The organism is Streptomyces sp. NPDC001617, from assembly GCF_053596855.1.
In genome coordinates this window covers 57,672-114,409 of record NZ_JBSFHA010000005.1, presented here as the reverse complement: position 1 = coordinate 114,409, position 56,738 = coordinate 57,672, and the positions used below count along the sequence as shown (strand labels likewise).

The following is a 56,738-nucleotide window of genomic DNA, read 5'->3' as shown; positions in this document are numbered from 1 at the left end:
CTCACCCCGGACGACACGCACGGCGCGCTGTTCGGGGTGGACCTGCTGTTGATCACGCTGTCGATGGCGGGCGCCTCCGCGCACGCGTGGAGGGCGTGGCCCCGGCGCGCGAGCGGACGCGAGCGCCGGTGGATCGGCACGCGCGCCGGCGCCCCGGCGCTCGTAGAGGCGCCCACGCGGACAGGGGGCGCGGTGGGCGCGGATGCGGCAGACGTGGGACGCATGGGCGTCGACCAGGAGGCCGGCCTGGTGGCCGAGCGCGTGGAGGAGTAGCACTACATGGTCAAGCAGGTCCGGCAGGTCACGCGGACACGGCCGGTCCGGGCCGGAGGGACGTCGCGGCTCACCGCCGTGGGGCGCGCGGCGGTGGCCGGGCTGCGCTCGCTCGGCGGTCGCAGCCTCACCATGATCGGTACGGCGGTCGCGGTCGCCCTGGCGACGATCGTGACGGGGTTCTTCCTCTACCGGCACGACAGCGGCCGTCCGCCGATCCCCGACACCCGGGCCCGCCACTACACCGAGACCGACGCGTGCCTGCTCACCGACCGGCACGGCATCAACGCCAAGACCGCCGCCACCGTCTGGCAGGGCATGCAGGACGCCTCCCTCGCCACGCACGCGCGCGTGAGCTACTCCTCCGTGACCGGAGAGCAGAGCACCGCCAACGCGCGCCCCTTCCTCAACGCCATGCTCCAGGGCTCCTGCGAGGTCGTCCTCGCGGTGGGCGACCCCGAGGTGAAGGCGGCACAGGAGGCGACCCGACGGTATGCGAAACTGGGCTTCGTGCTCGTGGGCAGCGACAGCGGCAGCAACACCGACCATGCCAGTGGCGGCAAGGGCAAGACCGGCACGGACAACGTGGCCTGGGTGCCTGTAGACGACGGACTGCGCTCCGGTGTGGCCGCCGCGGTGAAGCAGGCGGTGAACGCGTGGGGCTGACCCCCGAGCACACCGCAGAGGCGTGCCGGTGCCCGAAGTCCGGATGAATCGTTGGTCCAATGGGTTGGCCCCAGCCGTCCCACTGCCTACCATCGATCACCGCAAGACTTTGTGCACCGTCGCACAATCTCCTCGGGAGGCTTCCTTGCACCGCCGCCGTCGCACCGCGCTCCTGCTCACCGCCGCGATCGCCGTCGCGGCCCCCCTCCTCACCGCCTGCGGGAGCGAGGCGCATCCCGGCGCGGCAGCCGTCGTGGGCGGCCAGCGGATCACCGTCGCGCAGCTGGAGAGCCGCGTCAACGAGGTGCGCACGGCACAGCGCGCGGCCGTGGCGAACGACGCGCAGTACAAGCAGGCCGTCGCCCAGACCGGCAGCCTCACGCGGGACACGCTCCACAACATGGTCCTGGACCGGGTGCTGCACCGTGCTGCCCAGGACGAGGGCGTGAGCGTCACCCCCAAGGAGATCCAGCAGATGCGCACCGGCCTGGAACAGCAGGTCGGCGGCTCCAAGGCCCTCGAGACGGCCTGGCTCCAGCAGTACGGCGTCGCCCCCGAGCGCCTCGACGACAACCTCCGTCTCCAGCTCGAGGCGCAGAAGCTCGCCCAGGCCCTCGGCACCGACACCAGCAAGCCGGCCTTCTGGAGCGCCCTCTCCACGGCCTCCAAGGAACTCCACGTCGACCTGAACCCCCGTTACGGCGCCTGGGACGTCCAGAAGAGCAGCCGCGTGGACGCGAAGACGCCATGGGTGCGGGAAGTCACGGCGACGGCCTCGCAGGGGACGGCGTAACGGTACGGCAGCGCACCCGACCGCCCTGTGGATAACTCGCGGGGCTGTCGGGGACGTGCGTTAGCTTCGAACCGTGAACGCAACCAGCCCCGACCGCGCCCCCGACACGGCCTCCGCCTCCGGCCGCATCGTCCTGCTCACCACCAGCCACCGCGTCGCACCCGGGCTCCTCTCCTGGCCCGCCTGGCAGACCCTGCGCGCCGCCGACCGCGTGCTGTGCGCGGCCGGCACCCACCCGCAGCTGCCGTATCTGCGGGAGGCGGGCATACGGGTCGAGGAGGCCGCCCCCACGGCCGAGGAACTGGTTGCCCTCTGCTCCGAAGGCCGCACCGTCGTGGTCGTCGCCACGGGTGAGGGCGAGCCGACCCTGACCGACGGCCTCGCCCGCCTGGCCGGCTCGGGCCGCCTCCACATGCCCGAACTGGAACTCCTCCCCGCCTCCTACGACCTCCCCGGCGCCCGCCTCCTCGACCTCGTCCAGGTCATGGACCAGATCCGCGCCGAATGCCCCTGGTCCTCCCAGCAGACCCACAAGGGCCTCGCGAAGTACGGCATCGAGGAGGCGTACGAACTGGTCGAGGCGATCGAGGAGGGCGACCGCGAAGAACTCCGCGAGGAACTGGGCGACGTCCTGCTGCAAGTCGTCTTCCACTCCCGCATCGCCGAGGAGGACCCGGACGAGCCCTTCTCGATCGACGATGTGGCGGGAGGCATCGTCGCGAAACTCATCCACCGCCACCCGCACGTCTTCGGCGACGAGACGGCGTCCACACCGGAGGAGGTGAAGGAGCACTGGCTGCGCACGAAGGCGATAGAAAAGCAACGCGAGTCGGTGACCGACGGCATCCCCCTCGGCCAGCCGGGTCTGGCACTGGCGTCGAAGCTTGCGTCGCGGGTGCGGACGGCGGGACTTGAGGTGCCACTGCCTCAAGGGGAGGGCCTTGGCTACGAGTTGCTCGCGCTGGCGGTGCGGGCAGAGGCGGAGGGGTTGGATCCGGAGGCGGCGCTGCGGGTTGCTGCGCGGGCTTATCGGGATGCCGTACGGGCTGCTGAGGGGCTGTCTGCTTAGTACGGTTGAGGCAACGGGTGGGTGCGAAGTCCGGGGGCAGCCGTGGCAACAGACTTGTTGGTGTTGAGGGATGCGCTGCTGCGTGCGGTCGACCGTTCGCCGTACGCAGCGCAGGACATAGCGAATCTGCTGGATCTGGCGGGCCATCTCGGACTCGCGGCCGCCATGTCGCAACGCCAGGACAGGGCGCGCGCAGAGGCAGTACTGAAGCCGGGTTTGCTGGGTGAGCTGTGCAGAGCGCACCCCCAGGTCTTCGCATCGCTGGAGGAGATCGCCAGGCTGCAGGGCGCACCCACGCCGACCGGAACCACCTCCACCGTCACAGCTGGCGGTCCCCGCTCCATTGCCGCCAGCGGCAGCATCGGCGTCGCCATCACCGGGGACAACAGCACCTACGTCGCCGGTGACCACGTCGACTTCGGCAACAGCGACTTCCGCGACCGGGTCGTCGGCGTGCAGCACAACCACCACTACGGCGCCGCCCCCGCTCCGGTGGAGTGGCGGCCGGTCGACGACGTGGGGGCGCTGGAGTTCGGGGTACGACGGACTCGGCAGGTGGCGGGGCTGCCCGACGTGCCGCCGTACGCGCCGCGCGACTGCGACGAGGAATTGCGCGCTGAGCTTGCTCACAGCGGCCTGGTGCTGATCCTGGGGGAGCCGTGTGTGGGCACGTCGTACACGGCGTGGCAGGCGGTGCGTTCGCTGGCGGGCCACCGGATGTACGCCCCCGACCGAGGCGAGGACCTGCGCGCTCTGCTCCCCTCGCTGAAGGGGCAGCCCGGTAAGTACGTCGTCTGGCTCGACGCGTTGATCGACCACCTGGGCGACGGAGGCCTCGACCCCCGGCTGCTGGTGCGGTTCACGAGCCTTGGCGCCGTCCTGCTCGGCACGATGCGCCCCGGCGCGTACTACGGGCGCCGCACCGGCACCGAGCCTGCCGAACTGGTCATCGCCGCAGCCCGCGCGGTGAAGCTGGGGCGCGAGTGGAGTGAGGCCGAGTTGGAACGGCTGGCCGCGCTCGATGACCCGCGCGCGTATCCGGCGTACATGTGGAGCGGCGGGGAGGGCGTCGCTTCCTACTTCGCCGTCGGACATCACCTGTTCGACGAGTGGCGCCGGGCGGGGACCCAACTGGAACATCCGCGCGGGCAGTTGCTGGTCCGGGCGGCCGTCGATCTCGCGCGGTGCGGGGTCCAGGGGGCGGTGTCCGCCGAGCTGCTCAGGAGGGTTCAGGAGCAGTACAGGGCGGAGGAGCGGGAGTCGTTCGAGGACGCGCTGGCCTGGGCGACGACCCCGATGTTCGGCGTTTCGGGCCTGCTGGTGGAGGGCGAGCAGGAGAACACCTGGCGTGCCTACGGAGCGCTGGTCGCGGAGGCAGTGGGGTCGGGCGACCTGGAGTCGGTGCCGGACGAGGTGTGGTGGACGCTGCTCGACGCGACCCGAGAGGAGGGCTCGGGGCTCGACTTCCCCGCCGTACTCGAAGCGGCTCGCACCGCGCTGCAGCCCAGGATCGAGTCGGGCTCCCCGGCGGTGGCGCTCGGCTTCGCCCGGTGTACCGAAGGCGAGGAGCGGGAGCAGTGGCTGCGCCTCGCGGTGGATGCGGGGGACCTGTCGGCGGCGGTCGAACTGGCGCAGGCCCTGCGGGACCGTGGTGACGAGGACGGCGCGCTGCGGCACCTGGAGCGGGCGGCGGGGGCGGGGAGCCGGAGCGCGGCGGCGGCACTGGGCAGCCTGCTACGGCAGCGCGCCGAGCGCTGGCTGCGCAGGGCGGCCGAGGCGGGGCACGGGCCGGCGGCGCGCGAACTGGGCGACCTGCTGGCCGGAGTGGGGCGTGAGGGCGAGGCGATCCGTTGGTATCGCAAGGCGGCCATGGCGGGTCATGGAGAGGTCGGCGGGAGCCTGGGCGCACTCCTCATCCGATGGAACAGGCCGGGGGGCGAGGACTGGCTCCGCTGCGGGGCCGCATGGGGCGACGCGCGTGGCGCAGGTGAACTGGCTGTGAGTCTTGGCCGGAAGGCCGACCGCGACCAGCCCGAGATAGACCGCCTCCACGAACAGGCGATAGCGGGCGGAGACACGGACTCCATACGCAACCGCGCTATCTGCCGGGAGCGGGAGGGCCGGCTGGACGAAGCGCTGCACTGGTACCGCGAGGCTCTCCGAGCAGGAGTCACGGACACCGAGCAGGACATCGCGGAGGTGCTGGAGAAGCAGGGTAAGACCGCGGAAGCCGGGGAATGGCTTCGCAAGGCCGCCGAGGTGAATCCCCCCGACCTCCTCGAACGCCTCCCGGCGCCACCCGTCACCGCCCCCGCCCCGGATACCGTCAAGGAGTGACCACCCACCCCACCCCCGACACCCCCACCCCCGACCTATTCACCTGGGAGTTCGCGACAGACCCCTATCCCGCCTACGCCTGGCTCCGGGAACACGCCCCCGTCCACAGGACGACCCTCCCCAGCGGTGTCGAAGCCTGGCTGGTCACCCGGTACAAGGACGCCAAGCGGGCCCTCGCCGACCCTCGCCTCTCCAAGAATCCGGCGCACCACGACGAGCCCGCGCACGCCAAGGGGAAGACGGGTATCCCGGGGGAGCGCAAGGCCGAGTTGATGACGCACCTCCTCAACATCGACCCGCCGGACCACACCCGTCTCCGGCGCCTGGTCTCCAAGGCCTTCACGCCCCGGCGCGTCGCCGAGTTCGCCCCCCGCGTCCAGGAACTCACCGACCACCTCATCGACCAGTTCGCGGCGAAGGGCGAAGCCGATCTCATCCATGAGTTCGCCTTCCCCCTCCCCATCTACGCGATCTGTGATCTGCTCGGCGTCCCCCGCGAGGACCAGGACGACTTCCGCGACTGGGCCGGGATGATGATCCGCCACCAAGGCGGCCCCAGGGGCGGGGTCGCACGGTCCGTCAAGAAGATGCGGGGGTATCTCGCCGACCTCATCCACCGCAAGCGTGAAGCGCTCCCTGCGGATCCCGCCCCCGGCGAGGACCTCATCTCCGGTCTCATCCGCGCCTCCGACCACGGCGAGCACCTCACCGAGAACGAGGCTGCGGCGATGTGCTTCGTGCTCCTCTTCGCGGGTTTTGAGACCACCGTGAACCTCATCGGCAACGGCACCTACGCCCTCCTCACCCACCCCGACCAGCGCCACCGCCTCCAGTCCTCCCTCGCCGTCGGTGAACGCGGCCTGCTGGAGACGGGAGTCGAAGAGCTCCTCCGGTACGACGGGCCCGTAGAACTCGCCACTTGGCGGTTCGCCACCGAGCCGCTCAGCATCGGCGGGCAGGACATCTCGACCGGCGACCCGGTGCTCGTCGTGCTCGCAGCCGCCGATCGGGATCCAGACCGGTTCGCCGAGCCAGACACCCTCGACCTCTCCCGCCGCGACAACCAACACCTGGGATACGGGCACGGTATTCACTACTGTCTGGGCGCTCCGCTGGCCCGACTTGAGGGGCAGACCGCGCTCGCCACACTCCTCACCCGGCTCCCTGATATGCAACTCGCCGCCGATCCATCAGAGTTGAGGTGGCGCGGCGGGCTCATCATGCGCGGACTGCGCACGCTTCCGGTCGAATTCACCCCAGTTGGCTGAATGTGTCCGCCCAGACAAACATGACACGCGCTCAAGTCTGTGATCTTCACGTGATCTACGCGGCATTAACTTGTGACAAGTGATCGTCAGCCGATACCTTCACGGACCATGGCGGCGCCAAGGCTTGGCCCAAGCTTCACGCGTCGCGGTCATTGCTGTCTCGCGAAAGGCCCCCGCATGCTCTCCGGGAACGGTCGTCACCGTCGCCCCCGCCAGGCTCCGGCACTGCTCGTCGCGGCCGGGGTGACAGGCTCCGCCATCGCCATCCCGCTGTTCGCCGCGAGCGGCGCCAGCGCGGCCGACGGGACCACCTGGGACAAGGTGGCGCAGTGCGAGACCGGCGGCTCCTGGAGTGAGAACAGCGGGAACGGCTTCTACGGCGGACTGAAGCTGACCCAGGACGACTGGGAGAAGTACGGCGGGCTCGACTACGCCCCGAGTGCCGACCTGGCCAGCCGCAACCAGCAGATAGCCGTCGCCGAGAAGCTCCTCGACGCCGAGGGTGTCGGCGCCTTCCACACCTGTGGACTGACCTCCGGGCTGACCAAGGACTCGGGCTCCGCCGATGTCGACACCGGCGTCGCGGACGGCTCGTCGAGTTCATCCGATTCGTCCGACAGCTCGGACTCGACCGGTTTGTCCAATTCATCGGGCAGCTCGGCCGGCGACTCCTCCTCGGGTGCGTCGTCCAGTGCCCAGCCCTCCGCCTCACCCGACGCTTCATCCGATTCCACAAGTAATTCTGCCGAATCGGACACATCCGCCTCGCCCTCCGGGTCCGCCGCGAGCAAGTCTCAGGGAACCGACGACTCGTCCGCAGATCGGGCGAAGGGGGATGACTCGGACAAGTCCGGCCAGGCTGTGGGGTCTTGGAGTCTCGTCGACACCGGCGCCATCGGCGGGGCCGCGGACGCCGTCACGGACACCGCCACCGGCACCGGCAAGCATCGCGGCGCCGCTGCCGACGAGAGCTCGGCCAAGAAGGCCGCGCCCGACTCGTACACGGTCCACGCCGGCGACACCCTCGCCTCCATCGCCGACTCCCTTGGCGTGGACGGCGGATGGCGTGCCCTCTATGCCGAGAACAAGCAGGCGATCGGTACCGACCCGAACCATATCTCCGCCGGTCAGGCCCTGCGACTCCCTGCCGAACAGGGTTAAAAGCGACGGGAGTTCACGTCACACTTCGCGCCGAATGTCCGGTTTGGTGAAAGTGTGGGATGAGTCTCAGAAGCCCTGATCGTCTTTGAAATTCCCCGGATTCCGTGTCTACCGTCGTCACCGCTCGGCAACACGAGCCCCGACAGCCGCAACGCCGAATCCTGCCAGCGGCCGTACGGGAACAGTCGTCGCTTAACAGCGCCGTAGGCAGGAGCGGGGGACCCAAGGTAAGCGCCGGACCCAGCGATTGACGCTGGATACGGCTAGGGGTGTAGCCGCGCCTCGTGAAAGCGAGCGTGCGGCCGGGCAACTCAACCGGCCCGAACCCGACAGCTCACCTCGCAGGCGTCGGTGAGGGGATCAACCATGCTGTTTTCCGGCAAGGGCAAGCACCGTCGTCCGTCCAAGGCCACCCGCGTCGCCGCGCTCGCCGGAGTCACCGGTGTCGCCATAGCCGCGCCGCTGATGGCGGCCGGCAGCGCCTCCGCCGCCACCGCCTCCGAGTGGGACGCGGTCGCCCAGTGCGAGTCGGGTGGCAACTGGTCCATCAACACCGGCAACGGCTACTACGGCGGTCTGCAGTTCTCCGCCTCCACCTGGGCCGCGTACGGCGGCACCGCCTACGCCTCGCAGGCCAACCAGGCCACCAAGGCGCAGCAGATCGCCGTCGCCGAGAAGGTCCTCGCCTCCCAGGGCAAGGGCGCCTGGCCGGTCTGCGGCACGGGCCTGTCCAGCGCCGCCTACAACGGCAGCAGCGCTTCGAGCAGCTCCTCCAGCGGCTCCAGCACCCGCTCCTCCGGCGGGCAGACCGCCTCCCGCTCCTCCGAGCGCACGGCCGTCAAGAAGTCGACCAAGACCGTCACCACCCCGACCGGCAAGAAGGTCAAGAAGGGCGACGGCGAGTACAAGGTCGTCAAGGGCGACACCCTCAGCTCGATCGCCGAGAAGCACCACGTCAAGGGTGGCTGGGCGAAGCTGTTCAAGCTGAACAAGGACATCGTCGAGGACGCCGACCTGATCTACCCGGGTCAGCAGCTGCACCTCAAGTAAGCAGACAGCTGAACCACAGCGCCCTGACAGCCGTGTCCTCCACCATGGAGGACACGTGAGGGCCTCCCCCGTCCCCACGGGCTCCCCGCTCCGGTGCGTGTTCCCCCGTACGCACCGGGGCGGGGCTTTTTTGCCCCCACGCTTTGTTCCGTTCGGAAACAATTTACTCTCGGTTCTGCCCAAGGGGTGGTCGGAGACGTGGCCGATCCGCCGGAGGCGGATAGGCTCGTCTCGCAGAGCCGCTGCGGCCTTGCTAACCGCGTCACATCCCAGAAGGAGATGCTCGTGCCGTCCATCGACGTCGTCGTAGCCCGGGAAATCCTGGACTCCCGAGGCAACCCCACGGTCGAGGTCGAGGTCGGCCTCGACGACGGCAGCACGGGTCGTGCCGCCGTCCCGTCCGGCGCCTCCACGGGCGCCTTCGAGGCCATCGAGCTCCGCGACGGTGACCCCAACCGCTACCAGGGCAAGGGTGTCGAGAAGGCCGTCCTCGCCGTCATCGAGCAGATCGGCCCGGAGCTGGTCGGGTACGACGCCACCGAGCAGCGCCTGATCGACCAGGCGATGTTCGACCTGGACGCCACCGACAACAAGGGCTCCCTCGGCGCCAACGCCATCCTCGGCGTCTCGCTCGCCGTCGCCCACGCCGCCTCCGAGGCCAGCGACCTCCCGCTCTTCCGCTACCTGGGCGGCCCGAACGCGCACCTGCTGCCGGTGCCGATGATGAACATCCTGAACGGCGGCTCGCACGCCGACTCCAACGTGGACATCCAGGAGTTCATGATCGCCCCGATCGGCGCGGAGACCTTCTCCGAGGCCCTGCGCTGGGGCACCGAGGTCTACCACACCCTCAAGAAGGTCCTGAAGAGCAAGGGCCTGTCCACCGGCCTCGGGGACGAGGGCGGCTTCGCCCCGAACCTGGAGTCCAACCGCGCCGCCCTGGACCTGATCCTCGAGGCCATCAAGGAAGCCGGCTACATCCCCGGCGAGCAGGTCGCCCTCGCGCTCGACGTCGCCGCCTCCGAGTTCTACAAGGACGGCACGTACAAGTTCGAGGGCAAGGACCGCTCCGCCGCCGAGATGACGGAGTACTACGAGGAGCTCGTCGCGGCCTACCCGCTCGTCTCCATCGAGGACCCGCTGTTCGAGGACGACTGGGCCGGCTGGAAGGTCCTCACCGACCGTCTCGGCGACAAGGTCCAGATCGTCGGCGACGACCTGTTCGTCACCAACCCCGAGCGCCTCGCCCGCGGCATCGAGGAGGGCACCGCCAACGCCCTCCTGGTCAAGGTGAACCAGATCGGCTCCCTCACCGAGACCCTGGACGCCGTCGAGCTCGCCCAGCGCAGCGGCTTCAAGTGCATGATGTCCCACCGCTCCGGCGAGACCGAGGACGTCACCATCGCCGACCTCGCCGTCGCCACCAACTGCGGCCAGATCAAGACCGGAGCCCCGGCCCGCTCCGAGCGCGTCGCCAAGTACAACCAGCTGCTGCGCATCGAGGAGATCCTCGACGACGCGGCGGTGTACGCGGGCCGCTCCGCTTTCCCGCGTTTCAAGGGCTGATCCCGGCAGGGCTAAGCCTTAGCCAGTCGTACGTACGTCCCCGTACCGGTCCCGTACCGTGTGCGGGGACGTACGCGCGTGTGAACGGGAGGCGGGGAACATGGCCGTGAAGGACCGGGACCGGTTCTCCACCGCGACCAGGATCAAGCTGCTCGGCGAGCAGACCGCGGCCCGGGTCTACCGCTCCCAGACCAAGCGCCAGGCCCGCCGCTCCCGCCTCACCGGCCGTGCGGCCCTGCTCGCGCTGGTGCTCTGCACCCTGGTCGTGGCGCTCGCGTACCCCATAAGGCAGTACGTCTCCCAGCGCGCGGAGATCGCCGATCTGCAGCGCCAGAAGCAGCAGGCGAAACAGCGCGTCGAGCAGCTGCGCGACCTCAAGGCACGCTGGCAGGACGACTCGTACGCCGAGCAGCAGATCCGGCAGCGGCTGCACTATGTGCTGCCGGGCGAGACGGGCTACGTCGTCATCGACCCGGACGCGGCCAAGCAGTCCCGCGCCGACCTCGGGGCCGCCGACCGGCCCTGGTACTCGAACGTCTGGGACGGGGTCGACAAGTCCGACGCCTCCGACCAGTGACCTGACCTGATTAGAGAGACAGTTCTTCGTGGAAACGCCTCCGCCGCCCACCCCGCGCACCGAGCCCACCGACGCCGACGTCGAGGCCTTCAAGCAGCAGCTCGGGCGGCCGCCGCGCGGGCTGCGCGCGATCGCGCACCGGTGCCCGTGCGGGCAGCCGGACGTCGTCGAGACGGCCCCGCGGCTTCCCGACGGCACGCCCTTCCCGACGACGTACTACCTGACGTGCCCGCGCGCCGCCTCGGCGATCGGGACGCTGGAGGCCAACGGCGTCATGAAGGAGATGACGGAGCGGCTGGGGACCGACCCGGAGCTGGCCGCCGCGTACCGGGCCGCGCACGAGGACTACCTCGCGCGCCGGGACGCCATCGAGGTCCTGGAGGGCTTCCCGAGTGCGGGTGGCATGCCGGACCGGGTGAAGTGCCTGCACGTGCTGGTGGGGCACTCCCTGGCCGCGGGGCCGGGGGTGAACCCCCTGGGCGACGAGGCGATCGCGATGCTGCCGGAGTGGTGGCTCAAGGGACCGTGTGTGCAGCCGCTGGCGGCACCCGACCCGGCCGACGAACTCCCCGAAGGGGAGAGCGGGGTCACCGACCCCACCGCGATGCGCAGCGGCTTCTTCGCCTCCAAGCCGATGGTTCCCCGGGGCTTCAGCCGCGTCGCCGCCGTCGACTGCGGTACGAACTCCATTCGACTGCTCGTGGCGGACGTCGACCCGGCCACGGGTGAGCTCCTCGAACTCGACCGGCGGATGACGATCGTGCGGCTCGGCCAGGACGTGGACCGGACCGGCCGGCTGGCCCCGGAGGCGCTGGAGCGCACGTTCGCGGCCTGCCGGGAGTACGCGGAGGTGATCCGCGGGTTCGGCGCCGAGAAGGTGCGGTTCGTGGCGACCTCGGCCTCCCGTGACGCCTCGAACCGCGACGACTTCGTCCGGGGCGTCGTGGACATCCTCGGCGTCGAGCCCGAGGTCATCTCCGGGGAGCAGGAGGCGGAGTTCTCCTTCACCGGGGCGACCAGGGAACTGACGGGCCGCGACGACCTCACCAAGCCCTATCTGGTCGTCGACATCGGTGGCGGCTCGACCGAGTTCGTCGTCGGCGAGGAGCACGTACGGGCCGCCCGTTCCGTCGACGTCGGGTGTGTGCGCATGACCGAGCGGCATCTCGTCCGCGACGGCGCCGTGAGCGACCCGCCCTCCGACGAGCAGATCGCCGCCCTGCGGGCCGACATCGAGCGGGCGCTGGACCTCGCCGAGGAGACGGTTCCGCTGGGCGAGGCGCGGACGTTGGTGGGGCTCGCGGGGTCCGTCACCACCGTGTCGGCCATCGCGCAGGAGCTGCCCGAGTACGACTCCGAGCGCATCCACCACTCCCGGGTGTCGTACGAGCGTGTTCGCGAGATCAGTGAGTGGCTGCTGCGCTCCACGCACGCCGAGCGCGCGGCCGTTGCGTCCTTGCATCCGGGGCGCGTGGACGTCATCGCCGCCGGCGCCCTCGTACTGCTGTCGATCATGGAGCGGATCGGCGCCGAGGAGGTCGTCGTGAGCGAGCACGACATCCTCGACGGCATCGCCTGGTCGGTGGCGTAGCTCTCTTTTGTTACTGATCAGTAGCTCTCTGACGAGCAGGTCGGATAGCGTATGAGCGTCAATGAGGGGCCCCTGTGGGCCCCTCATTGACGTGGCGTCGGAAAAGTTCGTGAAGTTCTTCACAAGGAATTCCGTCCCACGGAACCGTAAAAAGTGTCCGGCTGGCCCTTCCGGGGGCCGAACGGGCCCTTGAACGTGTTCAGAAGTGTGGTATGACGGGTCCGGCGGAGGGTGTCGAGGGAGGGTGTTTCGGGGTGCTCACGGCATCTCCGGAGGGCCAGAGAGGCAGCTCACGCGGCATTGACAACGGGTCGTAGCGACCCGGGTTCCCGGTGATCCACATGACCTGGATCACGTGGGTCGCGGAGGATAACACACCCCCTGTCGGAGCTTGTGAAGGGGCGCACGAGCTACCCCCCTGAGGCGGGTGGATACTCGATGGCATGAGCACCACGGAGCGTCCCAGGATCCTCGTAGTAGGCGGTGGGTACGTAGGCCTGTACGCAGCTCGGCGCATCCTCAAGAAGATGCGCTACGGCGAGGCGACCGTCACGGTCGTCGACCCCCGGTCGTACATGACCTACCAGCCCTTCCTCCCCGAAACCGCCGCCGGCAACATCTCCCCGCGCCACGTCGTCGTCCCGCTGCGACGCGTGCTGCCGAAGGCGGAGGTTCTCACCGGCCGGGTCACCACCATCGACCAGGACCGCAAGGTCGCCACGATCGCCCCGCTGGTGGGCGAGGCGTACGAGCTGCCTTTCGACTACCTGGTGATCGCGCTCGGCGCGGTCTCCCGCACCTTCCCGATCCCCGGCCTCGCCGAGCAGGGCATCGGTATGAAGGGCATCGAGGAGGCCATCGGCCTGCGCAACCACGTGTTGGAGCAGCTCGACAAGGCCGACTCCACCACCGACGAGGAGATCCGCCGCAAGGCGCTCACCTTCGTCTTCGTCGGCGGCGGCTTCGCCGGTGCGGAGACCATCGGTGAGGTCGAGGACCTGGCCCGCGACGCGGCCAAGTACTACACCAACGTCTCGCGCGAGGACATGCGGTTCATCCTCGTCGACGCCGCGGACAAGATCCTGCCGGAGGTCGGCCCCAAGCTCGGCCAGTACGGCAAGGAGCACCTGGAGAGCCGCGGTGTGGAGATCTACCTCTCCACCTCCATGGACTCGTGCGTGGACGGGCATGTCGTTCTCAAGAACGGCCTCGAGGTCGACTCCAACACGATCGTCTGGACCGCCGGCGTGAAGCCGAACCCGGTCCTGTCCCGCTACGGCCTGCCGCTCGGCCCCCGCGGTCACGTCGACTGCGCGCCGACCCTCCAGGTCCAGGGCACCGACTACATCTGGGCCGCCGGCGACAACGCCCAGGTCCCGGACCTCGTCGGCCGCAAGGCCGGCAACGAGAACGCCTGGTGCCCGCCGAACGCCCAGCACGCGCTGCGTCAGGCCCGCGTCCTCGGCGACAACGTGATCTCCGGTCTGCGGGGCTTCCCGCAGAAGGACTACGCGCATGCCAACAAGGGCGCGGTGGCCGGGCTCGGCCTCCACAAGGGCGTCGCGATGATCGTCATGGGCAAGATGAAGATCAAGCTCAAGGGCCGTCTCGCCTGGTACATGCACCGCGGCTACCACGGTCTGGCCATGCCGACCTGGAACCGCAAGGTGCGCGTCTTCGCCGACTGGACCCTCGGCATGTTCCTCAAGCGCGAGGTCGTCTCCCTCGGCGCGATGGAGCACCCGCGCGAGGAGTTCTACGAGGCCGCGAGGCCCGTGCCGGCGGCCGAGCCGAAGAAGACCGAGGCGAAGGCCTCCTGACCGACGCCGGTCGCCGATCCGACCGAAGGACCTCCCGCCATCCGTGGTGCGGGAGGTCCTTTCGGCGTTCCCGGGGGATTGACCTCTGCCGCGCGGTTGTTTACCCGGGTGGACAATTCCGGGATCCTCGTAACGGAGGTGTGCGTCATGGCAGATGCCGCGTTGCGGCTGAAGGGGCTGCTGGAACAGCTGCTGGGGGCCGAGCTCCCGCTGCGGATCCGGGCCTGGGACGGTTCGCAGGCGGGGCCGCCCGGGGCACCGACCCTGTTCGTGCGGAACCGGCGCGCGGTGCGCCGACTGCTGTGGAAACCGGGCGAACTGGGCCTGGCGCGCGCCTGGGTCGCCGGGGACCTCGACATCGAGGGCGACTTCTACGGCGCCCTGGACCTGCTCTCCGGACTCGTCTGGGAGAGCGGCGAGGACAGCCGTACGACCCTCCAGATCCTGCGCGACCCGCAGGCGCGCTCCGCGGTGCTGGGGCTGGTCCGGCTCGCCGGGCTGCCGCTGCCGCCGGCCCCGCCCCGCGAGGAGATCCGCCGGCCCCGCCGCGGCCTGCACTCCCGGCGCAGCGACAAGCGCGCCGTCAGCCATCACTACGACGTCGGCAACGACTTCTACGAGATCGTCCTCGGACCGTCCATGGTGTACTCGTGCGCCTACTGGCCCGCCCCGGACAGCACGCTGGAGACCGCTCAGCGCGACAAGCTCGACCTCGTCTGCCGCAAGCTCGACCTCCGGCCCGGTCAGCGGCTCCTCGACGTCGGCTGCGGCTGGGGCTCGATGGCGATCCACGCCGCCCGCGAGTACGGCGTGCGCGTCGTCGGCATCACCCTCTCCCAGGAGCAGGCGGCCTACGCCCGCAAGCGCGTCGCCGACGAGGGACTCACCGACCGGATCGAGATCCGCGTACAGGACTACCGGGACGTGGCCGACGGTCCGTACGACGCCATCTCCTCCATCGGGATGGCCGAACACGTCGGTGCGGAGAAGTACCTGGAGTACGCCCGGGACCTGTACCGGCTCCTCACCCCCGGCGGACGGCTGCTCAACCACCAGATCGCCCGGCGCCCACTGCTCGACGAATCGGCGTACGACCTCGACGAGTTCATGGACGCCTATGTCTTCCCCGACGGCGAACTCGCCCCCGTCGGCACCACGGTGACCCTGCTGGAGCGGGCCGGCTTCGAGGTGCGGGACGTCGAGTCGATCCGTGAGCACTACGCGCTCACCCTGCGCCGGTGGGTCGGCAACCTGGAGAAGCAGTGGGCGCGTGCCGTCCGGCTGACCGGACCCGGCCGGGCCCGGGTCTGGCGCCTCTACATGGCCGCCTGCGCCCTCGGCTTCGAGCGCAACCACCTGGGCGTCAACCAGGTCCTGGCCGTCCGCACCCCCGAATCCGGCGTCTCCGGGATGCCGTTGCGTGCGCGCACCTGGAACTGAGCGCGGAGAAGGGCCCGTTGACGGGCAACGGGCCCTTCATGGCCGTAGGACCACTCCGAAGAGCTATTCCGACTTGATCGCCGCCAGCATGTTCAGGCGGGCCGCACGGCGGGCCGGCCAGAGGGCGGCCAGGACGCCCACCGTCGCCGCCAGGAGGAGGAAGACCGCCAACCTGGTCCAGGGGAGGACCAGTTCGTACGTCGGCATCTTCGTGCCCAGCAACTCGCCGGCCGCCCAGCCGAAGAAGACGCCCAGACCGATGCCGAGCACACCGCCGAACAGGGAGATGACGAGGGACTCCAGACGGACCATGCGCTTGACGGCCTTGCGGTCGAGGCCGATCGCACGGAGCATGCCGATCTCCTGGGAGCGTTCGAAGACCGACATCGCGAGGGTGTTGATGACACCGAGGACCGCGACGATCACCGCCATGGCGAGCAGGCCGTAGACCATGTTGAGGATCAGGGTGAAGGTCTGCGCGATGCTCTCGGAGAGGTCCTGCTTGTCCTGGACCTTGATGGCCGGGTTGGAACCAAGGGCCTTCTCCAGCCGGTCCTTCGTCGAACTCGACGCCCCGTCCGCCGTCTTGACCAGGACCTGCATGTCGGCCGGGTCGGTCTGGTGGGGGGTGAGGGTCGTGTCGTCGAGCAGGATGCCCCGGATCAGCTCGTTGCCCTCGTAGACGCCGGAGACCGTCAGCTGCTGGGACCTGCCGTCCTCGTAGTGCGCGGTGAAGGTCGAACCGGCCTGCCAGTCATGGGACTTGGCGGTGTCCTGGTCCACCACGACCTGCCGGCCGCCCACCTCGAAGGTGCCGCCCGCCACCTTCAGGTCGGTGAGCTTGCCGATCGCCGCGCCGTTCACGCCGGTCAGGTACTCGGTGGTGCCGTCGATGCGGGAAGCGGCGTTGCGCAGGGGGCTGGTGGCGGTGACGCCTTGCGTCGAGCTCAGCTTCTTGTCGACGTTCGGCGAGAGCTCGTTGCCGTTCGCCATCGAGACCACGTAGTCGGCCCTGATCGCCGAACTCGCCATCTTGTCGATGGACTTCTGCAGGCTGCCCGCCATCACCGTCATGCCGGTGATGAGGGTGAGGCCGATCATCAGCGCGGAGGCGGTGGCGGCCGTACGGCGCGGGTTGCGGACCGAGTTCTGGCGGGCCAGCTTGCCCGAGATGCCGAAGATCCGCAGCACCGGCGCCGCCGCCGCGATCAGCGGGCGGGAGAGGAGCGGGGTGAGGATGAAGACGCCGATGATGAGCAGGACCGCGCCGATGCCCATGGGGGCCTGGCCGTCCGAGCCGCTCATCGTCGTGGCCGCGAGGACCACCGCGATGCCGGCGGCGCTGAACAGGGCGCCCAGCGTGTTGCGCAGCACCAGCGACTTGGTCGTCGCCTTCGCGTGGACGCTGCTCATCGCCGCCACCGGCGGGATCTTCGCCGCGCGGCGGCCGGGCAGCCAGGCCGCCAGCATGGTGATGACGATGCCGACCGCGAGGGCGCTCGCGACCGTGCCGGGCGACACGACCAGGGGGCCGTCCGGGACCGTGGCGCCGAGGGTGTTCATCAGGGAGCGCAGGCCCGCGCCGATGCCGATGCCCGCGACCAGGCCGGTGACGCCGGCGACCGTGCCGACCACGAACGCCTCGATCAGCACGGACCGGGTGACCTGGCGGCGGGAGGCACCGACCGCGCGCAGGAGCGCCAACTCCTTGGTGCGCTGGGCGACCAGCATGGTGAAGGTGTTGGCGATGATGAAGGTACCGACGAAGAGCGCGATGCCGGCGAAGACCAGCAGTCCCTGCTTGAGGCCGGACATCGACGAGGAGATCATCTGCGCCTGGTCGTCGGCGAGTTGCCTGCCGGTCGTCGTCTCGACGAGCTTCGTGCCCAGGGCCTGGTCCAGGCCGGCCTTGAGCGCCGTCTGGGAGGTGCCGGAGGCCGCCTTGACGTCGATCTCGTCGTACGTGCCCGGCTTGCCGAACAGCTGCTGGGCGGTGGCCGTGTCGAAGAGGGCCAGGCTGCCGCCGGCCGCGACATTGCCGTCGTCGGTGGTGAAGACGCCGGTGATGGTGGGCTTCAGGACCGGGCCGTCGACGGAGATGCGGACCGTGTCACCGACCTTGTAGCCGGCCCTCCTGGCGGTCTGCGAGTCGATCGCCACCTGGTTCTTCCCGTGCGGCGCGCTGCCCGAACTCAGCGGGTAGCGCGGGTCCTTGGCGCCCCAGTAGTTGCCGCCCTCGGAACGGAACCCGCCGCCGATGAGCTTGCCGTCCTTGTCGGCGATGGCGGTGAAGCCGTTCACGACACCGATGGCGTCGGCCGCTCCCGGCACCTTGGCGCTCGTGTCGAGCACGGACTGGGTCAGGTCGGGCGTCTTGCCGACCTTGTCGTCCTTGCTGTCCTGGTACGTGGCCCGTACGGCCACGTCGACCTGGTCGAAGCCCTTGGCCGAACTCTTCTGGAAGGCGTCGGAGATGGTGTTGGTGAAGACCAGGGTTCCGGAGACGAATGCCACGCCGAGCATGACGGCGAGCACGGTCATCAGCAGCCTGGCCTTGTGCGCGAGTACGTTGCGCAGGGCGGTGCGGAACATCAGACGGTGCGGCCCTTCGCGTCGAACTGCTTCATGAAATCGAGGACGTTCTCGGCCGTCGGGCGGTACATCTCGTCGACGATCCGGCCGTCCGCGAGGAAGACCACGCGGTCCGCGTACGCCGCCGCCACCGGGTCGTGGGTCACCATGACCACCGTCTGCCCCAACTCCCTCACGGAGTTGCGGAGAAAGCCCAGTACCTCGGCGCCGGAGCGGGAGTCGAGGTTTCCGGTCGGCTCGTCGCCGAAGATGATGTCGGGGCGGGAGGCGAGGGCGCGGGCGACCGCGACGCGCTGCTGCTGGCCGCCGGAGAGCTGGGCGGGGCGGTGGCCGAGGCGGTCCCGCAGGCCCACCATGTCGATCACGTTGTTCAGCCACTGCTTGTCGGCCTTGCGGCCCGCGATGTCCATCGGGAGCGTGATGTTCTCCAGGGCCGTCAGGGTCGGCAGCAGGTTGAACGCCTGGAAGATGAAGCCGATCTTGTCCCGGCGCAACTTGGTGAGCTGCTTGTCCTTCAGCGAGCCCAGCTCGGTGTCACCGATGCGCACCGAGCCGGAGGAGAAGGTGTCGAGGCCGGCCACGCAGTGCATCAGCGTGGACTTGCCCGACCCGGACGGGCCCATGATCGCGGTGAACTCGGCCTGCCGGAAGTCGACGGAGACCCGGTCCAGGGCGACCACCTGGGTCTCGCCCTGTCCGTAGATCTTCGAGAGATCCGTGGCACGTGCGGCCACGGTCGCGGTGGACCGGTCGGCGACGGGTGTGGTGGTCACGGGAACGAGCTCCTCGAGGGACGACGGCGTGAAGGGGTCGTGTTCCATCGTGGTCGCCGTCGCAGCCCGTGTAGTCAGCCGCAGTCCCGGTTCCGAGGGGCGACTCGGGTCGGACCCGGCGGCGGAGCGTCATACCTGGGGATGACGGGGAGCCCTGAGAGCGGGGACGCGGCAAGCGCTTGTGCCGACGGCCGTCGAGAACCGGTGGAGCACCCTCGTTCGGGCGGTGAAATTCCGTCATTCCGCATACGTGGCTGAGTGTCGGGCGCAAGGCTATTGGCAAGTGCGGATGGCCCGTTCCATGTGCTGATGCACCCTCAGACGTCAATAAAATAAGACAACATCGGTCGGGGGTACGACTGTTCGGGGGAAGCATCCCGATAGGCTCGGAACCTCGACGCGGAGCCGATGGCCTGCCCGGATGGTGGAATGCAGACACGGCGAGCTTAAACCTCGCTGCCCCTTCGCGGGCGTGCCGGTTCAAGTCCGGCTCCGGGCACTACCGCGCCCACGGGACGGAGCGTTCCGTGGCGGGTCGTCACGCTGTGTAGATCCGGGCCCTCCGTCGGCCCGCGGGGGACTCAGCCCTCGTAGACCGTCAGCACCGCGCCGTCGACCTCGATCCGGCGCCCCGCTCTCATCCCGTTGCCGCGCAGTGTCTCCAGGCAGCTGTGGAACAGCTCCAGCTCGTCGGCGTCCAGGATCGCGGCGGCCAGGTCCACGAGTTCGGCCACCGCCTTCTCGGTGAGCACCTCGGGCAGCTCACCGGAGAGCAGGACGACCGACTCACCGGCGGGCCCGCGGACCACAGCCGTGGCCGGACCACCGTGCACGAACAACACATTGCCCACGTTCCCCCCAGGAGCCCGGGGTCGTGCGGCTCTCGCTCCTCGGGCAGGACGAGAGACTAGCGGGGGATCTCGGTGGTTTCGGGCGAGTTGCATTCTTTTTCCGAGTTGACGGAAGACGGCGCTTCCCTGGGCGTTCGGCGGCCCAAGTCGGCTCCGGTGACGGTCACTTCTCCGTCGTGCGTCGGTTACTTGTCCGTCGTGCGGGGCGTCGAGCGGTCCAGCAGGGACTCCACCAGGGCGGCGACATGGCGGCGATCGTCGGACGAGAGCTTCTGGACGCTCGCGATGAGCAGGTCGACCTCGGGGTCGGGGGCGGCGGCGTCCGGGCCGGCGGCGTCGGGACTGCCGTAGACATGGATGCCGCAGGCCTCGGCGGCGGCGCGGCGGACGGTGTCCAACGGGAGCTCCAGGCCCTTGGACAGTCCCTCCAGGGTGGCCGACTGGGGCATCCGGACGACGCGTTCGGTGGTGGCCAGGTGGTGGACCGTGGAACGCGGGATGCCGCCGCGGCGCGCCACGTCGCCGTAGGACCAGCCCTTGCGGTCGAGGCGCTCACGGATCAACTGCTGCAGTGCGTTGGCCACGGGTGGGTCACTTCCTGCTGGCTGCGGCGGCATGTCTGTCCTTGTCGGGGCCGATTCTACGGGCGCCGTCCCGGGCCGCCGAAAGGGTGATTTCCCGAAGGGGTTGCGCGGTCGCCCCCGGAGGCCCTAGTGTCCAATCTCGTTGGACAGCTCGTCCGACCAGATTGGACAGAGTCCGGGGGGAACTGGACCTTGTCTGATCGGAACTGCCCATCCCTGAGGGGGAACTGATCATGATGGACGCCCACGAGCTTGAGGCCGAGTCCGCGGAGCTGCTGCCGGGTCGCGAGGCCCTGGGTCGGCTGAAGTTCAGCTTCGGCAAGACGGTGAACGTCACCAAGCACGTCGCCAACATCTCGGCGCACAACGAGTCCGCGGCCGTCAACGACCACTCCTCGTGGTCCGTGGCCGACTCCGGTGCCGGCCAGAACATCACCGTCCAGCAGTAACGCTCGCGGTCCGCCTCGAAGCACACCCCAAACAGACTGAAACATTCGGAAGGGACATCCGTCATGAGCATGGACATGCATGAGCTGGACACCGAGTCCGCGGAGCTGCTGCCGGGCCGTGAGGCCCTGGGTCGGCTGAAGTTCAGCTTCGGCAAGACGGTGAACGTCACCAAGCACGTCGCCAACATCTCGGCGCACAACGAGTCCGCGGCCGTCAACGACCACTCCTCGTGGTCGGACGCCGAGTCGCAGGCCACGCAGAACATCACCGTCCAGCAGTAGCGGCAGCGCTGCGAGGACGGCCACGGGGGCGGACCGCGTACATCTGAGGGCCGGTCCGCCCCCGCGGCCACTTCGGCCACTTTCGGTTCCGGGGGGAACCCGCCGCGCTTCCGGGGGGAACAGCGGCGCGGACATGGGGAAGTGGCGAGGACTCTGGGGGGAGACACGCATGACAGTGCTCGGCAACGGTCCGGCGGCGCTGTACGACACCGGGCCCGTGCCCGGACCCGGCGGCTGGCCGGTGACCTACGAGCAGGTCGCGACCGGCAATCTGCCGGTCGTCGAACAGCCGCCGCAGCCGGCGCCGCGGCTGAGCGCGGGACTGCGGCTGCACGGCGAGTACCAGGGGTCGGGTTTCACCGAGCCCAAGTACATCGCCCGTCGGGGGGACGGGCAGGTCGTGCAGTTGTCCCGGCTGCTGTACCTGGTGGCATCGAGCATCGACGGTCTGCGCGACGTCGAGACGATCGCCCACCGGGTCAGCGCGCGGTTCGGCCGCGAGGTCAGCGGCGAGAACATCCGCTACCTGGTGGAGAAGAAGCTCGAACCGCTCGGGGTGACGGTGCCCGAGGGGCAGGAGGGCGACGAGGTCGACGCACCGCGTTCCGATCTGCTGCTCGCCCTCAAGGGCCACCGGGTGATCTTCAACGAGAAGCGGACGGCACGGATCGCGCGGGCACTCGCCTGGCTGCACCGGCCGGTCATGGTCGTCGCCGTTCTGGTGTCGGCCGTGGCCATGGACGTCTGGCTGTTCGGTTTCTTCGGGGCGATCGAGCCGGTCCTGCAGGTGCTCGACCAGCCGGTCCTCATCCTGATCGTCTTCGTCCTCACCGTGGCCTCCCTCGTCTTCCACGAGTTCGGCCACGCGTCGGCGTGCACGTACGGCGGTGCCCGGCCGGGCTGCATCGGCTGTGGCCTGTTCCTGATCTGGCCGTCGATGTACACCGACGTCACCGACGTCTACCGGATCGGCCGTGCCGGGCGCATCCGCACCGACCTGGGCGGGGTGTACTTCAACGTCGTCTTCATGCTGGGGATGGCGGGGGCGTACTTCGCGACCGGGCAGGGGTTCTTCCTCGCGGCGGTCTATCTCGGCCACTTCGAGATCCTGGAACAGCTGATGCCGGCCGTCAGGCTGGACGGCTACTACATCCTCGGGGACCTCGCGGGGGTGCCGGACCTCTACGGCAAGATCAAGCCGATCCTGCTGAGCCTGTGGCCCGGTGCGAAGGGGCGGGGGGCCCGCCGGGAGGTCGCGGGGCTGAAGAAGTCGGCGCGCACGATCGTCGCCACCTGGGTGCTGACGATGGTGCCGCTGATCGTCGGTGAGCTGGGGTACGCGCTGTGGAACCTGCCACGGATTCTGGCCACGATGACGAGGTCGCTGACCGAGCAGGTCATCGGCACCGGCGCGGCGTTCGCGGACGGGCAGATCGTCGCGGGGCTCGTCGGGGTGATCGGCACGGTCATGCTGCTGTGCCCGATGGCGGGCGTCATCTACCTCTCCGTGAAGCTGGGCGGTCGCCTCTTCCGAGCCGCGAAACGCTCGACGTCCGGCCGCCCTCGTCTCCGTGTCGCGCTCTGCGCCCTGGCCCTCGTCGGTCTGACCGGCCTGAGCTACGCCTGGGTCTCCGGCATGACGCCGAAACCCCTGCCCAAACAGCCGCCCATCGCCCCGATCCTGCAACCGGGCGTCTCCACCGAGCCCCCGGGCCCGCAGGACGCGTCGACGCCGGGCGGGACCGGTGCGCACGGCGGCGCGGGCGGGGACTCCGCCTCACTGTCCCCGTCGGCATCGGCGGCCGGCACCGGCCCGAGCGGCGGCCCTTCGGCCGGCCCGTCGGCGAGTACGACGACCTCGGCCTCGCCGTCCGCCTCGGCCCCGGCATCGGCCCCGCCGACCAAGGGCGCGCCGGGCTCACCGACGACCACCAGCCAGGGGCCGTCGGACGGACCGCCCGCGTCCGCACCCGGCACGGGAGGGGGCGCGACCGACCCACCCACCTCCCCGACCCCGACGGAAAGCACCCCGGCCTCCCCGACCGACACCACCTCGGCACCACCGCAGAGCGGGTCACCGGCGGCGTCCTGAGGCCGCCGGGGCGGGCCCGGGGCCTCCCCGGCGGACAGCGCCTCGGCACCACCGCAGAGCGGGTCGCTGGGTGCGTCCCGGGGCCGGGGCCGGGGCTCGGGCGAGGCACTCTCGCCGGCCGACAGGGGGGGCGACTCACCACGCGGCCGAGCCGACCGCACCTCTCGCCGGCCGACAGCGGGGTGGACGTCCCCGCGGGGCCAAGAGGGAAGCGGTCCGAGGCGGGAGGGGGAGGCGGGTTCCGCACCGGCTGCGCGGGCCTCTGCTCCCCGGCGAGGTGCACGGAGGCCGCGCCTCTCGCCGGGGCTCCCGCTGCCCCACGACTCGCCCCCGCCACCCATCCCATCCACCAAGGAGCTCCCTTGAGCAGTCATCGAAAATCTCGTCCGGCCAGTAATCCGTTGGCGCGTCGCGCCCTCGGCATAGGCCTCTTCGCCGCCGGGGTCGCCGGGGCCGCCACCGCTGTGCCGGCGCAGGCCGCCACCGGGGTGTCGCACGCCGCCTTCGCTTCGGACCATGTGTTCAGTCACGCCGATCGGGTGCACCACACGCAGGCCCGGGACTCGTTCACGGTGCGGCAGTTCGGCACCGTCAACGCGGCCAGCGCGCGGAACCAGGCCAATGCCGTCTCCGCCGGGTGCTCGGCGGACGACGCCTGTCGGTCCGTGGCGCTGTCGTTCCAGATCGTCACCGTCGCCGGTGAGCACGCGCATCTGAGGGCCGTGAACCTCAGTGACGCCGCCAACAAGGAGTGCACGGGCTGTCAGACCCTGGCCGGTGCCTACCAGTTCGTGGTCTCGACGCCCAAGCCGCTCAACCTGAGCGCGGACGCCCAGAACAAGCTCGCCGACATCCACCGCCGGCTGGACGCGCTGACCCGGTCCTCGGTGCCGGCGGCCGACCTGAAGACGCAGGCCGACGGTCTCGCCTCCGAGGTCAACGCCATCCTGAAGGACGCCGTGGCGAGCGCGCCGAAGGGCGACGTGCAGCCCGACGTCACCCTCCACCGCCAGCTGGACGGCTGGCCGCCGGCCCCCTGATCCCGCACGGACACCGACCGCCGCACCAGCCCCCAGCGGTGCGGCGGTCGGCCATGGACATCCCCGCATCACCGTTGACATCGCCTGGAGGCGGGCGCAGACTCAGCCATCGGAAGATGGTGAAATTAACTTCACCATGCGAACAACGTGACCGAAGGATCCGGGATGCGCACCACCGTCGGCATCATCGGAGCCGGCCCCGCCGGCCTCCTCCTCGCCCGTCTGCTCCACCACGCCGGCATCGACTCGGTCGTCCTCGAGAGCCGCGACCGCTCCTACGTCGAACACCGCCAGCGCGCCGGAATCCTGGAGCAGGGCACGGTGGACGTCCTGCGCGCGGCCGGCGCCGCGGAGCGCATGGACCGCGAGGGGCTCCGGCACGACGGCATCGAGCTGCGGTACGAGAAGAAGCGCCACCGCGTCGACTTCCCGGGCCTGACCGGCGGTCGGTCGGTGATGGTGTACGCCCAGACCGAGGTGTGCAAGGACCTCATTGCCCTCCAACTCAAGGAAGGCGGGCCGTTGTTGTTCGAGGCGGAGGCGCTGGAGGTGCGGGGGGCGGACACCGGCAGCCCGTCGGTCCGGTTCCGGTACGAGGGGCGGGAGGAGGTGCTGGAGTGCGCGTACGTCGTCGGGTGCGACGGGTTCTGGGGCGTGGCCAGGAAGGCGATCCCCGCCGAGCTCACCCGTGTCTTCGAGCGGACGTACCCCTTCGGCTGGCTCGGCATCCTCGCCGACGTACCGCCCTCCCACGACGAACTCGTCTACGCCCGCCACGACCGCGGCTTCGCCCTGCTCTCGATGCGCTCCCCGTCCGTCTCCCGCCTCTACCTCCAGGTCCCGGAGGGGACGGATGCCGAGGCCTGGGGCGACGACGAGATCTGGGACGAGCTGGAGCGCCGCTTCGAGACCGACGACGACTGGAAGCTGGAGCGCGGGCCGATCACCCAGAAGTCCGTCACGCCCATGCGCTCGTACGTCCACGAGCCCATGCGCCACGGCCGGCTCTTCCTGGCCGGCGACGCGGCGCACATCGTGCCGCCGACCGGCGCGAAAGGGCTGAACCTGGCCGTGGGGGACGTGGTCACCTTCGCGCGTGCGCTGGCGCACGAGAAGGAGACGGGGTCGGCCGAGCTGCTCGACGCCTACTCCGAGACCTGTCTGCGGCGCGTCTGGCAGGCCGAGCGGTTCTCGTACGACATGACGACCATGCTGCACCCGGCCCCGGATGCCACCCCCTTCGACAACCGGCTCCAGCTCGCCCGCCTCGACCGGATCGCCGGCTCCCGCGCGGCCGAAACCGACCTCGCCGAGGGGTACACGGGATTCTCGCTGGAGTGAGCCCCTCCGGTGAGGGGAATCACGCACCCGCGTAGCCTGTTGCGCACCGGTGAGGGAAAGATCCTCCTCAAGCACTAGGGTCGATCCTTTGCCTACCCATTACTCTTGAGCCCAAGGCCGCGACGTGTGGCCATGGAGGAGTGAAATGAGGAGCAGAAACCCGGTCTTCTCGCGTCGGGGGTTCAGCCGCGACAACGGCTACGCGGGCTTCAACACCGCGCCGCAGGCCGGGGGCCCCGCTGTCGGCACGCAGACCAACCCCTACGCGGGGGGCAACCCCTACGCGCAGAACCCGTACGCGCAGCAGGACCTGCAGTACGGCGCGCCGCCCCAGGCCCCGGCCACCACCGGCCGGATGACCATGGACGACGTCGTCCTGCGCACCGCGTCCACCCTCGGCACCCTGATCGTGACGGCCGCGCTCGCCTGGGCGCTGCTGCCGGTCGACGACGCCAACATCGGCCGGTCCTACGGCATCGGCATCGGCGCCGCGCTGATCGGCATGGTCCTGGCGTTCGTGCAGTCCTTCAAGCGCAAGGCCTCGCCTGCGCTGATCCTGTCGTACGCGGCGTTCGAGGGCGTCTTCCTCGGCGTGGTCTCCAGCGTCGTCGACAACCGCATCGCGAGCGGCGCGGCCATGCAGGCCGTGATCGGCACGATGGCGGTGTTCGCCGGTGTGCTGGTGGCGTACCGCGCGGGCTGGATCCGCGTCAACCGCCGCTTCTACGGCTTCGTGATGGCGGCCGCGATCGGCTTCGTCCTGCTGATGATGGTGAACATGCTGTTCGCGGTCTTCGGCGGCGGTGACGGCCTCGGCTTCCGCAGCGGCCCGCTCGGCGTCTTCTTCGGCGTCGTCGGCATCCTGCTCGGCGCGTGCTTCCTCGCCCTGGACTTCAAGCAGGTCGAGGACGGCATCGCGTACGGCGCGCCGAAGGAGGAGGCGTGGCTGGCCGCCTTCGGCCTCACGCTGACGCTGGTGTGGATCTACATGGAGTTCCTGCGGATCATCGCGATCCTCAACAGCAGCGACTAGCCGTACGGCAGCGGTAGAGCCGACAGCAGAAGGGCCCTGGGGCAGTCCCGGGGCCCTTCGTCGTTGTCCCAGTGCGCGCCGCCCTAGAGCAGTTTGCGCGCGGCCCTCCTCAGGTCGTACTCGTGGATGATCGCCTTCGCGTGGCCGTACGCGAGGTTGTGCTCGTGGCGGAGCCAGCTGACCTTTTCCTCGAAGCGGAAGAGGGCGGGGCCTTCGTCGACGGTGCGCAGCCAGTCGGACACTTCACGACCGGTGCAGTGGGGGATGCGGGCGAGCATGTTGCGGTGGGTCTCCTCGGAGAGGACGTGGGACATCGGCGCCTCCGGACGCAAAGGGGATGTAAGCCGGTCCTTCAGGTCACGGTGCCTGAGCGTTCGCCTGTTGGCAACAGTCCTGCGGCGGCGCGTACGCTCATTCCGTGGTTGATACGACGCCCTTGACGCGAGCCGTGGATCACTTCGCCGACCGATTGAGGGCGGCGCCGCAGAGCCGTTTGCAACGGGGCGCCGCCGCTGAGGCTCTGCAGTTGGCCAGAGAGTTGGCTCGTCGGGCTCAGGTTCTGGAGGAGTCCGGTGCGGAGCCTCGGGTGATGCCGGATGCGGGGATGTTCGCGGCGGCCGACCAAATCACCGTTGCCGTGCATGACTTGGCCCTCGTGCTGGATGAGGAGGGCCAGGTGGTTGAGGCTGTGCGGTTGGTCGAGGAAGCGCAGTCGCGGGCGGGTGTCTGAGAACTGGTGGCGACTGCGGGACCGCTGTGGCCGGTCGCGCGGTTCCCCGCGCCCCTTGGAGCGTTGCTGGGGTCCGGTGCCTCAGAGGGACGCTATGACCCGGTCCGCCAGGATGTACACGTTTTCTTCGCCGCACTCGAACGTCAGCGTGTACGCGCCCGAGATTCCGGAGCCGCCCAGCAGGACCGGGGTCTCGCCGGCCCGCAGGGCCGCGGCCAGTCGTTCCGCCGTCTCGCGGTGCCCCGGGGTCATGCACAGCGTGGTGCCGTCGGCGAAGACGTAGACGTCGAGGGTGCCGAGCGGGCCCGGGCGGACGTCGGCCAGTTCGACACGGGAGGCGGCGAGTTCCTCGAGCGTGGCTACGGTGCGCTCATGGTCGTTCGCGACCGGTGACTGGACCGGGACGAAGTCCGGGTGGGAGGGGTGGCGGCGGCGGGCCGCGGCCAGTTCGGGGGAGTCCCCGGCGAACTCGTCGGCGTCCACGGACGGCTCGGTCACCGACTCCAGCGGCTCCAGGCCCACGAAGTCGCTCTGCCGGGGCAGGAACAGCTCGCTGTCCGGCAGGCCGAGCAGAGAGGGTGCGTCGGAGACGTCACGCGCCTCCTGGGCGGCCCAGAAGGCCCGCGCCTCGGCCAGTTCGCGCTCGCGTTCCTCGGCGAGCGCCTCGGCGACGGCGGCGCGTATCTCGTCGGCCTCGGTGGAGAGACGGGCGGCCGGTACGAGACCGTGCGGGACGCGCTGCTCGGCGAGCTGCGTGTGCAGGGCGGCGACCTCACGGCGCAGCACCATGAGGGTGCGCAGGACGGCGACGCCCACGCCGCCCGTGGCGGCCGTGATGAGCAGCAAGGCGATCGGCATGGCGCTCACTGACGTACTCCCGGTTCAAAGTCGACCCCCGACTTCCTACATCAGCTTGAAGGGCGGACTAACCAGCTGTCAGTGCGTAACGTCACGAAATGGACAGGACTTTGGGCCTGGGGTTTCGTGGTGCGGCGGCGCTGACCTGCGCGGATACCTCCCGTAAGGGAGATAGGTCACATCCTGGGGGAGATTGGATCACAAAACGGCCCGGAGTCCGGGAGTTTCCCCGACTCCGGGCCAGAGGCTCACGGTTGGTGCCTTGACGGTTACGGAGGGCTCAGCTGAGGCGCTCGATCACCATCGCCATGCCCTGGCCGCCGCCGACGCACATCGTCTCCAGGCCGAACTGCTTGTCGTGGAACTGGAGGGAGTTGATGAGCGTGCCGGTGATCCGGGCGCCCGTCATGCCGAAGGGGTGGCCGACGGCGATGGCGCCGCCGTTGACGTTCAGCTTGTCGAGGTCGATGCCCAGGTCGCGGTAGGAGGGGATCACCTGCGCGGCGAACGCCTCGTTGATCTCGACCAGGTCGATGTCGTCGATGGTGAGGCCGGCGCGGCGCAGCGCCTGCTGCGAGGCCTCCACCGGGCCGAGGCCCATGATCTCGGGGGAGAGACCGGAGACGCCGGTCGACACGATGCGGGCGAGCGGGGTCAGACCCAGCTCACGGGCCTTGGTGTCGCTCATGATGACGACCGCGGCGGCGCCGTCGTTCAGCGGGCAGCAGTTGCCGGCCGTGACCAGGCCGTCGGGGCGGAAGACCGGCTTCAGGCCCGAGACGCCTTCCAGGGTGACGCCGGCGCGCGGGCCGTCGTCCTTGCTGACGACCGTGCCGTCGGGGAGGGTCACCGGGGTGATCTCGCGCTCCCAGAAGCCGTTCTTGATGGCCTCTTCGGCGAGGTTCTGCGAGCGGACGCCGAACTCGTCCATGTCCTGGCGGGTGATGCCCTTGAGCCGGGCCAGGTTCTCCGCCGTCTGCCCCATCGCGATGTAGGGGTCGGGGAGCAGTCCGTCCTCACGCGGGTCGTGCCATGTCGTCCCCTCCTGCTGGGCGACCTCGGCGGTACGGGCCTCGGCCTCGGCGAAGAGGGGGTTGCGGCCGCTGGGCATGTCGGAGCTGCCGTTGGCGTAGCGGGAGACCATCTCGACACCGGCCGAGATGAAGACGTCGCCCTCGCCGGCCTTGATGGCGTGCAGGGCCATACGGCTCGTCTGGAGCGACGAGGAACAGTAACGGGTGATGGTGCAGCCCGGCAGGTGGTCCATGCCCATCTGTACGGCGACGATCCGGCCGAGGTTGTGACCCTGCTCGCCGCCGGGGAGACCGCAGCCGAGGTGCAGGTCGTCGATGTCGCGCGGGTCCAGCTCGGGGACCTTGGCGAGGGCGGCCTGGATGATGGTCGCGGTCAGGTCGTCGGGGCGCAGGTCCTTCAGAGAGCCCTTGACGGCGCGGCCTATGGGGGAGCGGGCGGTCGAGACGATCACGGCTTCGGGCATCACGGCTCCAGATAAGAAGGGGCGGCGCGTAGCGCCTCGTTGAGGGGCGGCGGTCGGGCGGCGGGTGGGAGTACGGGGGGTGCAGGGCTGGTTGGGAAGTTACCCGTACGTATGGCCCGGGTCACGGGTGTGGGGGTGTGACCCTGACCGCAGTTTTCTAAGCGCTTGCTTTTTACGGCGCCGGGGAGATCGGGGACGGGGTCACAGGTGTCGGCTCGGGGACCCGGCGCCTCCGCCTCCTCTTGAGCAGTGCCCACGGCCCCCGCGGCCCCGTCGGCATCGCCGCCGTGACCTCCGTGCCGGGCTCCGAGGCGGCCTCTGCCGCTGCCCGGGCCACCGGCAGGAAGCCCTCCCTCCGCGACACGTCCGGGCGCTCCTCCTCCGCCGGCCACAGGCCCAGGGCCGCGCAGACCGTCGGGAGGATCGCCATCGCGGCCGTGGCGTAGCCCTCCGCCGAGGGGTGGTAGTTGTCCGGGCCGAAGAGCTCGCGGGGGTTCGCCTCGAACTCGGGGCCCAGGAGGTCGCCCAGGGACACCGTGCGGCCGCCCTGTTCGACGGCGCCGATCGTCTGGGCCGCCGCCAGCTGGCGGGAGGCCCGGCGGGCCAGCCAGCGCAGGGGCTGCTGGACCCGTTCCACCGTGCCCAGGTCCGGACAGGTGCCGACGACCACCTCCGCGCCGGCCGTACGCAGCCGCCGTACCGCCGCCGAGAGATGACGGACCGAGCGGGTGGCCGGCATGCGGCGGGTGACGTCGTTCGCGCCGACCATGATCACGCAGACGTCCGGCAGCAGGGCGGGGTTCGCCAGGACCAGGGCCACCTGGCGGTCCAGGTCGTCCGAGGTGGCGCCGGGCAACGCGACGTTGTGGAGCTCCACCGCGCGCTCCGCCACCGCCGAAAGGCCCGACGCCAGCAGGGCGCCCGGCGTCTGGCTCGCCCGGTGCACGCCCTGGCCGGCCGCTGTCGAGTCGCCGAGCATGGTCAGACGCAGCGGGGGTTCGTCCGGGACGGTGTACGCGGTGCCGTACAGACCGTCCGCCACCGGAACCCGCCCGCTCGAACCGTTGCCCACGTGCCGCTTGGCCAGCTGCACCTCGGCCAGCAGCACACCGACGGCGGCCGCACCGGCCAACCCGATCCCACCGCCGCCGTACGCGGCACCGGCCGCGATGCGCCGGGCCACCCGCGCCCTCGACATGCTCGTCATACGTCGCCGCCACCTCCGTCCTTGCCGTACATCCACTCCTTGCCCCGTACAGACCGTTCGCCAATCTCAACAAGGAGTGAACGACTTCCACGGGCCGTACCCTGGCGGAACCACTACGACCACTTCTTTTGCAGCATCCGGAGACAACGGTGCAATTCCACGACTCGATGATCAGTCTCGTCGGCAACACCCCGCTGGTGAGGCTCAACAGCGTGACCAAGGGCATCAAGGCGACTGTCCTGGCCAAGGTCGAGTACTTCAACCCGGGCGGCTCCGTGAAGGACCGCATCGCCCTGCGCATGATCGAGGCGGCGGAGGAGAGCGGTGCGCTCAAGCCCGGCGGGACGATCGTCGAGCCGACCAGCGGGAACACCGGCGTCGGGCTGGCCATCGTGGCCCAGCAGAAGGGGTACAAGTGCATCTTCGTGTGCCCCGACAAGGTGAGCACCGACAAGATCAACGTGCTGCGGGCCTACGGCGCCGAGGTCGTCGTCTGCCCCACCGCCGTCGACCCCGGGCACCCGGACTCGTACTACAACGTCTCCGACCGGCTGGTCCGCGAGACCCCGGGCGCGTGGAAGCCCGACCAGTACTCCAACCCCAACAACCCCCTCTCCCACTACCACTCGACCGGCCCCGAGCTGTGGGAGCAGACGGAGGGAAAGATCACCCATTTCGTGGCGGGTGTGGGGACGGGCGGCACCATCTCCGGCACGGGCCGGTACCTGAAGGACGCCAGCGACGGGAAGGTCCAGGTCGTCGGCGCCGACCCCGAGGGGTCCGTCTACTCCGGCGGCTCCGGGCGGCCGTACCTCGTCGAGGGCGTCGGTGAGGACTTCTGGCCGACGGCGTACGACCGCACGGTCGCGGACGAGATCATCGCCGTCTCCGACAAGGACTCCTTCCAGATGACCCGGCGCCTCGCCAAGGAGGAGGGCCTGCTGGTCGGTGGCTCCTGCGGCATGGCGGTCGTGGCGGCGCTGCGGGTCGCCGAGCGGCTCGACGAGAACGGCGTGGTGGTGGTGCTGCTGCCCGACAGCGGCCGCGGCTATCTCTCCAAGATCTTCAACGACGAGTGGATGGCCGACTACGGCTTCCTGGAGGACGAGGGCCCGAGCGCCCGCGTCGCCGACGTCCTCAACGACAAGGTGCACGGCGCCATCCCGTCCCTCGTCCACATGCACCCGGACGAGACCGTCGGCCAGGCCATCGAGGTACTGCGCGAGTACGGCGTCTCGCAGATGCCGATCGTGAAGCCGGGCGCCGGTCACCCGGACGTGATGGCGGCGGAGGTCGTGGGCTCGGTCGTGGAACGCGAGCTGCTCGACGCGCTGTTCACCCAGCGGGCCTCCCTCTCCGACCCGCTGGAGAAGCACATGTCCGCCCCGCTGCCGCAGGTCGGCTCCGGTGAGCCGGTCGGCGACCTGATGTCGGTGCTGGGTCGCGCGGACGCGGCGATCGTCCTGGTCGAGGGCAAGCCGACCGGCGTGGTCAGCCGACAGGACCTGCTGGCCTTCCTCGCCAAGAGCGGGAAGTAGCGGGAAACGTCCGGTGAACCGGCGGTGCGGGAGGCGAACTTGCGTTTGCCCACCGAAGCGGTGGACTTCGTCGAAGTGGTACGAGCGTGTCACGTCCACGCAGCACACGCTTAACACGGGTCCGGCACATTAGTGGGTGTCGGCAGGGCGGGAGCGGCTCCCCGCCCCAGCCGGCGCCGAACGTCCAAGGACCTCCGGAGCGGCTCCCGGACCTCCATGGACGCCGGACGTGAGACCTGGCCTGACCCGGTCGACGTCCCTCGCGGGGACCGCCGTCGTCCCGCCCCCCGGCAACGGGGGTGCGGCGGTCCCCGCGCATACTCTTTTTGCGCCGGAACCGGCGCCGTTCTCGCGGACGTGGTTGCTCGCCGTCGCGGTTCCTCGGTCGGTGGTCGCGGCCGTCGTCCGTTTCCACCGATCGGCTCAGTCCTCCCAGCGGTCCTCGTCCTTCGAGGTGCGGTGGCGGCGGTGGCCGAAGAGGCCCGGGGTGGTGCGGGCCGCCTGGGCGAAGTTCACGCCGACGATGCCGGCCCAGGCGGTCAGCAGGCCGGGCAGGTGGGCGATGCCGCCGCCGATCGCGGAGAGCGGGATGGCCAGGACCAGCGAGACGACGCCGAAGCCGAAGCGCTCTCCCCAGGAGTCCGTGGCCTTCGGCGCCCGCGAGCCCCGGGCCACCACCATCTGCTGCTCGGCCATCTGCCGCCGCACCCGCCGCTCGACCGCCCCGTCGATGCGCTGGTCGACCTTCTCCAGGAACGAGTCGACCAGTGCGGACTCGTACTCCTCACCCAGCTCCCTGCGTGCCTGCAGGGTGGCGTTGAGCTCCTTCTTGAGCTCGGCGTCCCGCGCGTCCATCCCGATCTCCGTCCCCGTCCCCATTCCTGTCATGGCACTACACGTTAGGGAGCCGGAGCGGTACCCGCACTGGGGATAGCCCCCCTGTTGGGGTGGGGCTCAGGGCAGCAACGACACGAGCCCCGTGTCGAGGTCGAAGCGGGCCGCGGTCACCTGCGCGGGCGTGAAGGCGGGGTCGGCCCGGATCGCGTCCCGTACCCAGGCCGTGTGGGCCCGCATGGTGTGCTCGGCCCAGTCGCCGGGCAGGGCGCGGGTGCGGCGGGCGGCCGGGGCGATCTCGTCGACCAGGAGTTCCAGGTGGCCGGGGACGGGCGCATCGGAGCGCAGATGGTCCAGGGTCGCGGCGACCGCCCCACAGCGCTCGTGGCCCAGCACCAGCACCAGCCGGATGCCCAGCTCCTCGACGCCGTACTGGATGGAACCGAGCACCGCCTCGTCCAGCACCTGCCCGGCCGTCCTTATGCACAGCAGGTCCCCGAGCCCCTGGTCGAAGACCAGCTCCGGCGGTACCCGGGAGTCGACGCAGCCGACGACCACCGCGAACGGGTGCTGGCCGGCGGCGAGCGTGTGCCGTCGCCGGGCGCCCTCGTCGGGGTGGCGGGAGCGGCCGGTCGCGTAGCGGTGGTTGCCGGTGAGCAGTTCGGCGAGGGCGGTGTGCGGGCCGGTCGGGCGGCAGGTCGCGGCGCGGGCCGCCGTTACGGGGGCGACGGCCAGTGCGCCGACGGCGGTGGCCGTCAGGAAGGCCCTTCGGTTCGAGGCCATGACGCATCCTCAGGTGTCGTGCCGATAGCGCTCGTTCACGTTGTGTGTGTGATCAATCACTCTGGGTACGCGTTTAATGACACTTGGCCGATTCGTCGTCAGATCATCGACCGTGCGATACCGCTCCTTGATCTCCTCGATCAGGCCAGCCCGTGCTGCTTCGCGTAGGCGTTCGCCACGTCCTCGGGGTCCTTCTTGTCGTTGTCGACCTGGCTGTTGAGCTGGGTGAGCTGTTCGGTGGTGAGGACGTTGCCGAGCTTGGCGAGGGCCTTGCGGACCGTGTCGTCGGCCTTGCGGTCGGCGATGAGCGGGACGATGTGCTGGCTGGGGATGAGGTTCTTGGGTCGGCCGGCACCACCCAGTCGTTGGCCGCGATGTCGGTGTCGGTGGTGAAGAGGTTCGCCACGTCCACGTCGCCCTTCTTCAGGGCGCCCTTGACCAGCGGGCCGTCCGAGTCCAGCGACTTGAACTCCTTGAACTCGACGCCGTACACGTCCTTCAGCCCGATCGCGCCCACCCGGCGCTTCTTCACCTCGGGCGCGGCGCCGATGACCAGCTTGCCGTTCTGCTTGGCGAGGTCGGCGAGGGTGGTGAGGCCGTACTTCCGCGCGGTCGCGCGGGTGACGACGAAGCAGTCGGAGTCGGCCGCCTGGCCGTAGGGCAGCACCTGCAGGCCGCTGGGCATCGCCAGGGTGAGGGCGTTCTGGATTTCATGGGTGCCGAGGTTGGGTTCAACGGTGGTTCATACGTGGGCGGCTTTGAGGCTATCCCCAGCACCTGGTTCTCGGTCACCTTCTCGGCCGTGAACGGCCGGGCTCGTGCGCTCGGTCGTTCACACCTTGTCGCGCTCCCGACTGCCCCCTACGACGGGGCGGTCACGGGTCGCATCTCCCGCCCTCGGCTATGCCGGTGGCGGGACGGGCATGGTGACGAATGCCCACGCTGAGCGTGCGCGGTCGCGCACGTTGACCCCGGCGACGAAGTCGGCGGGGCCGGCGAGCCCGCACCGACGACAGCAAAAATGATCCCGGTCGGGCCGGTTGGCCCGCTCGGTGTGGCCGCAGCGCGGACAGCGCTGCGACGTGTAGGCCGCGTCCACTTCGAGGAAGGGCACTCCGGCCTGCTGGGCTTTGTGGGCGAGGTGCTGTCCGAGCTGGTGGAAGGGCCAGGAGGAGAGGGTGCCCCGCTGGTCGCCGCGTAGCCGTACCCGTTCGCGGATGCCGCCGAGTTCCTCGACGGCGATGCCGCGACCGGTGCGTTGGGCGACGGACACGATCTCGTTGCTGATTTTGTGGTTCACCTGGGTGGCATGGCGCTTCTCCTTCTGCGCGCGGCGGGCCAGGCGGCGGGTGGCTGAGCGGGTCTGCTTGGCCTGGAGTTCGGCGCGTGTGCCGCAACCGGAGGATCCGACGAGGACGGTCACGCCCCCTTCCGGCACTTCCAGGGAGAGGTCGTGGACTGCTGTCGTGCCGTTGGGGAAGCGCTTGTGGACCGCATCGAACTGGATCATGAGTTGTCCCTTGCCCGGCTGTATAACGTCATGCAGAGTTCTTGGTATCTGAATAGGTTGTCAACGGTTCGGTGTTCATCCGAGGTAACGGATGACCGCAGAGCAAGATCGGATGTCCTGGAGGTTTTGGGCTTGATGTCGTCTCGAATCGTGGACACTCCGGACGTCGCGTCCGTCGGGCACACCGGGCTTGTGGTCCTCGACGGGATCGGACTCGGGGTCGCGGACGTCGTCCGCCTCGCCGACGGGAGCGCGCGCCCCGTCCCGGGAACCGATGCGATGAAGCGGGTGACCGAGTCCTGGGACGCCGCCCGGCAGATCGCCGCGACCGGACGCGTCTACGGCCGTTCGACCGGCGTCGGCGCCAACCGGAACGAGGACGTGCCCACCGAGGCGGCCGCCGAGCACGGCCTCCGCCTGCTCCGCAGCCACGCCGGCGCCATCGGGGACGAGCTCCCGGCCCGCCAGGTCCGGGCGATGCTCGCCGTGCGCGCCAACCAGCTCCTTGCGGGCGGCGCGGGCCTCCGGCCGACCGTCGTCACGGCGCTGTGCGAGGCGCTGGAGAGCGGGGCGTATCCGGTCGTGAACGAGTTCGGCTCGGTGGGGACGGGGGACATCGCGGCGCTGGCGCAGGTGGGGCTGGCGCTGGCGGGGGAGCACCCCTGGAAGGGATCGGGTGCCCCGGGGTCCCAGCCCCTCGACAACAACGACGCCCTCGCCTTCATCAGCAGCAACGCCCTCACCCTCGGCCAGTCCGCGCTCGCCCTGCACGAGTTGCGCGGGCTGGTCGAGGCCACCCAGGTCGTCGGCGCCCTGTCGTTGCTGGCCGTCGACGGGTCGCACGAGGCGTACGCCGCTCCCGTGCACATCGCCCGGCCGCACCGGGGAAGTGCTCAAGTCGCTCGGCGGATGCGGGAGTTGATCGGTGCCGAGGAGCGGCCCACCCCACCGCTCGGGCGGATCCAGGACCCGTACGGCTTCCGGTGTCTGCCCCAGATCCACGGTCCCGCGCATGACGCCGCCGATGCCCTGGAGGAGGTGCTGGCGGTCGAGATCAACGCCGCCGCCGAGAACCCCCTCATCTCACCCGAGGACATGGCCGCCTACCACCATGGCGGCTTCTACCAGGCCCAACTCGCCCTCGCCCTGGACCACTTCAGGCTCTCCCTCACCCAGGTCGCCCGGCTGTCCACCTCCCGGCTGTCCACCCTCAACGAGCCGGCCTTCACCCGCCTGCGCCCGTTTCTCGCAGGCGACGAGCCGGCCGCCTCCGGCCTGATGATCCTGGAGTACGCCGCCGGGGCCGCCCTCGGCGACCTGCGGGCCTTCTCCGCCCCCGCGTCGCTCGGCCACGCTGTACTCTCCCGGGGCGTCGAGGAACAGGCCAGCTTCGCCTCGCTCGCCGCGCGGCAGACACTGCGCGTCTGCCGTGCGTACCGTCTCGTTGTCGGCTGCGAACTCGTGGCCGCCGTACGGGCGCTGCACCAGCGCGACCTCAGGCCCGACCCGGAGCTTCCGGTGGGCCGGGCGCTGGCGCTCGCCGAGTCGGTGCTGGCGCAGGACCAGGCCGACCGGCCGCTCACGCAGGATGTGACGGCGGCGGCCGCGCTGCTGGACCGGTTCACGGACATCTGGAGGGGGAGCGGGGCATGAGCGTGGAGAGGAGCACGGATGTGAGCGCCGGCGTGGGCACGGGTGCGGGCAACGGTGTGGGCACGGGTGCGGGGTCCGGTGTCGGTTCCGAGAAGGCAGGCGTGGGTTCCGGAGTGGCCGACAGCCCGGCCGCCCGGCTGCAGGCGCTCTTCGAGGGGCACCGGCTGACGCCGACCCAGCGGCGCATCGCGCACAGCATGGTGCGCAAGGCCGCCGACGTGCCGTTCCTGTCCAGCGTCGAGCTGGCCGAGCTGGCCGGGGTCAGCCAGCCCTCCGTGACCCGCTTCGCCGTCGCCCTCGGCTTCGACGGCTACCCGGCCCTGCGCAAGCATCTGCGCGAGGTCGCGCCCAGCGAGCAGACGGCCGAGACGGGCTCGTACAACGAGTACCAGCAGGCCGTCGAGGCCGAGATCGAGAACCTGAGGCATCTGGCGGAGCTGCTGGCCGACCCGCGGCCCGTGCAGCGGGCCGGACGTCTGCTGGCCGCCTCCCGTCCGCTGCCGGTGCTCGGGCTGCGCGCCGCCGCCTCCCAGGCGTACGGCTTCGCGTACTTCGCCGCCAAGGTCCACCCGGACGTCCGGCTGCTCCACGAGGGCGGCACGATGATCCACGACCGGATCGAGGCCGCCGTGCGCGCCGGGGCCACGGCCCTGCTGTGCTTCGCGCTGCCCCGGCACCCGCGCGAGGTCGTGGACACGCTGGCCTTCGCGAAGGAGGCCGGGCTGACGGTGGTGACCGTGGCGGACTCCGCGTTCGCACCGGTCGCCAAGGTGTCGGACCTCCTCCTCCCCGCCGCCGTCGGCACCGGACTCGCCTTCGACACCGCCTGCGCGCCCATGCTGCTGGGCCGGGTCCTGCTGGAGGCGATGTGCGACGACCTGCCGGACGCGCAGGCCCGGCTGGAGGAGTTCGACGCGCGGGCGGCGGCACGCGGGCTGTTCGTGGAGTAGCGCCCGGAAACGGCGTTTCGGGGCGGCCGTTTTCAGATCCCTCTCACGTTGGCTGGTTACCGTGCGTCTCACGGATGCCGTGCAGACGTGAGACGGGAGGACGGACGTGGCACGCGGAGAGGGCAGGGCCCAGGGACTGGCTCGGGTGGCCGTCGTCGTACGGGCCGGAGCAGCACCGCTGTGGTGGGCCGGGGTGTTCGCGGCCGGTGTCGGGGTGCTGGTGCCGGGCGTCACGGGGCGCCGGATCGGCGTCATGGCCGGGGCCGCGCTGTTCATCGTGGCCGCGGCCGTGGTGTCGTCCACGCGCCGCAAGCGGTACACGGAACTCGCCCGCTCGGCCGCCCGCGCCGGCAGGCACGACGTGCTTCAGGACCGTGCCGTGAGCGTGCGCAACTGGCGGCGCGGGCACCGCTGGTGGCTGCTGCTCGCGTTCGTCGTCGCGCTGGGCGCCTCCTTCGTCGTACCGGCCGCGGGCGGGATGCTGCTCGCCGGTGCCGGTACGGGCCTGCGGCTCAAGGCCGCCTGGCTCGGGCGGCGCGAACGGGCCGACGACGCCCTGCTGTGGGTCCGGGTCGACTGGCTCGCCGGGAACGGCGGGCGCCCCGCAGGCAAGACGGTGAAGGCCTACCGCAGCACGGGTATCGCGGCGGGCGACGCGGCCCCCGGCGGGGCGCGACGCCGCACCGCGGCACTCGTCTGAGTCGCTAGACCTCCAGGTCCTCCTCGATCCTCTTCAGCTGGTGGCGGGCCATCGCCAGGTTGGACCGCTTGGCGTCGAGCACCAGGTAGATGAAGAGGCCGTTGCCGCCCCTTCCGCTGATCAGCCGGATCAGGTGGTACTGGTCGGAGAGCGTGATCAGGATGTCCTCGATCTGGCCCTTCAGCCCGAGGTGCTCCATCGTGCGCATCTTGGCGCGGACGACGTCGGTGTTGCCGGCGGCGGCGACGTTCAGGTCGAAGCTCTTGCTGCCGCCCATCGTGCCCAGCGCCATGCCGCTGGTGTAGTCGACGAGCGCGACGCCGGTCGCGCCCTCGATGGAGGCGAGGGCTTCCTTCAGACAGGTTTCCGTGTTGGCCATGAGTGTGTTCCTCGGTTCCTTTTCAACTTTCGGTGGTGGAGCGCGCGTTGGTGGTCGTGGTGGTGCGTGGTGCGCGCGGGGTTCTGGTCCTTGGGGTGGCCGTCTTGGCGGCGGCCGGTTTGGCGGGCTTGGCCTGTTTGGCGCGGCTCGCGGGTGCGCCATGGGTGTCGAGGAGCTCGGCGATACGGGCGGCGGCCCGGCGTCCCTCCAACAGCAGCCGGCCGACGTTCACCCGGTCCTGGGTGAGCAGGGTCAGTACGGCGGCCGTGGAGGTGCCGCTGCCCGCCGTGAACGTCGCCACGTAGCCGTACATCCCGCGTACGAGCAGCTCGCGGAACTCGCCCTGGCCGCTCGCGTCCGCCAGCTTCACGGCGGCCGCGTGCGTGGTCGCGGTGAGCGCGGCCATGCCCTGCGGGTCGACGCCGGGGGTGTCCTGGGCGAGGACCACCTCGTCGACGGCGGTCGCGAGGGCGCCGGTGAGCTGGGGGACGCGGGCCCTCAACCGGCGGAGCTCGTCGAGGATGTGAGGGTCGGGAGCCATCGGGGGTCTCCTCTCGAACCGGTCAAAGGGCCTCCAGCGCATCTCTGAGCCTCTTCAGCAGCGTGATGTGGGGGTCGGGCGGCATCTCTTCGGTGGTGGCTGAGGTCTCGTCGCCGTCCGCGGGTCCGGCCGTGCGTACCCGTTCCGTCATGCGGAACGACTGCCCACGGGCTGGTTCGGGTGACGATCCGCCACGGCGGGGCAGTGAGGGCGGCTGGCCGTGGCCGGGCGATGGCGGACGCTGGTCGTGGCCGGGTGGCGCCTGCTCGGGGTTCGTCGGTGGCCGGTCTGGGGCTGAGGGTGGCTGGCCGCGGGTCGGCAGTGGCGGTGGCTGCCACAGGCCGCCCGGCTGGTGTTGCCCGGGGGCGTGCGGCTGCGTCGGCTCCGTGTCGGGCCGCCGTACCGGTGTCAGGACACCCGCCGCCGTCAGGCGTCTCACGTCCACCAGGGTGTGGAAGGCCAGGTGGCCCAGGGCTCGGGCTATGTCCGACGCCGTGCGGGTGCCGTCCGCCTGGGCCAGGACCGTGCGCTGGCGGCGGGTGAGCGAGGGCGCCGCCGGGAGGTCCGTGAGGGTGAGCGGGGCCTCGTCGGTGGCCGGGTCGGGCCAGATGCGGTGCAGGAGGTCGCGGCGGCGCAGGGTCTCGCGCTCCAGCGCGGCCACCGGGACGGGGCGGACGGTGCCCGGGGGCGTGTGCGCGGTGCCGTAGCGGAAGCGGCCCGGGGTGGAGCTCGGGGCGAGGACGAAGTACGCGGCGTCGTACAGGGCCGTCAGACGGCACAGCTCGAAGGCGCCGAGGGCGAGCCGTCCCGCGTCGACCAGACGGAGGCCGGCGCGGTGGCCGGGGTCCCCCACGGGGTGGTCGGTGTGGTGGACGAGGCCGTCGGCGTCCGTCTCGCCGAGCGCCTGCTGCCAGGCCTCGGCGGCGAGGGTGCCGTGCGCCGTCAGCAGCGTCTCCAGGCCGGGCGCGTACGGGCTCTCGGCGTGCACCACCAGACCGTCGGCGAGGTGCAGCGTGCCATGCTCACGGAACAGGACGCCGGTGGCGCGCTCGGCGGCGAGCCGGGTCAGCATCGGCGAGACGCCGCCCCACCCGCGTGCGGCGGCGGCCACCTTCTTGCGCACCGGAAGGCGCGGGGGCTCGGTCGTGTGGACGGCGGTCATGCCAGCACCAGCCGTTCCGCCATCTCGCCCAGCCGGATGCGGGCCATGGCGAGGTTGCCCTCCGTACGGGCCAGCCACAGATGCAGGAAGACGCTGCCGTCGAAGGACGCCCCCACGAACCGCAGCACGTGATAGCTGTCCCGGTTGCTGACGATCAGGTCCTCGACCGGTGGGTCGGCGTCCGCCGCGGCCCCCGCCCCGGGATCGTCGGCGGGCGCGAACGCGTGCTGCTCGGCGGCCAGCCGCGCGATCTCGGCGGCCTCCGCCGCGGCCGCCTCCTGGTCGCCGCCCGGGGACTCGCCCACGCTGCCCAGGGCCAGCCCGCTCGTCCAGTCGATCAGCGCGGCGCCCCGCGCGCCGGGCAGTCGCATGGCTTCCAGCAGGCACTCGTCGATTCCGGGCACCGTGGCTCCCCTCCCGCCTGGGGTTCGGCTGAGTGACGCCGAAACTACGCAACGTGTGCGCTAGGGGTGAGGGATCTGGCATTTTCCGGTGGAACATGCTCCGGAGGACTAAGGTGGGTCGACTCGCCTTGTTTTCACCGCAGTTGAACCGCAGATCCACAGGCGCGCGTCAACGGCGGTCCGGCGTGCGGAGGGTGGTGAGCGCGCCCGCGTGCGCCCCTCCCGACTCGGCCACGATCTCGTCCAGCCGCTGTTCCGCCCGCACGGTCGCGAAGGCCACGCCTCCCGACCCGTCCGGCGCGAAGCCGTAAACGCCGGGCCGGGTGAGGGAGTTGTACGCGTAGTGGTGCGCGAAGTAGTACGCGCCCGTGTCCAGCGCCGCCGCGTAGTCCCCCTGTTCCAGCAGCGGCAGCGCCCGCCCCTCGGCGAGCAGGTCCCCCGCGAAACAGGCCGGCCCCGCGACGTCTTGCACGACCACCGGCCCCTCCTTGGGCCGCCCCTTCCCGTCGTACGCGGCGATCCGCAGCGGCCACGACCCGGGTACGTACACCGTCCGCGTCGCCACCTGCACACCCGCGTGGGTCACTGCGACCGGCCGCCCGCCCGCGCTCTTGGCGTACTCCACCCGCGCCACCACGGTCCCGTGCTTGGCCAGCAGTGACCGGCCGAACTCGGTCACCAGCCCGTACCGCCCGTCGAACAGCCCGGGCACCGCCTCGCCCAGCAGTCGCGCGTACTGCGCGTACGTCGGCGTGGTCACGTCCGAGCCGAAGTTCACCGGCAGCCCGCCGCCGATGTCCAGCGTGTCGATCTGCGGCCGTCCGAGGTGCCGGTTGATCTCCTCGGCGAGCGCGAACACCTCCGCCACGCCCTGTGCCATCAGCGACAGCGGAATGCCCTGGGACCCGGTGTGCGCATGCAGCCGCGTCAGCCACGGGCGGTCCGCGTACGCCCGTACGACCCACTCCCGTGCCCCCTCGTCCCGCAGCGCTACCCCGAACTTCGAGGTGGCCGTCGCCGTCGAGGTGGCCCCGATGGAGCCCCCGCCGACCTGCGGATTGACCCGGATCCCGATCGGTGAGCGGCTGGTCGCCATGGGGGTACCTCCCATGCCTTTCGGGCTATGGGGGAGCATTAGGGCGTCGATCCGGTCCAGTTCCTGCGGACTGTCCGCGTTGACGGCGATGCCGAGCGCCAGCGCCTCCCGCAGCTCGGCCGGCGTCTTCGCGGGCGAGTCCAGCACGGTGAGGTGCGGCGGCACCCCCGCCGCACGCGCCAGCGCCAGCTCGCCCGGGCTCGCCACCTCCGCGCCGAGCCCCTCCTCGCGCAGCAGCCGCACCACCGGCACCAGCGGGGTCGCCTTCACCGCGAAGGCGTGCAGCACGGGAGTGCCGGGCGCCACCACCGCGTCGAACGCCGCCCGCAGCTCGGCCGCCGACTCCCGGATGCCCGTGACGTCCAGCAGGCCCAGGATGGGCGTGTCCGGCCCGAGCAGACCCCGCTCCACGGCCGCCCGCACCGCGTCGTCGCGCCGAGCGGCGCCGTCCGTCCGGCCGCCCTTCCCATAGCCCACAACATCCCCCGTCATGTCGTCGCCCGCCTCCATCCATCCAGCCAAACATCTGTGACGTACCCGTGCTGCCCACCGGTTCTATTGACTAGCCCTATTCAGAGAGTCAGGATGTGAATAACGGCAGCAACAATCCGCTAGGAGGCAGACCATGTCAGGACCCCGCCCCGTACGAGCGCCGCGCGGTACGGAACTGAGCGCCCTGGGATGGCAGCAGGAAGCCGCCCTGCGGATGCTGCAGAACAACCTGGACCCCGAGGTCGCCGAGCACCCCGACAAGCTCGTCGTCTACGGCGGCACCGGCAAGGCCGCCCGTGACTGGCGTTCCTTCGACGCGATGGTGCGCACCCTCAAGGGGCTGAAGCAGGACGAGACCATGCTGGTCCAGTCCGGCCGCCCGGTCGGCGTGATGCAGACCCACGAGTGGGCCCCGCGCGTCCTCATCGCCAACTCCAACCTGGTCGGCGACTGGGCCAACTGGGAGGAGTTCCGCCGACTGGAGGCCCTCGGCTTGACCATGTACGGCCAGATGACCGCCGGCTCCTGGATCTACATCGGCACCCAGGGCATCCTCCAGGGCACCTACGAGACCTTCGCCGCCGTCGCCGCGAAGAAGTTCAACGGCACCCTCGCGGGGACCATCACCCTCACCGCCGGCCTCGGCGGCATGGGCGGCGCCCAGCCGCTCGCCGTCACCATGAACGACGGCGTCGCCATCTGTATCGACTGCGACCCGCGCGCGATCGAGCGGCGCATCGAGCACCGGTACCTCGACGTGAGGGCCGACTCCCTGGACCACGCCCTCCAGCTGGCCACCGAGGCCCGTGACGCCCGCCGCCCGCTCTCCATCGGCGTCCTCGGCAACGCCGCCGAGCTCGTCCCGCAGCTGCTCGCCATGGGCGCTCCCATCGACATCGTCACCGACCAGACCTCGGCCCACGACCCGCTGGCGTACCTGCCGCTGGGTGTCGACTTCGAGGACATGGCGGACGCGGCGGCCAAGGACCCGGCGGGCTTCACGACCCGGGCCCGCGAGGCGATGGCCCAGCACGTCGAGGCGATGGTCGGCTTCATGGACGCCGGCGCGGAGGTCTTCGACTACGGCAACTCCATCCGCGGCGAGGCCCGACTCGCCGGATACGACCGGGCGTTCGCCTTCCCCGGCTTCGTCCCCGCCTACATCCGCCCGCTGTTCTGCGAGGGCAAGGGCCCCTTCCGCTGGGCGGCCCTCTCGGGCGACCCGGCCGACATCGCCAAGACCGACAAGGCGATCCTCGACCTGTTCCCCCAGAACGAGTCCCTCGCCCGCTGGATCAAGATGGCAGGCGAGCGGGTCCACTTCCAGGGCCTGCCCGCCCGTATCTGCTGGCTCGGCTACGGCGAGCGGGACAAGGCCGGCGAGCGGTTCAACGACATGGTGGCCAGCGGCGAGCTGGCGGCGCCGCTGGCCATCGGCCGCGACCACCTGGACTGCGGCTCCGTCGCCTCCCCGTACCGCGAGACCGAGGCCATGCTCGACGGCTCCGACGCGATCGCCGACTGGCCGCTGCTGAACGCCATGGTCAATGTGGCCTCCGGTGCCTCCTGGGTCTCCATCCACCACGGCGGCGGCGTCGGCATGGGCCGCTCCATCCACGCCGGCCAGGTCACGGTGGCCGACGGCACGAAGCTGGGCGGCGAGAAGATCCGCCGCGTGCTGACCAACGACCCCGGGATGGGCGTCATCCGGCACGTGGACGCCGGCTACGACATCGCGGAGTCGGTCGCGGGCGAGCGGGGTGTGCGGGTGCCCATGCGCGAGGGTGACGACGCGTGACCCTTCCGGGAGATGAGCAGGGCGGCAACCGTCCGGCGGGGGCCGAGGTCTCGTCGCCGGGCGCGGGTCCGGCTGTGCCCACCCGTTCCGCCCTGCGGAACGACTGCCCACAGCCTGTACGGACTGACGGGCCACAGCCCGGCGCCGCAGCCGGTTCGGGTGGCGGCTCCTTCCACTCCATGTGGGACGAGCTGCTCCCCATCGGGCGGCACCCCGACTCCAAGGGCTACCGCCGCTACGCCTGGACCGGCGCCGACAGCGAATGCCGGGCCTGGTTCAAGGAACAGGCCCAGCAGCGCGGGTTGAGCTACGAGGTCGACCGGAACGGCAACCAGTGGGCCTGGCTCGGGGATCCGGGTGCCGGGGACGCCGTCGTCACCGGGTCGCATCTCGACTCCGTGCCGGACGGCGGGGCCTTCGACGGGCCGCTCGGGGTCGTGTCCTCCTTCGCCGCGCTCGATGAACTCCGGGCGCGGGAGGCCGCGTTCACCAAACCGCTCGCCATCGTCAACTTCGGTGACGAGGAGGGCGCACGGTTCGGGCTCGCCTGTGTCGGGTCGCGGCTGACCGCCGGGCAGCTCACCGTCGAGCAGGCGCACCGGCTGACCGACGGGGACGGGATCAGCCTGCCCCGGGCCATGGAGGCCGCCGGGTACGACCCCGAGGCCATCGGGGCCGACCCCGAGCGGCTCGCCCGTATCGGGGCCTTCGTCGAGCTGCACGTCGAGCAGGGCCGGGCGCTGGACCTCTCCGGCGACCGGGTCGGCATCGCGAGCGCCATCTGGCCGCACGGGCGCTGGCGGTTCGACTTCCGGGGCGAGGCCAACCACGCCGGCACCACCCGGCTCGTGGACCGGCGCGACCCGATGCTGTCCTATGCCGAGACCGTGCTCGCCGCCCGCCGCGAGGCCGAACTCGCCGGTGCCGTCGCCACCTTCGGCAAGATCTCCGTCGAGCCCAACGGCGTCAACGCCATCCCCTCCCTGGTGCGCGGCTGGCTCGACTCCCGGGCCGAGGACCAGGCCACCCTCGACATCGTCGTGGGCGGCATCGAGAGGGCCGCCCACGAGTACGCCGAGGCGCACGGCATCGCCCTCGACGTCGTCCGGGAGTCCTTCACGCCCGTCGTCGAGTTCGACCACGCCCTGCGCGACGAACTCGCCCGCATCCTCGGCAAGTACGGGGACAGGGGGGACCGCGGCATCACGGTCCCCGTCCTGGGTACCGGAGCCGGACACGACGCCGGAATCCTCTCCGGCAGCATCCCGACCGCCATGCTGTTCGTGCGCAACCCCACGGGCGTCTCGCACTCCCCGGCCGAGTCCGCCGCCGAGGACGACTGCGTGGCCGGGGTGCTCGCCCTCGCCGACGTACTGGAAGGACTGGCCTGCACGTGACGCCGACCCGGCAGACGCAGACGTACTGGCTGGAGCACGCCTGGCTCGACACCCACGTCGAGCCGGGAGTCGCCGTCACCGTGTCCATCAGCGGCTCCGCCGCGGGCGCGGACGGCCGGATCACGGCCGTCCGCACGGACGTGCCCACCCCGCCCCCCGGCGCCGAGATCCTGCGCGGCCTGACCCTCCCGGGTCTCGCCAACGCCCACTCGCACGCCTTCCACCGCGCCCTGCGCGGCACCGTCCAGGTCGGCTCCGGCACCTTCTGGACCTGGCGCGAGGTCATGTACTCCTTCGCCGACCAGCTGACCCCGGAGAGCTACCACGCGCTCGCGCGTGCCGTGTACGCCGAGATGGCCCTGGCCGGCATCACGAGTGTCGGCGAGTTCCACTATGTGCACCACGCCCCCGGCGGCACCCCCTACGCCGACCCCAACGCCATGGGCGAGGCCCTCATCGCGGCCGCCGCCGACGCCGGCATCCGCATCACCCTCCTCGACACCGCCTATCTCTCCGCCGGCATCCTGAACAAGCACAGTGGACAGGCGCCCAACACCCACCAGCAGCGGTTCTCCGACGGCAGCGCGGAGGCCTGGGCCGAACGCTCTTCACTTCTCAAGGAACGGGATCACGCACGGATCGGGGCTGCGATCCACTCCGTACGGGCCGTGCCCGCCGCCCAGTTGGCGACCGTGGCGCGCTGGGCCGAGGAGCGGCGGGCCCCACTCCACGTCCATCTGTCCGAGCAGACCGCCGAGAACGACGCCTGCCAGGCCGCCCACGGGTGCACGCCCACCCGCCTGCTCGCCGACCACGGCGTCCTCGGACCGCGCACCACCGGTGTCCACAACACCCACCTCACGGACGAGGACATCGCCCTGCTCGGTGACAGCGGCACCGGCACCTGCATGTGCCCCACCACCGAGCGGGACCTCGCCGACGGCATCGGACCGGCCCCCGCCCTCCAGGCCGCCGGCTCCCCGCTCTCCCTCGGCTCCGACAGCCACGCCGTCATCGACCTGTTCGAAGAGGCACGCGCGATGGAACTCGACGAGCGGCTGCGTACCCGCACGCGGGGTCACTGGACCGCGGCGGCTCTGCTGCGTGCCGCCTCCGCCGACGGTCACGCGGCCCTCGGCTGGGACGAGGCGGGCGCCATCGAGGCCGGAGCCCTCGCCGACCTCACGACGATCGCGCTCGACTCGGTCAGGACAGCGGGCCCGCTGCCCCGGCTCGGCGCCGAGACGGCCGTATTCGCGGCGACAGCGGCGGACGTACGGCACACGATCGTGGGCGGACGGCATGTTGTGCGCGACGGCGCCCACACCCTCGTACCGGATGTGCCGCAGGCGCTGGCAGCGGCCGTGGAAGCACTGCGCGGCTGACACCGGCCATCGGCCCACCCACCGGACCGCCCCCCACCGAAGCCCAAGAGGACATGATGAGCAGCACTGTCATCACCAACATCGCCACGCTGGTCACCAACGACCCCTCCCTGGAATGGGGGTCCCCCCGCTCGAGTAAATTCGAGAGCGGGGGAGGCTCTCCCCTCGGTCTGATCCAGGACGCGGCCGTCGTCATCGACGGCGACCGCATCGCGTGGACCGGTGAATCAAGCAAAGCACCCGCCACTGACAACCGGGTCGACGCCGGTGGCCGGGCGGTCCTGCCGGGCTTCGTCGACTCCCACTCCCACCTGGTCTTCGCGGGCGACCGGACGGCGGAGTTCAACGCCCGTATGTCCGGCCGCTCGTACACGGCGGGCGGCATCCGCACCACGGTCGCCGCCACCCGCGCCGCGTCCGACGAGGCGCTGGAGGCCAACCTCACCCGCCACCTCGCCGAGGCCCTGCGCCAGGGCACCACCACCTTCGAGACCAAGTCCGGCTACGGCCTCACCGTCGCCGACGAGTCCCGGGCGCTGCGCATCGCCGCCGCCCACACCGACGAGGTGACGTACCTCGGCGCCCATATCGTCTCCCCCGACTACGCCGACGATCCCGCCGCCTACGTCGCCCTCGTCACCGGCGAGATGCTCGACGCCTGTGCGCCGTACGCCCGTTGGATCGACGTCTTCTGCGAGAAGGGCGCGTTCGACGGCGACCAGGCCCGTGCGATCCTCACCGCGGGCAAGGCCAGGGGCCTGCACCCCCGCGTCCACGCCAACCAGCTCTCCTTCGGCCCCGGCGTGCGGCTGGCGGTCGAACTCGACGCCGCCAGCGCCGACCACTGCACCCATCTCACCGACGCGGACATCGACGCCCTGGCCAACAGCGACACCGTCGCCACCCTCCTCCCGGGCGCCGAGTTCTCCACCCGTGCCGAGTGGCCGGACGCCCGCCGCCTCCTGGACGCGGGCGTCACGGTCGCCCTCTCCACGGACTGCAACCCCGGCTCGTCCTTCACCTCCTCCGTCCCCTTCTGCATCGCTCTCGCGGTACGGGACATGCGGATGACTCCGGACGAGGCGGTGTGGTCGGCCACGGCGGGCGGGGCGGCAGCCCTGCGGCGCGAGGACATCGGCCGCCTGACTCCGGGCGCCTACGCGGACCTGATCGCCCTCGACGCGCCGAGCCATGTGCATCTGGCCTACCGGCCGGGCGTGCCGCTGGTCACCGACGTGTGGCGCCGGGGCATCCGCCAGGGCTGACCCGGAGACCCGGGTAACCGGGGGAGTCGTCGAGCAGGGGCGGGATCAGGAGGACGCCCCCGCCCGCCACCGCTGCGCTGCACCCCCGTTCAACGGCTGCAGCGCAACTCCCTCCCCACCCGCCGGAGTCACCCCCGTCTCGATGGCGATCGCCGGTCGGATCACGCCGTCGGAATCCACCGTGAACCTCAGGTTCTGTCCGTTGCCGCCACTCACCGAGTCGCACTCCCAGATGCCGACGCCCTTGTCGACGTCGCCCCGGCTGTCCAGGCAGAAGTCCGAGTCGGCGTACGACTGCACGACCCCGCGTGCCGCGTCGACCCGCCAGCGCTGGGTGTCGGACGAGGTGCAGGGGGCCGTGACGACGTCCGTGCCCTTGGAGAGGGCGCCGTCGCGGATGTCGAGGCAGCGGCCCGTGGAGACGTTCACGATCTGGGCGTAGGTGCCGTTCGGGGCGTGGGCGGCGGGGGAGGGGCTGGGCTTCGCCGAAGTGGACGGGGCCGAACTCCTCGTGGGGGAGGGTGAGTCGGCGCTCGCGGAGGCGGAGGGGGTGGAGGAGACGGTGGCCGTCACCGTCACCTGCGGTGCGCTCGTGGGTGCGCCGCTCGCGCCCGCCGCCTGCCGGGAGGGGGAGGACGGTGAGTCGCCGGTCCGGGAGAGGAGGAGGACCAGCAGCGGTGTGAGGGCCACGGCCACGGCGAGCGAGGTCAGCAGCAGACGCCGGGAGAGCGGCCGAGTCGCCGCTCCCGCGAGGGGCCTGGACCTCCTGGCACCGGCGGCCGACATCCGCGTCGCCTTCGGATGCGTCTCGTCGCGTGCCGCGTAAGCCGTCCCCGCCCACGGCAGCAGGCCCTCGGCGAGGGCGTTGCGCGGGGAGTCGCGCAGGGCCGTCAACTCCTCGTAGGCCGCCGTGCAGTGGGCGCAGTGGACCATATGGGCGCGCAGGTCGGGGCTCTCGCGGGGGCTGTCGGGGCGTACCGACTCCTCGATGAGGCGGCCGAAGTTGCCGCACCGGGGGTCGTCGGAGGCGGCCAGGCGGGAGCGCAGGCAGGCGTGGGCCATGGTCTGGAGGGCGGAGGTGGTCTCGTGGGCGACGTCCTCGGGGGTGAGGCCGAGGAGGACGGCGGTGCGGTCGTGAGGTTCGCCGTCCACCACGCCGTACCAGATCAGGCCCTGCGCGCGGGTGGGCAGGGACTGGAAGGCGCCGAGCATGGGCGGGACCGGGCCCTCGGGGGCCGTCGCGCTCAGCACCAGCAGCAGCCCGGGGTCGAGGCCCGCGGCCCGCTCGTCGGAGGCCCAGGGCGTGGCCAACCGGGCGGTCAGCAACAGGAGTTCATGGCGCAGGGGGACAAGTGGCTCGGAGCCGCCCGCTATCTGACGGGCCGCCAGGGTGAAGGTCTGCGCGGCCAGTTGACGGGCCGCCGAGTCGCTCGCCGTGCACAGACGGGCGTAGGCGAGGACCGCGGGCTGGTGCCGGGCGCGGAGTTCCTGCAGGGCCGGATAGGCGGTGACGGTGCTGGTCCGCAACAACTCGACGAGCCGCACATCGGCCGCACCCGCGTGCATCCCACCCTCGGCAGCGGGGTTCCCAGGCCCGGGCCTGGAGCTCTCACCTCCGGTCGCGGGGTTCCCACCTCCGGTCCCGAGGTTCCAGCCTCCGCTTCCGACGGTCTCGCCTCCGGCCCCGGAGTTCGCGCCCCCGGCCCCCGAGATCCCGCCCCCGGAGTTCCATCCCCGGTCCCCAGCGATCTCGCCTCCAGTCCCGGGGCCGGCACCGCCGCCCCCGGGGCCCCAGCCCAAACCGCCGTCCCCGGAGTCCCACCCCCCGCCCGCGCCGATCCCGTCCCCGGCGATTCCTCCCCCGGTGATTCCGCCCCCGCTCTCGACGCCGTTGTCGGTCCGGTTGGCCCGAGCCATCGGCATCCGCCTCCTTGCGCCCTTGCCCGCCGGAGACCTGACCTACCGGTGGGTATGGGAGCCCATAGTGATGGAAGCGAACCTCTGGTGAAAGGGTTTCTGTGGGTAACCAGAACGGCCACTGTGACCGGCGTGGTCACAGTGGCCGCCTGAGGTGCTCGTATCCGTTCTGTACCGGTATCCGCGCTCGTATCGGTGAAAGAGCCTCCGGAGGAGCCGTCACTCCTCCAGCGTCAGCCCCTTGCGCAGCCGCACCAGTGTTCGCGACAGCAGCCGTGAGACATGCATCTGTGAGATGCCGAGCTCGTCGCCGATCTCCGACTGGGTCATGCCCGCGACGAAGCGCAGGGAGAGGATCTTCCGGTCCCGCGGCGGGAGTTCGGCGATCAGCGGCTTGAGCGACTCGACGTACTCGATGCCCTCCAGGCCGTGGTCCTCGTACCCGATCCGGTCCGCGAGCGCGCCCTCGGAGTCGTCCTCCTCCGGCTGGGCGTCCAGCGAGGAGGCGGTGTACGCGTTCGACGCGGCCATGCCCTCGACGACCTCGTCCCTGGTGAGGCTCAGCCGCTCCGCGAGCTCCGCGACCGTCGGCGCCCGGTCCAGCTTCTGGGCCAGTTCGTCACCGGCCTTGGCCAGGTCCAGCCGCAGCTCCTGCAGCCGGCGCGGTACGCGCACGGACCACGAGGTGTCACGGAAGAAGCGCTTGATCTCGCCGACGATGGTCGGCATCGCGAAGGTGGGGAACTCGACGCCCCGGGAGAGCTCGAACCGGTCGATCGCCTTGATCAGGCCTATCGTGCCGACCTGGATGATGTCCTCCATCGGCTCGCTGCGCGAGCGGAAGCGGGAGGCGGCGAACTTGACCAGCGCCAGGTTGAGCTCGACGAGGGTGTTGCGGACGTACGAGTACTCGTGCGTGCCTTCCTCCAGCGACTCCAGCCGCTCGAAGAGGGTCTTGGACAGCGCTCGTGCGTCGACCGGGCCCACCTCGTCGTACGGGGGGATCTCCGGAAGCCCGGCGAGGGCGTCGGTGCCGTCGCTCTCGAAGCTTTCGTTGCTCTCGATGGGATCCAGATGTTCCGGAGGGGGTGTCGACGTCGCCTGCTGGGTACGCGGTGCGGGTGCGTCGAGCCGGGGTGACATGATGTCCTCCATCGTTCTCGGCATTGGGCTGCCGAAGCCATGCGTGCACTGCGGTGTGCGGCGCCTCCAAAGCCGGCCGTGTCGGTTACGTATCTCTACTAGCCCTACCCGCTTTCCCATCGCCGCCGCAAGTGCTCTACGTGGGGATATGCCCGTTTCCGGGCGGTTGTTCGGGTGTCGGAGAGTGTGAGGAAGGCGTAGTGTTCGAGGGCGTACGTCAGCAGCCACGACGTCGGGAGAGAGAGGCGGCATGGACCGCGGGACGGTCGGCAGCGCACAGTCTGGCCGGCTTCTGGTGGAGGTCAGGGAAGAGGGCTCCAGCGCAGTCGTGACCCCGGCGGGTGAGCTGGATCACCACACCGCCGATCTGCTGCGCGAGCCGCTCGAGGACTGCCTCGCCAAGGGATTCAAGCGGCTGGTCGTGGACTGCGCACGACTGGAGTTCTGCGACTCCACGGGGCTGAACGTGCTCCTGGGTGCCCGGCTGAAGGCCGAGGCCGCCGGCGGCGGGGTCACGCTCGCCGGGATGCTTCCGGTGGTGGCGCGGGTCTTCGAGATCACCGGGGCGGAGGCGGTCTTCACCGTCCAGGACACGCTCGAGGCGGCTCTGGCCGACGAAGCCGGCTGAGCCCGGCAGGGCGGGCCGCACTCTGTGTCCCGCCCCGCCGACCCCTGTGTGACCGGCACTTTCCTGGCGTCACGCCTTCCGTGCCGAAACAGGGGGTGTTCTGCCGGTTCGGTCGGGCAGGAGACCTCCTGAACATGTCGGCAGGCAACTGGCGGATCTACCGCCGAAACACGTACAGACTCTTGAATCGTGAACCGGTGAATCGGTGAGGTGAAGCGCTGATGAGCATCACCCGGCCTTACCCGCCGGGCGACCGCGGCCCGGAGCCCAGCGGCGCTTCCGGGACGTCCGAGGGGGGCCCACCCGCAGGCGGGGCGTCCGAAGGGGACGCCGCGTCGTCGGGTCGGTCCGTGTCGTCAGGGGGGCGGCAGGCCCGCAGGCTGGACTTCGACGGGGCGACCGGCGTGGTCCCGCTCGCCCGCGACTTCACCCGCCAGGCGCTGTACGCGTGGGGCTGGCTGCCCGCCGCCACGGCCGACCAGCGGGCCGCCGCCGAGGACGTCCTGCTCGTCGTCTCCGAGCTGGTCACCAACGCCTGTCTGCACGCCGAGGGCCCCAGCGAGCTGTGGATCGCCCTCGACAACAAGGTGATCCGCCTGGAGGTCTCCGACCGCGGCACCGGCCAGCCGGCCCCGCGCACCCCGCACCGCGCGGGCCGTCCCGGCGGCCACGGCATGTTCATCGTGCAGCGCCTGTGTCTGGACTGGGGGGTCGTACGGACGCCGGGGGTGGCCGGCAAGACGGTCTGGGCGGAGCTGGGCGCACCGGCGTAATTCGGTTTCGCCGCGCCGAGGCCCTGCCCTACCCTCGTCCGCAACGCGCTGACGGAGACAAGTAACCGGGCCCGCGGGCCCCGGTGAATCCACTCCCGAGTGCGGGGAGGAAATGCCCCGCCGGCCGGCCCCCGTCACCGGGCCAGAATGAGACCGTCGTACGGTCGTGATGCGCACGTACGACGGTGAAGGCGTGGTGGCACCGCGAGCACCCTCTCGCCCACGCCCCGAGGGACCCACCCCGGGGCGGCGTGCCGCTCCGGCAGCACCGGACGGAGCGCGCACCATGCTCGACGTCACCCTCATCCGAAACCGTCCCGACCACGTTCGCGACGCCCTCGCCAAACGCGCCGTCGACGCCGACATCCCCGCCTTCCTCGCCCTGGACACCGCCTTCCGCGAGGCCCGCACCGCCGTGGAGCGGCTGCGCGGCGGGCGGCGGCGGATCTCGGCGGACATCGCCGTACGGCGCCGCGCCGGGGATCCGGCCGAGGAACTCCGGGCCGAGGCCGGGGCCCTGGCCGACCGGCTCGCCGAGGCGGAGGCGCGGCTGGCCGAACTCGGGGGGAAACACCAGGAGTTCCTCGACGCCCTGCCCAACCTTCCGGACGACGACGTGGTCGCCGGCGGCAAGGAGAACAACGAAGTCGTACGGGCCGTCGGAGAGCCGCCCGAGTTCGCCTTCCGCCCCAAGGACCACGTGACCCTCGCCCAGGACCTCGGCCTGGTCGACCACCGACGCGGCACCGCCCTCGCCGGCAACGGCTACTGGATCTACCGCGGTGAGGGCGCCGCCCTGGAGTGGGCGCTGCTCAACCACTTCCTCGACGCGCACCGCCGGGCCGGTTACGAGTTCGTTCTCCCGCCGCACCTGCTGACGTACGAAGCGGGCTATACGGCGGGCCAGTTCCCGAAGTTCGCCGACGAGGTCTTCCGCACGGACGACGAGCACTTCCTCCTCCCCACCGCCGAGACCGCCCTGGTCAACCTGCATCGCGGCGAGACCCTCGACGAGTGCGAGCTGCCGCTCAAGTACGTGGCCTACACGCCCTGTTACCGCAAGGAGAGCGGCGGTTACCGGACGGCGGAGCGGGGCACCCTGCGCGGTCACCAGTTCAACAAGGTCGAGCTGTTCCAGTTCGCCCGGCCGGCGGACTCGGCGGCCGCCCAGCTCGAACTGCTGGCCCGCGCGGAGGACTTGGTCGCCGGGCTCGGCCTGCACTACCAGGTCACCCGACTCGCCGCCGAGGACACCAGCCCCGCCCAGGCCAAGACCTATGACGTGGAGGTCTGGCTGCCCAGCCTCGGCGCCTGTACCGAGGTCAGCTCGGTCTCGAACGCGCGTGAGTACCAGGCCCGGCGCGGCGGCATCCGTTACCGGCCGCAGGGCGGCGGAAAGCCCGCGTACGTCCACACGCTCAACGCCTCGGGCCTCGCCACCAGCCGCCTGCTCCCCGCGATCCTGGAGCAGCACCAGCGGGCCGACGGGACGGTGGTCGTGCCCGAGGTGCTGCGGCGCTGGGGGCTGCCGGAGGTGCTGGGCACGCCCCGACCCTGAGTTACCGAGGGTCACCCTCTCCACTCGAACCCCCTTCCGTGCGCGCCGGATCCCCACAACTCCGGCGCGCACCGTCTCTTCCCTCCTCAAGACCCCGGGCGTACCTTGACGGCCGAATCTGATGTGCCGTCAGGAAACGGCGCAGGGAAACAACGCAGGGAAACGAGTACAGGGAAACGAGTCAGGAACGAGTCAAGGGAGCGGAACGTGTCGTACCGGAATCGAACCGCCGCGCTCGCGTCCGTCGCGGCCCTGGCCGGCTCGGCGGTGCTGCTCGCCGCCCCCGCGGCCGAGGCCAAGGTCGTCGACGTCAACTACCAGTGCAAGACGCCGATCGGCAACAAGAGCGCCGTCTCGCCGATCGACATCAAGGGCGTCAAGAGCGGCAGCGGATACAAGATCACCATGTCCTGGCAGAAGGGCGTCTCGTCCAGCCCGGTGGAACTGGGCAAGGGCGCGATGAACCCGAGCGCCACCATCAAGCTGGGCGGCGCGGACAGCGGGACCATGAACGTCTCCGGCCCCGCCAACCAGGCGGCGATCCCCGCCAACACCCCCATCAAGATCAACGACTTGACGGGCACGTACACCCCGAAGAAGACGGGCAGCGTCACCTTCACGCCGGGCATCCTCACCATCAAGGCCCTCGGTACGACGACCACCTGCACACCGTCCAACAGCCCGGGCCCGGCGCTCACTCTGGCCGTCACGGCGAGCGGCGGCTCCTCGGGAGGCACCCAGAGCGGCACCACCGGGTCCGATGGCGGCTCCCTCCCGCAGACCGGCCCCGACGACTCCGCGATCGCCCTGGGCACCCTCGGCGGCACGGTGCTCCTCGCCGGAGCGGCGGGCGCGCTGTGGATCACGCGGAGGAACCAGACGGCCCGCGTACGGCGCTGACCGAGCCCGCCCCTCGCCGCCGACGCACCCCGCACGCCGCTGGAGCCGCCCCGATGCCGTCCCCCGTTCGTGTCCTGGCCGTCCTGGGCCTGCCTCTCCTGGCCCTGCTGGCCACCGCTCCCGCCGCGAGCGCGGCCGGTGGCTGGTCCGTCGCGCCCTCGGGTGGCGGACGCCCCTCCTTCTACGCCGAGGGGGCGCCCGGGGCGGTGCTGCAGGACACGGTGTCGGTGACCAACCGGGGTGGGCGGGCGGTGACCGTGCGGCTGAGCGGCAGTGGGGTGGCCATCGCCTTCGCCGAGAGCCGGGTGAAGGTGCCCGCCCGTACCCGTGCCGACGTCCCGTTCACCGTGCGCGCGCCGAGCGACCGGACCGGTGCGATCGTGGTCCGCGACCAGGACGGCCGTCGGGCCACGGTTCCGGTCCGTCTGCGGGTGGGCGGAGCGGCGCTGTCCGCGCTGACCGTCGAGCACGTCCTGGTGCACGGCGACCGCATCACCTACGACCTGGTCAACCGAGGGACGACCACGCTCGTGCCGACCCTCGCCGTGCACGCCGACGGCCTCTTCGGCCCGGTCCTGGACCGCGTCCCGCGCACCCTGCCGGTCCGTCTGGCGCCGGGCCGCCGCCTCCGGCTCACCGAGCCCTGGCACGACCACCCCGCCCTGGACGCGGTCGACGTCCGGCTGACGGTGACCGCGGCGGGCGGGGCGAAGGACTCGGCCGGGGCGTCCGCGCGATTCGTGCCGTGGGGTGCGGTGGCGGGCGTCGCGGGGACCGTCGCGGCCGGGGGCGCGCTGCTTCTCGTACGACATCGCAGGCGTCGTACGCCCGACGGCGAATCGCCCGAACCCCCGCGCACGGACGTCGAGTTGACGGGAGCGGTGACGTGAACGGCAAGCTGCGGACCACGGCGGTGCTGGCCGTGCTGGCGCTGCTCCTGTTGCCCCTGACGGCCGGGACGGCGACGGCTGCCGGGCCCTCGGTCAAGGTC

At 70.9% G+C, this 56,738-nt stretch carries 52 protein-coding genes, 1 tRNA gene, 3 pseudogenes and 1 riboswitch (2 of these 57 cut by a window edge); of the genes and pseudogenes, 36 read left to right on the top strand and 20 right to left on the bottom strand.

Annotated elements, in window-relative coordinates; all coding sequences use genetic code 11:
- The 14 genes and pseudogenes from ACWC09_RS05945 to ACWC09_RS05880 form a co-directional block, all read left to right on the top strand.
- Positions 1–273, top strand: partial view of a hypothetical protein gene (locus ACWC09_RS05945; RefSeq protein ID WP_450848906.1) — the 3' portion only. The gene continues 225 nt to the left of window position 1, outside the view; only the last 273 of its 498 coding nucleotides appear in the window; its start codon lies off the left edge, out of view; the stop codon is at positions 271–273.
- Positions 274–279: 6 nt separating this feature from the next.
- Entirely contained in the window at positions 280–939 is a 660-nt protein-coding gene (locus tag ACWC09_RS05940; protein WP_450848904.1) for a hypothetical protein, read from the top strand.
- 145 nt (positions 940–1,084) lie between these two features.
- A complete protein-coding gene (locus ACWC09_RS05935) occupies positions 1,085–1,732 on the top strand; it encodes a SurA N-terminal domain-containing protein (protein WP_450848902.1) in 648 nt (215 codons plus the stop codon).
- Positions 1,733–1,805: 73 nt separating this feature from the next.
- Positions 1,806–2,801: a nucleoside triphosphate pyrophosphohydrolase gene (locus tag ACWC09_RS05930; protein ID WP_450848900.1), complete on the top strand. Its 996-nt coding sequence runs from the start codon at positions 1,806–1,808 to the stop codon at positions 2,799–2,801.
- 42 nt (positions 2,802–2,843) lie between these two features.
- Positions 2,844–5,138, top strand: a complete 2,295-nt coding sequence (locus tag ACWC09_RS05925; RefSeq protein WP_450848898.1) for a hypothetical protein — start codon at positions 2,844–2,846, stop codon at positions 5,136–5,138.
- Positions 5,135–6,406 carry a cytochrome P450 family protein gene (locus tag ACWC09_RS05920; protein ID WP_450848896.1) on the top strand — a complete coding sequence of 424 codons (1,272 nt, stop codon included), beginning with the start codon at positions 5,135–5,137 and terminating at the stop codon, positions 6,404–6,406. Before ACWC09_RS05925 ends, ACWC09_RS05920 begins: the two co-directional genes overlap by 4 nt.
- A gap of 177 nt (positions 6,407–6,583) precedes the next feature.
- Positions 6,584–7,567: a transglycosylase family protein gene (locus ACWC09_RS05915; RefSeq protein ID WP_450848894.1), complete on the top strand. Its 984-nt coding sequence runs from the start codon at positions 6,584–6,586 to the stop codon at positions 7,565–7,567.
- 189 nt (positions 7,568–7,756) lie between these two features.
- Positions 7,757–7,930, top strand: a riboswitch (cyclic di-AMP (ydaO/yuaA leader).
- A 3-nt stretch (positions 7,931–7,933) separates the two neighbouring features.
- Entirely contained in the window at positions 7,934–8,617 is a 684-nt protein-coding gene (locus tag ACWC09_RS05910) for a transglycosylase family protein (protein ID WP_450848892.1), read from the top strand.
- A 279-nt stretch (positions 8,618–8,896) separates the two neighbouring features.
- Entirely contained in the window at positions 8,897–10,183 is a 1,287-nt protein-coding gene (eno, locus tag ACWC09_RS05905) for a phosphopyruvate hydratase (RefSeq protein ID WP_450848890.1), read from the top strand.
- A 100-nt stretch (positions 10,184–10,283) separates the two neighbouring features.
- Entirely contained in the window at positions 10,284–10,760 is a 477-nt protein-coding gene (locus ACWC09_RS05900; RefSeq protein WP_450848888.1) for an FtsB family cell division protein, read from the top strand.
- A gap of 28 nt (positions 10,761–10,788) precedes the next feature.
- Positions 10,789–11,190 (top strand): annotated as a pseudogene (locus ACWC09_RS05895) (DUF501 domain-containing protein); the annotation flags it as partial.
- Positions 11,191–11,394: 204 nt separating this feature from the next.
- Positions 11,395–12,351: a Ppx/GppA phosphatase family protein gene (locus tag ACWC09_RS05890; RefSeq protein ID WP_450849129.1), complete on the top strand. Its 957-nt coding sequence runs from the start codon at positions 11,395–11,397 to the stop codon at positions 12,349–12,351.
- Positions 12,352–12,794: 443 nt separating this feature from the next.
- Positions 12,795–14,171 carry an NAD(P)/FAD-dependent oxidoreductase gene (locus ACWC09_RS05885; RefSeq protein WP_450848886.1) on the top strand — a complete coding sequence of 459 codons (1,377 nt, stop codon included), beginning with the start codon at positions 12,795–12,797 and terminating at the stop codon, positions 14,169–14,171.
- 147 nt (positions 14,172–14,318) lie between these two features.
- Entirely contained in the window at positions 14,319–15,611 is a 1,293-nt protein-coding gene (locus ACWC09_RS05880; RefSeq protein ID WP_450848884.1) for a class I SAM-dependent methyltransferase, read from the top strand.
- A gap of 63 nt (positions 15,612–15,674) precedes the next feature.
- Here ACWC09_RS05880 and ACWC09_RS05875 read toward each other — a convergent pair whose 3' ends face one another.
- Positions 15,675–18,203 carry an ABC transporter permease gene (locus ACWC09_RS05875; protein WP_450848883.1) on the bottom strand — a complete coding sequence of 843 codons (2,529 nt, stop codon included), beginning with the start codon at positions 18,201–18,203 and terminating at the stop codon, positions 15,675–15,677.
- Entirely contained in the window at positions 18,203–18,976 is a 774-nt protein-coding gene (locus ACWC09_RS05870; protein ID WP_450848881.1) for an ABC transporter ATP-binding protein, read from the bottom strand. Before ACWC09_RS05870 ends, ACWC09_RS05875 begins: the two co-directional genes overlap by 1 nt.
- Before the next feature lie 415 nt (positions 18,977–19,391).
- Between ACWC09_RS05870 and ACWC09_RS05865 the strand changes: the two genes are divergently transcribed.
- Positions 19,392–19,475, top strand: a tRNA-Leu gene (locus ACWC09_RS05865).
- Positions 19,476–19,557: 82 nt separating this feature from the next.
- Here the strand turns inward: ACWC09_RS05865 and ACWC09_RS05860 are convergent.
- The gene (locus ACWC09_RS05860) at positions 19,558–19,827 is read right to left on the bottom strand and encodes a hypothetical protein (RefSeq protein ID WP_450848879.1); all 270 of its coding nucleotides are present in this window, start codon (positions 19,825–19,827) and stop codon (positions 19,558–19,560) included.
- 185 nt (positions 19,828–20,012) lie between these two features.
- A complete protein-coding gene (locus tag ACWC09_RS05855; RefSeq protein ID WP_450848877.1) occupies positions 20,013–20,411 on the bottom strand; it encodes a helix-turn-helix domain-containing protein in 399 nt (132 codons plus the stop codon).
- 233 nt (positions 20,412–20,644) lie between these two features.
- Between ACWC09_RS05855 and ACWC09_RS05850 the strand changes: the two genes are divergently transcribed.
- The 6 genes from ACWC09_RS05850 to ACWC09_RS05825 all read left to right on the top strand — a co-directional run bounded on the left by ACWC09_RS05850 (position 20,645) and on the right by ACWC09_RS05825 (position 26,648).
- Positions 20,645–20,860 carry a hypothetical protein gene (locus tag ACWC09_RS05850; RefSeq protein ID WP_356343067.1) on the top strand — a complete coding sequence of 72 codons (216 nt, stop codon included), beginning with the start codon at positions 20,645–20,647 and terminating at the stop codon, positions 20,858–20,860.
- A 63-nt stretch (positions 20,861–20,923) separates the two neighbouring features.
- A complete protein-coding gene (locus tag ACWC09_RS05845; RefSeq protein ID WP_450848875.1) occupies positions 20,924–21,142 on the top strand; it encodes a hypothetical protein in 219 nt (72 codons plus the stop codon).
- 169 nt (positions 21,143–21,311) lie between these two features.
- Positions 21,312–23,234 carry a hypothetical protein gene (locus ACWC09_RS05840; RefSeq protein WP_450848873.1) on the top strand — a complete coding sequence of 641 codons (1,923 nt, stop codon included), beginning with the start codon at positions 21,312–21,314 and terminating at the stop codon, positions 23,232–23,234.
- A gap of 362 nt (positions 23,235–23,596) precedes the next feature.
- Positions 23,597–24,274 (top strand): hypothetical protein, encoded by a 678-nt coding sequence (locus tag ACWC09_RS05835; RefSeq protein ID WP_450848871.1) that lies wholly within the window; start codon positions 23,597–23,599, stop codon positions 24,272–24,274.
- A 165-nt stretch (positions 24,275–24,439) separates the two neighbouring features.
- A complete protein-coding gene (locus ACWC09_RS05830; RefSeq protein ID WP_450848869.1) occupies positions 24,440–25,615 on the top strand; it encodes a 4-hydroxybenzoate 3-monooxygenase in 1,176 nt (391 codons plus the stop codon).
- A gap of 145 nt (positions 25,616–25,760) precedes the next feature.
- Complete coding sequence (locus ACWC09_RS05825) at positions 25,761–26,648, top strand: Bax inhibitor-1/YccA family protein (protein WP_450848867.1); 888 nt, start codon at positions 25,761–25,763, stop codon at positions 26,646–26,648.
- Positions 26,649–26,731: 83 nt separating this feature from the next.
- Here the strand turns inward: ACWC09_RS05825 and ACWC09_RS05820 are convergent, their stop codons facing one another.
- Positions 26,732–26,962 (bottom strand): DUF4287 domain-containing protein, encoded by a 231-nt coding sequence (locus tag ACWC09_RS05820; RefSeq protein ID WP_150951115.1) that lies wholly within the window; start codon positions 26,960–26,962, stop codon positions 26,732–26,734.
- Between the two features lie 104 nt (positions 26,963–27,066).
- Between ACWC09_RS05820 and ACWC09_RS05815 the strand changes: the two genes are divergently transcribed.
- Positions 27,067–27,378 carry a hypothetical protein gene (locus tag ACWC09_RS05815; protein ID WP_450848865.1) on the top strand — a complete coding sequence of 104 codons (312 nt, stop codon included), beginning with the start codon at positions 27,067–27,069 and terminating at the stop codon, positions 27,376–27,378.
- Positions 27,379–27,459: 81 nt separating this feature from the next.
- On the opposite strand, the gene ACWC09_RS05810 is transcribed toward ACWC09_RS05815, so the two are convergent.
- From ACWC09_RS05810 to ACWC09_RS05800, 3 genes are all read right to left on the bottom strand, one after another.
- On the bottom strand, positions 27,460–28,245 hold the full coding sequence (locus ACWC09_RS05810) for a hypothetical protein (RefSeq protein ID WP_450848863.1): 786 nt from the start codon (positions 28,243–28,245) through the stop codon (positions 27,460–27,462).
- 271 nt (positions 28,246–28,516) lie between these two features.
- Positions 28,517–29,734, bottom strand: coding sequence for an acetyl-CoA C-acetyltransferase (locus ACWC09_RS05805; protein ID WP_450848861.1), 1,218 nt, complete (start codon positions 29,732–29,734; stop codon positions 28,517–28,519).
- Between the two features lie 172 nt (positions 29,735–29,906).
- Positions 29,907–30,941 carry an SGNH/GDSL hydrolase family protein gene (locus tag ACWC09_RS05800; RefSeq protein ID WP_450848859.1) on the bottom strand — a complete coding sequence of 345 codons (1,035 nt, stop codon included), beginning with the start codon at positions 30,939–30,941 and terminating at the stop codon, positions 29,907–29,909.
- A gap of 149 nt (positions 30,942–31,090) precedes the next feature.
- Between ACWC09_RS05800 and ACWC09_RS05795 the strand changes: the two genes are divergently transcribed.
- Positions 31,091–32,479, top strand: coding sequence for a cystathionine beta-synthase (locus ACWC09_RS05795; RefSeq protein WP_450848857.1), 1,389 nt, complete (start codon positions 31,091–31,093; stop codon positions 32,477–32,479).
- A 423-nt stretch (positions 32,480–32,902) separates the two neighbouring features.
- Here ACWC09_RS05795 and ACWC09_RS05790 read toward each other — a convergent pair whose 3' ends face one another.
- From ACWC09_RS05790 to ACWC09_RS05770, 5 genes and pseudogenes are all read right to left on the bottom strand, one after another.
- Positions 32,903–33,334, bottom strand: a complete 432-nt coding sequence (locus ACWC09_RS05790; RefSeq protein WP_450849127.1) for a hypothetical protein — start codon at positions 33,332–33,334, stop codon at positions 32,903–32,905.
- A 99-nt stretch (positions 33,335–33,433) separates the two neighbouring features.
- Positions 33,434–34,096: a carbonic anhydrase gene (locus ACWC09_RS05785; protein ID WP_450848855.1), complete on the bottom strand. Its 663-nt coding sequence runs from the start codon at positions 34,094–34,096 to the stop codon at positions 33,434–33,436.
- A gap of 140 nt (positions 34,097–34,236) precedes the next feature.
- Positions 34,237–34,808 (bottom strand): annotated as a pseudogene (locus tag ACWC09_RS05780) (ABC transporter substrate-binding protein); the annotation flags it as partial.
- 189 nt (positions 34,809–34,997) lie between these two features.
- Positions 34,998–35,438, bottom strand: a complete 441-nt coding sequence (locus tag ACWC09_RS05775) for a zinc ribbon domain-containing protein (protein ID WP_450849125.1) — start codon at positions 35,436–35,438, stop codon at positions 34,998–35,000.
- Positions 35,439–35,468: 30 nt separating this feature from the next.
- Positions 35,469–35,606 (bottom strand): annotated as a pseudogene (locus ACWC09_RS05770) (ABC transporter ATP-binding protein); the annotation flags it as partial.
- 135 nt (positions 35,607–35,741) lie between these two features.
- On the opposite strand from ACWC09_RS05770, the gene ACWC09_RS05765 reads away from it, so the two are divergent.
- The 3 genes from ACWC09_RS05765 to ACWC09_RS05755 all read left to right on the top strand — a co-directional run bounded on the left by ACWC09_RS05765 (position 35,742) and on the right by ACWC09_RS05755 (position 38,909).
- Positions 35,742–37,259, top strand: coding sequence for an aromatic amino acid ammonia-lyase (locus tag ACWC09_RS05765; RefSeq protein ID WP_450848853.1), 1,518 nt, complete (start codon positions 35,742–35,744; stop codon positions 37,257–37,259).
- Positions 37,256–38,209, top strand: coding sequence for a MurR/RpiR family transcriptional regulator (locus ACWC09_RS05760; protein WP_450848851.1), 954 nt, complete (start codon positions 37,256–37,258; stop codon positions 38,207–38,209). The genes ACWC09_RS05765 and ACWC09_RS05760 overlap by 4 nt, the downstream gene beginning before the upstream one ends.
- Positions 38,210–38,315: 106 nt before the next feature.
- Complete coding sequence (locus tag ACWC09_RS05755) at positions 38,316–38,909, top strand: hypothetical protein (protein WP_450848849.1); 594 nt, start codon at positions 38,316–38,318, stop codon at positions 38,907–38,909.
- Between the two features lie 4 nt (positions 38,910–38,913).
- On the opposite strand, the gene ACWC09_RS05750 is transcribed toward ACWC09_RS05755, so the two are convergent.
- The 5 genes from ACWC09_RS05750 to ACWC09_RS05730 all read right to left on the bottom strand — a co-directional run bounded on the left by ACWC09_RS05750 (position 38,914) and on the right by ACWC09_RS05730 (position 42,983).
- Entirely contained in the window at positions 38,914–39,288 is a 375-nt protein-coding gene (locus tag ACWC09_RS05750) for a hypothetical protein (protein WP_450848847.1), read from the bottom strand.
- Between the two features lie 22 nt (positions 39,289–39,310).
- Positions 39,311–39,829: a roadblock/LC7 domain-containing protein gene (locus ACWC09_RS05745; protein WP_450848845.1), complete on the bottom strand. Its 519-nt coding sequence runs from the start codon at positions 39,827–39,829 to the stop codon at positions 39,311–39,313.
- A gap of 22 nt (positions 39,830–39,851) precedes the next feature.
- Positions 39,852–40,991 (bottom strand): hypothetical protein, encoded by a 1,140-nt coding sequence (locus ACWC09_RS05740; protein WP_450848843.1) that lies wholly within the window; start codon positions 40,989–40,991, stop codon positions 39,852–39,854.
- Complete coding sequence (locus tag ACWC09_RS05735) at positions 40,988–41,395, bottom strand: hypothetical protein (RefSeq protein ID WP_450848842.1); 408 nt, start codon at positions 41,393–41,395, stop codon at positions 40,988–40,990. Before ACWC09_RS05735 ends, ACWC09_RS05740 begins: the two co-directional genes overlap by 4 nt.
- 169 nt (positions 41,396–41,564) lie before the next feature.
- Positions 41,565–42,983, bottom strand: coding sequence for a diaminopimelate decarboxylase (locus ACWC09_RS05730; protein ID WP_450848840.1), 1,419 nt, complete (start codon positions 42,981–42,983; stop codon positions 41,565–41,567).
- Positions 42,984–43,116: 133 nt separating this feature from the next.
- Between ACWC09_RS05730 and hutU the strand changes: the two genes are divergently transcribed.
- From hutU to hutI, 4 genes are all read left to right on the top strand, one after another.
- A complete protein-coding gene (gene hutU / locus ACWC09_RS05725) occupies positions 43,117–44,781 on the top strand; it encodes a urocanate hydratase (protein ID WP_450848838.1) in 1,665 nt (554 codons plus the stop codon).
- Between the two features lie 179 nt (positions 44,782–44,960).
- On the top strand, positions 44,961–46,178 hold the full coding sequence (locus ACWC09_RS05720; RefSeq protein WP_450849123.1) for an allantoate amidohydrolase: 1,218 nt from the start codon (positions 44,961–44,963) through the stop codon (positions 46,176–46,178).
- Positions 46,175–47,563, top strand: coding sequence for a formimidoylglutamate deiminase (locus tag ACWC09_RS05715; RefSeq protein ID WP_450848836.1), 1,389 nt, complete (start codon positions 46,175–46,177; stop codon positions 47,561–47,563). Before ACWC09_RS05720 ends, ACWC09_RS05715 begins: the two co-directional genes overlap by 4 nt.
- A 53-nt stretch (positions 47,564–47,616) precedes the next feature.
- On the top strand, positions 47,617–48,828 hold the full coding sequence (gene hutI / locus ACWC09_RS05710) for an imidazolonepropionase (protein WP_450848834.1): 1,212 nt from the start codon (positions 47,617–47,619) through the stop codon (positions 48,826–48,828).
- Positions 48,829–48,873: 45 nt separating this feature from the next.
- On the opposite strand, the gene ACWC09_RS05705 is transcribed toward hutI, so the two are convergent.
- Together ACWC09_RS05705 and ACWC09_RS05700 are read right to left on the bottom strand one after the other, a co-directional pair.
- Positions 48,874–50,394: a ricin-type beta-trefoil lectin domain protein gene (locus tag ACWC09_RS05705; protein WP_450848832.1), complete on the bottom strand. Its 1,521-nt coding sequence runs from the start codon at positions 50,392–50,394 to the stop codon at positions 48,874–48,876.
- Positions 50,395–50,964: 570 nt separating this feature from the next.
- A complete protein-coding gene (locus ACWC09_RS05700) occupies positions 50,965–51,900 on the bottom strand; it encodes an RNA polymerase sigma factor SigF (protein WP_450848830.1) in 936 nt (311 codons plus the stop codon).
- A 238-nt stretch (positions 51,901–52,138) separates the two neighbouring features.
- Between ACWC09_RS05700 and ACWC09_RS05695 the strand changes: the two genes are divergently transcribed.
- From ACWC09_RS05695 to ACWC09_RS05670, 6 genes are all read left to right on the top strand, one after another.
- Complete coding sequence (locus ACWC09_RS05695; RefSeq protein WP_450848828.1) at positions 52,139–52,516, top strand: STAS domain-containing protein; 378 nt, start codon at positions 52,139–52,141, stop codon at positions 52,514–52,516.
- Between the two features lie 221 nt (positions 52,517–52,737).
- The gene (locus ACWC09_RS05690) at positions 52,738–53,289 is read left to right on the top strand and encodes an ATP-binding protein (protein ID WP_450848827.1); all 552 of its coding nucleotides are present in this window, start codon (positions 52,738–52,740) and stop codon (positions 53,287–53,289) included.
- Between the two features lie 286 nt (positions 53,290–53,575).
- Positions 53,576–54,847 (top strand): serine--tRNA ligase, encoded by a 1,272-nt coding sequence (gene serS / locus ACWC09_RS05685; protein WP_450848825.1) that lies wholly within the window; start codon positions 53,576–53,578, stop codon positions 54,845–54,847.
- Positions 54,848–55,054: 207 nt separating this feature from the next.
- On the top strand, positions 55,055–55,747 hold the full coding sequence (locus tag ACWC09_RS05680; RefSeq protein WP_450848823.1) for an LPXTG cell wall anchor domain-containing protein: 693 nt from the start codon (positions 55,055–55,057) through the stop codon (positions 55,745–55,747).
- A gap of 53 nt (positions 55,748–55,800) precedes the next feature.
- Positions 55,801–56,637 carry a hypothetical protein gene (locus ACWC09_RS05675; protein WP_450848821.1) on the top strand — a complete coding sequence of 279 codons (837 nt, stop codon included), beginning with the start codon at positions 55,801–55,803 and terminating at the stop codon, positions 56,635–56,637.
- On the top strand, positions 56,634–56,738 hold the beginning of the coding sequence (locus ACWC09_RS05670; protein WP_450848820.1) for a hypothetical protein. Its footprint extends 984 nt past the window's final position; only the first 105 of its 1,089 coding nucleotides appear in the window; it begins with the start codon at positions 56,634–56,636; the stop codon falls past the right edge of the window. The genes ACWC09_RS05675 and ACWC09_RS05670 overlap by 4 nt, the downstream gene beginning before the upstream one ends.

Bases quoted from the DNA above. Each gene is read 5' to 3' on its own strand.
- ACWC09_RS05785 (WP_450848855.1), bottom strand. From the start codon at position 34,096: ATGGCCTCGAACCGAAGGGCCTTCCTGACGGCCACCGCCGTCGGCGCA.
- ACWC09_RS05760 (WP_450848851.1), top strand. From the start codon at position 37,256: ATGAGCGTGGAGAGGAGCACGGATGTGAGCGCCGGCGTGGGCACGGGT.
- ACWC09_RS05830 (WP_450848869.1), top strand. From the start codon at position 24,440: ATGCGCACCACCGTCGGCATCATCGGAGCCGGCCCCGCCGGCCTCCTC.
- ACWC09_RS05875 (WP_450848883.1), bottom strand. From the start codon at position 18,203: ATGTTCCGCACCGCCCTGCGCAACGTACTCGCGCACAAGGCCAGGCTG.
- ACWC09_RS05885 (WP_450848886.1), top strand. From the start codon at position 12,795: ATGAGCACCACGGAGCGTCCCAGGATCCTCGTAGTAGGCGGTGGGTAC.
- ACWC09_RS05805 (WP_450848861.1), bottom strand. From the start codon at position 29,734: ATGCCCGAAGCCGTGATCGTCTCGACCGCCCGCTCCCCCATAGGCCGC.
- ACWC09_RS05790 (WP_450849127.1), bottom strand. From the start codon at position 33,334: ATGGACGCGCGGGACGCCGAGCTCAAGAAGGAGCTCAACGCCACCCTG.
- ACWC09_RS05705 (WP_450848832.1), bottom strand. From the start codon at position 50,394: ATGCACGCGGGTGCGGCCGATGTGCGGCTCGTCGAGTTGTTGCGGACC.
- ACWC09_RS05850 (WP_356343067.1), top strand. From the start codon at position 20,645: ATGATGGACGCCCACGAGCTTGAGGCCGAGTCCGCGGAGCTGCTGCCG.
- hutU (WP_450848838.1), top strand. From the start codon at position 43,117: ATGTCAGGACCCCGCCCCGTACGAGCGCCGCGCGGTACGGAACTGAGC.
- ACWC09_RS05890 (WP_450849129.1), top strand. From the start codon at position 11,395: ATGGTTCCCCGGGGCTTCAGCCGCGTCGCCGCCGTCGACTGCGGTACG.
- eno (WP_450848890.1), top strand. From the start codon at position 8,897: ATGCTCGTGCCGTCCATCGACGTCGTCGTAGCCCGGGAAATCCTGGAC.
- ACWC09_RS05720 (WP_450849123.1), top strand. From the start codon at position 44,961: ATGTGGGACGAGCTGCTCCCCATCGGGCGGCACCCCGACTCCAAGGGC.
- ACWC09_RS05800 (WP_450848859.1), bottom strand. From the start codon at position 30,941: ATGACGAGCATGTCGAGGGCGCGGGTGGCCCGGCGCATCGCGGCCGGT.
- ACWC09_RS05910 (WP_450848892.1), top strand. From the start codon at position 7,934: ATGCTGTTTTCCGGCAAGGGCAAGCACCGTCGTCCGTCCAAGGCCACC.
- ACWC09_RS05940 (WP_450848904.1), top strand. From the start codon at position 280: ATGGTCAAGCAGGTCCGGCAGGTCACGCGGACACGGCCGGTCCGGGCC.
- ACWC09_RS05820 (WP_150951115.1), bottom strand. From the start codon at position 26,962: ATGTCCCACGTCCTCTCCGAGGAGACCCACCGCAACATGCTCGCCCGC.
- ACWC09_RS05740 (WP_450848843.1), bottom strand. From the start codon at position 40,991: ATGACCGCCGTCCACACGACCGAGCCCCCGCGCCTTCCGGTGCGCAAG.
- ACWC09_RS05765 (WP_450848853.1), top strand. From the start codon at position 35,742: ATGTCGTCTCGAATCGTGGACACTCCGGACGTCGCGTCCGTCGGGCAC.
- ACWC09_RS05900 (WP_450848888.1), top strand. From the start codon at position 10,284: ATGGCCGTGAAGGACCGGGACCGGTTCTCCACCGCGACCAGGATCAAG.
- ACWC09_RS05750 (WP_450848847.1), bottom strand. From the start codon at position 39,288: ATGGCCAACACGGAAACCTGTCTGAAGGAAGCCCTCGCCTCCATCGAG.
- ACWC09_RS05695 (WP_450848828.1), top strand. From the start codon at position 52,139: ATGGACCGCGGGACGGTCGGCAGCGCACAGTCTGGCCGGCTTCTGGTG.
- ACWC09_RS05690 (WP_450848827.1), top strand. From the start codon at position 52,738: ATGAGCATCACCCGGCCTTACCCGCCGGGCGACCGCGGCCCGGAGCCC.
- ACWC09_RS05880 (WP_450848884.1), top strand. From the start codon at position 14,319: ATGGCAGATGCCGCGTTGCGGCTGAAGGGGCTGCTGGAACAGCTGCTG.
- ACWC09_RS05845 (WP_450848875.1), top strand. From the start codon at position 20,924: ATGAGCATGGACATGCATGAGCTGGACACCGAGTCCGCGGAGCTGCTG.
- ACWC09_RS05915 (WP_450848894.1), top strand. From the start codon at position 6,584: ATGCTCTCCGGGAACGGTCGTCACCGTCGCCCCCGCCAGGCTCCGGCA.
- ACWC09_RS05840 (WP_450848873.1), top strand. From the start codon at position 21,312: ATGACAGTGCTCGGCAACGGTCCGGCGGCGCTGTACGACACCGGGCCC.
- ACWC09_RS05825 (WP_450848867.1), top strand. From the start codon at position 25,761: ATGAGGAGCAGAAACCCGGTCTTCTCGCGTCGGGGGTTCAGCCGCGAC.
- ACWC09_RS05700 (WP_450848830.1), bottom strand. From the start codon at position 51,900: ATGGAGGACATCATGTCACCCCGGCTCGACGCACCCGCACCGCGTACC.
- ACWC09_RS05675 (WP_450848821.1), top strand. From the start codon at position 55,801: ATGCCGTCCCCCGTTCGTGTCCTGGCCGTCCTGGGCCTGCCTCTCCTG.
- ACWC09_RS05730 (WP_450848840.1), bottom strand. From the start codon at position 42,983: ATGACGGGGGATGTTGTGGGCTATGGGAAGGGCGGCCGGACGGACGGC.
- hutI (WP_450848834.1), top strand. From the start codon at position 47,617: ATGATGAGCAGCACTGTCATCACCAACATCGCCACGCTGGTCACCAAC.
- ACWC09_RS05745 (WP_450848845.1), bottom strand. From the start codon at position 39,829: ATGGCTCCCGACCCTCACATCCTCGACGAGCTCCGCCGGTTGAGGGCC.
- serS (WP_450848825.1), top strand. From the start codon at position 53,576: ATGCTCGACGTCACCCTCATCCGAAACCGTCCCGACCACGTTCGCGAC.